The organism is Micromonospora sp. NPDC048830 (genome assembly GCF_043198215.1).
Classification (GTDB): Bacteria; Actinomycetota; Actinomycetes; order Mycobacteriales; family Micromonosporaceae; genus Micromonospora.
In genome coordinates this window covers 23,026-68,267 of sequence record NZ_JBICUP010000028.1, presented here as the reverse complement: position 1 = coordinate 68,267, position 45,242 = coordinate 23,026, and the positions used below count along the sequence as shown (strand labels likewise).

The window sequence follows — 45,242 nt, the reverse complement described above, 5'->3', positions numbered from 1 at the left end:
CGGACGGAAGCGGAACGGCACCACACCGAACGAGCCGGGCGGAAGCGGAACGGCACCACACCGAACGAGCCGGGCGGAAGCGGAACGGCACCACACCGAACGAGCCGGGCGGAAGCGGAACGGCACCACACCGAACGGGACAGGCGGGGCGGGACGGAACACGGGAGCACGGACGGGGCAGCTCCACAGCGGCGGAGAACAACCCCCAGTCACCCGGGACCTCAGCTCCGCACGTGAGGCGACCGCACGTGAGGCGCCGCGCTTGACGCGCTTGGGGCGCCGCGCTTGGGGCGCCGCGCCGACCCGCCGTCGGGCAGGCCGGCGCGGCGCTCAGAAGCCCAGCTTGCGCAACTGCTTCGGGTCGCGCTGCCAGTCCTTCGCCACCCGCACGTGCAGGTCCAGGTAGACGCGGGTGCCGAGCAGTTCCTCGATCTGCCGGCGGGCCGCGGTGCCGACCGCCTTGAGCCGGCTGCCCCGGTGACCGATCATGATTGCCTTCTGGCTGGGCCGCTCGACGTACACGTCGGCGTAGATCTTGGTGATCTGACCCTCGGGGATCATCTCCTCCACCACCACGGCGATCGAGTGCGGCAGCTCGTCGCGGACCCCCTCCAGCGCCGCCTCGCGGACCAGCTCGGCGACCAGCACCTGCTCGGGGTCGTCGGTGAGCATGTCGTCCGGGTAGAGCTGCGGCGACTCGGGCAGGTAGCCGGTCATCACGTCGACCAGCGTGTCGACCTGGTGCCCGGAGACCGCGCTGACCGGGACCACCTCGGCGAACTCGCCCAGCTCGCCGACCGCGAGCAGCTGCTCGGCCAGCCGCGCCCGGTCCACCAGGTCGGTCTTGGTCACCACGGCGATGACGGTGGCCTTGAGCCCCGACAGTTCCCCGGTGATGAACCGGTCGCCCCGGCCGACCGGCTCGTTTGCCGGAATGCAGAGGCCGATCACGTCGACCTCACTCCAGGTCTGCCGGACGAGGTCGTTGAGGCGCTCGCCGAGCAGCGTACGGGGGCGGTGCAGGCCCGGGGTGTCGACGAGGACGAGCTGCGAGTCGGGCCGGTGCAGCACCGCCCGGATCACGTGCCGGGTGGTCTGCGGCTTGTTCGAGGTGATCGCGATCTTCTGGCCGACGATGGCGTTGGTCAGCGTCGACTTGCCGGCGTTCGGCCGGCCCACGAAGCAGGCGAACCCGGCCCGGTAGGGGCGCTTCCCCGGATCGACCGGCCCGCCCGCGCGACCGCCGCCCGCGGGGCGGCCGGTCACTCGACCACCGTGCCCAGCACCGTGCCGTCCGGAGCCGCCAGGTGGATCGGCGCGTCCGCGGTGAGGTCGCGGACGGCGGCGTACCCGGCCCCGTCCAGCGTGGAAGCCTCGGTCACCACGACCGCCGCCTCCAGCCTGGTGGCGCCGGCCGCCACGGCGGAGGCGACCGCGAGCTGGAGGGCCGTCAGGGCCAGCGAGGGCAGCGCGACGCTCGCCGCCGCGTACGTGCGGCCGTCCTGGTCGCGTACCGCCGCTCCCTCCACGGCGCCCACCCGGCCGCGGGCCCCGCGGGCCAGGATGACCAGCTTGTTGTCCTCGGCACTCAGCTCGGCCGGCGCGGACGGGGTCGGGCGGGCGGCGGCGGGGGCGGGTGACTCAGGCATCGGCGGGCTGCCTCTCCTCGGATCGGTTCTGGGCGCCCCGGGCCTCGGCGGGCTCGCCGCGCCCCGGGGTGGTGTCACTGGTGTCCGTCGGCTCGACCCGGCTGACCAGCACCGTGTCGATCCGGTTGCGCCGGCCGGTGGTGCCCTCGGCGACCAGCCGGAGCCCGGCCAGCTCGGCCTCGGCACCTGGGATCGGCACCCGGCCCAGGGCCTGGGCGAGCAGACCGCCGACCGTCTCCACCTCGTCGGCGGGCAGCTCGACGTCGAACAGCTCGCCCAGGGTCTCGACCGGCAGCCGGGCGGCGACCCGCACCGAACCGTCCTCCAGCCGCTCCACCGGCGGGCGTTCGACATCGTACTCGTCGGTGATCTCCCCGACGATCTCCTCCAGGATGTCCTCGATGGTGACCAGGCCGCCCGTGCCGCCGTACTCGTCCACGACGATCACCAGGTGGTTGCGGGCCGCCTGCATCTCCGACAGCAGGTCGTCCACCGGCTTCGACTCGGGGACGAAGGTGGCCGGGCGCATCAGCTCCGCCACCGGGAGCTGGGCCGCGGCGAGATCGCCGCCCCGGGTGTGCCGGATGAGATCCTTGAGGTAGAGCACGCCGAGCACGTCGTCGACGTTCTCCCCGATCACCGGGATGCGGGAGAAGCCGGAGCGCAGGAACAGGGCCAGGGCCTGGGCGAGCGTCTTGTGCTCCTCGATCCACACCATCTCGGTGCGGGGCACCATCACCTCCCGGGCGATGGTGTCGCCGAGCGCGAAGACCGAGTGGATCATCTGCCGCTCGCCGTGCTCGACCACGCCCCGCTGCTCGGCGAGGTCGACCAGCTCGCGCAGCTCCACCTGGGTGGCGAACGGGCCCTCCCGGAAGCCGCGCCCCGGGGTGACCGCGTTGCCGATCAGGATCAGCAGCGACGCGAGGGGGTTGAGCGCCCGCCCCAGCCAGCGCACCAACGGCGCGACCGCCCGGCCCACCGCGTACGCGTGCTGCCGGCCCAGCGTGCGCGGGCCGACCCCGACGACCACGAAGCTGACCACGGTCATCGCGCCGGCGGTGACCAGCGCCGCCCGCCAGCCCGCGCCGAACGTGTCGACGGCGACCAGGGCGACCAGCGTGGTGGCCGTCAGCTCGGCCAGCAGCCGCAGCAGCAGCAGGAGGTTGAGGTGCCGGACCACGTCGCCGGCGACCGCCTGGAGGGTACGCGCGCCCCGGACGCCGTCGCGCGCCAGCTCGGCGGCCCGGGCCGGGGAGACCGCGGCGAGCGCGGCCTCGGTCATCGCGATCAGGCCGGCCAGCACCACCAGCCCGGCGGCGAAGACGATCAGTTGCAGGTCGGGCAGGCCGGCCGTGGTGGCACCGGCCGCCGACACCGGGCCAGCCATGATCGGGGCGGACATCACCGGGACCGGGTCGACCGCCAGCCGGCGAGCAGCCGGGCCTGGAGCTCGAACATCTCCCGTTCCTCCTCCGGCTCGGCGTGGTCGTACCCGAGCAGGTGCAGCACGCCGTGCACGGTGAGCAGGTGCAGCTCGTCCGCGGCCGAGTGGCCCGCGGTGGCGGCCTGCTTGGCGGCCACCTCCGGGCAGAGCACGATGTCGCCGAGCAGGGCCGGCTCGCCGCCGGCCGCGCTGGACTCCCCCGGCCCGTGGTCGACGCTGCCCTCGTCCATGGGGAAGGCGAGCACGTCGGTCGGGCCGTCACCGCCCATCCAGCGGTGGTTCAGCTCGCTCATGTAGTCGATGTCGACCAGCAGCACGGACAGCTCGGCGAGCGGGTTGACCCCCATCTCGTCGAGGGCGTAGCGGGCGACGGCGAGCACGGCGTCGGTGTCGACGGTGACACCCGACTCGTTGGCGATCTCGATGGACAAGTGGTTTCCCTAGGTCTGGCGGCGCCGGCCGGCCCGGCCGCCCTGGGCGGTCCGCCCCGGCACGGCGTGCACGCCCTGCGCCTGCTGGTTCTCCCGCTCGGCGTCCCAGCGGGCGTACGCGTCGACGATCTCCCCGACCAGCCGGTGGCGCACCACGTCGGAGCTGGACAGCTGCGCGAAGTGGACGTCCTCGACGCTCTCCAGGATCTCCCGGACCACCCGCAGGCCGCTGGTCGTCCCGCCGGGAAGGTCCACCTGGGTGACGTCGCCGGTCACCACGATCTTGGAGCCGAAGCCCAGCCGGGTGAGGAACATCTTCATCTGCTCGGGCGTGGTGTTCTGGGCCTCGTCGAGGATGATGAACGCGTCGTTGAGGGTGTTGTGCGTCACCAGGAAGTGATCGGTGACATACAGCGAGTCCTCTGCCGCCACCTGGATGCACATCGTCTCCTGCACACCGGCGGGGAGGATCGAGTCGATGAAACGCATCGGTCGGCCACCGCCGTGCTCCTCGTACCGCTGGCGCTTGCGTGACAGGCGGAACGGCGGGACGCTCTCGGGCAGCCGGATGTCCAGGACATAGGCGTCGGCACGGTAGGGAACCGGACGACCGTTCGCCCAGCCGGGCTCCCGCCCCTCGGCCTCCCGAACCCGCCACGACGCGACGCCACCGAGCGACTGGACCAGGTAGACGACGTCGTCCCGCAGGCGAGCGGACGTGGTCGTGAACTGCACCCGGCAGGTGCGTCCTGCCTGGACGACCGGCCCCCCGTCGGTGTCCAGCAACCCTTGCAGGAGGGCCAGCCGGACGTCGATGCTGTTCTGCTTGTAGACGTCGGGCACGAACGTGGTCCCCGATGTGGCCCCGGCCAGACCCAGCGCGCGGATTGCGACCGTCACCGGGTTCGCGACGATCACCCCGCCCCGGTGCCCGTTGACGTGCCGGAGGACAAAGTCGTAGTCACTCCTGCGGACGAGCTCGATGTCGGCGAGCGCGTCCTCGATCGCGCGAGCGAGTTCCGGGTCCGCCGTGCTGAATCCTGGCGTCGTCTGACACGAGATCGAGCCGTCCCCGAGCAGCAGACCGAGCACGTACGGATCGAGCGGAACGTCCTTCGACTCCATCTGGACGGGCGCCACGACCGGGAGCTCGTACCGGCGGATGTGGCCTCGCCGCTCCTGGCCGATCATCTCCCGCGTCTCGAGAGTGCGCCGACGTCCGTGCCGCTTGTCCTCCGGCGTCGCGACCGTCCAGAGGTGCTCACCGCAGCAGACGGTCGACGCGCCGTCCTGGGTCGTGACCCGGTAGACCTGCTTGGGTCCTTGCGGGTAGATGCCGATCACCGGCGTGGGCTTCCCGTCCGAGCCGATGACCAGGTCGCCGACCTGGAGCGACCCGAATGGCTTGAATCCCTCCGGCGTCAGGACGCGGGCGTCGTAAGGCTGCGCACGCCCCCGCATGTACGCCAGCGGTGCGACCTCGATCGTCCCGGCGGCCATCAGCTTGGGGATCGTCTCCGGGTCGAGCATGTCGTGCAGCGCGTCGTAGAGCGGGCGCAGGTAGGGGTCGATCTTCTCGTTCAGCGTGCCGGGCAGGAAGCCCAGCCGCTCTCCCGCCTCGACCGCCGGCCGGGTGAGGATGATCCGGTTGACCTGCTTGGCCTGGAGCGCCTGGACGGCCTTGGCCATCGCCAGGTAGGTCTTGCCGGTGCCGGCGGGGCCGATGCCGAAGACGATCGTGTTGGCGTCGATCGCGTCGACGTAGCGCTTCTGCCCGAGGGTCTTGGGGCGGATGGTGCGCCCGCGCCGGGAGAGGATGTTGAGCGTCAGGACCTCGGCGGGCCGCTCGGTGCCGCCCTGCTCGAGCATGCCGACGGTACGCCGGACGGCGTCGGTGGTCAGGGTCTCACCCTTCTCGATGAGTTCGAGCAGCTCGGTGAAGAGGCGCTCGGCGAGGGCGTTGTCCGCGGGCGCGCCGGTGATGGTGATCTCGTTGCCGCGAACGTGCACGTCGCTGTTGACCGAACGCTCGACGAGTCGCAGGATCTCGTCGCCCGCGCCGAGCAGGTTGACCATGATCTTCGAGTCCGGGACCGTGATCCTGGTCTGCACCCGGGGCGGGCCGGGAGGTGGGGTGCCGGTCATAGGTCGGGCCGCGGGCCCTGAGCCACCTGCTCTCGATCTCGGCGCCGCGCCCTGCTGGCACGGCGGTCGGTTGCCCCCCATTCTATCGCTACCCCCGCCGCCGCACCTCGCCCATCTCCCGCCGCCGACCGGCCCGCCAGGGGGAGCCCACCCCGGAGCGTCAGCGGCGGAAGTCGTAGCCGTCGAAGGTCTCCTGGGTGCGGGTGAAGCGGTACGTGGCCCAGTGCAGGCGGGTCACCGTGCCGTGCTCGTCGCGGGTGAGTCGGAGCAGCTCGCCGGCCTCCCGCCCCGAGACGGTCCGGAACACGTCCGGCCGGTCCGGCAGCGGGGCGAACACCGCCGGCGGCTTCCCAGCCGGGTCGTCGGCGCCCCGGGCCCGCAGCGCCCCGTCGTGCCAGCTGAAGACGTACTCGAAGCCCTCGCCCCACCAGCGGCCCAGCATCCCCCGCAGGTGCGCCGGGGCCGGCTCACCCGGCCGCCACGGCGCGATGTCGGCCGGGTCGTGCTCGGCGGACGCGGCGAGCAGCTCGTGCGTCAGCTCCAGCACCCGCACCCCGGTCCCGGACGAGCCGAGCACGGCGCAGCCCATCGCCCCGGGAGTGCCGGGGCCGCCGCACCGGCCGTAGACGGCGGCCAGGAAGCCGGGCATCGCCCCGTCGTGGCCGACGTGGATCACCCGGTCTCCCTGCGGCACCAGGATCAGGCCCAGCCCGAACCCGGCCCCCCAGGACGTCTCGTCGGTGACGGTCCGCGGCCAGCGCATCTCGTCGAGCGTGGCCGGGGCGAGCACCGCACCCGACGGGTCCAGCGCGGCCGGGTCGGCCAGGAACGCCGCCCAGCGGGCCATGTCCGAGGCGGTGCTCCACAGCTGGGCGGCGGGCCCGACCGCGCCGAAGTCGGTCGGCGGCTCCGGGTGCGCCTCGTCGGAGTAGGCGTCGACCAGGAACCCGGTGGCCGCCGCCGGGTCGGGCCGGTCGGTCGTGGCGGTCAGGCCGAGCGGGGCGAGCACCCGCTCGGCGAGCACCTCGGCCCAGGTGCCGCCGCACAGCCGGGCCACCAGCTGCCCGAGCAGCGCGAGGCCGAGGTTCGAGTAGTGGTAGCGGCGGGCGGGCGGCAGCACCCGCTCGGCCCGGGCCAGGTCGGCCAGGAGCTGCTCGACGTCGGGGGCGGCCAGGGTGTCCCAGACGTCGCCGTACGGCTCCCGCTGCAGGCCCGCGGTGTGGGACAGCAGCCGGCGCACGGTCAGCTCGCCGTGCGCCGGGACGTCGAGGTGCCGGGCGACCGGGTCGTCCAGGTCGAGCAGGCCGGCGTCGCGGCACTGCATGACCAGTACGGCGGTGAAGGTCTTGGTGACCGAGCCGATCCGGAACCGCGTCCGCGGCCCGAGGGGATGGTCGTTGCCCGTGCCGCCGACCGCGCAGGTCCACAGCGGCCGGTCGGCCCGGTGCAGGGCGGCCGACACGGCCGGCACCCGCCCCTCGGCCTGGGCCCGCCGCACCATCCGCTCCAGGCGCCCGCCGATCGCAGTCATGGGCGTGGAGTCTAGGGAGGAGCTCGTGCCGCCGGCCCGCGAGGTACGGACGGCGCGGCGAGCGCGGCGCGGGTCGTCGGACGCCGTCGGGACGCTCAGCGGCAGACCATCGGCCCGAGCGGCGCGCCGCCGAGCACATGCGCGTGGACGTGGAAGACCTCCTGGCCGCCGTACTCGCCCGTGTTGAACATCAGCCGGAAGCCGTCGCCGAGCAGCCCCTCGTCCTCGGCCACGGTGGCGGCCGCCGCCAGCAGCTCGCCGGCCAGCGCCGGGTTGCCCTGGCTCAGGGTGGCCACGTCGGCGTAGTGCTCCTTCGGGACGACGAGCACGTGCACCGGGGCCTTCGGGTCGATGTCCCGGAACGCCAGGGTGGTGTCGGTCTCCCGGACGACGGTCGCCGGGATCTCCCCGGCGACGATGCGGCAGAACAGGCAGTCGGATCCCATCGGGGCATGGTAAGCGCTGGCGAACGGCTGGCGCATGATGTGGCCCGTGAACGCACGGGCGGTACTGGCTGGCGAGCCCGGAGGCGGAGTGGGCCTCCGGCACGATCGTCGACCTCAACGGCGCGTCCTACCTGCGTACCTGACCCCCACTTCGTCGATCATGGACCCGTGGTGGGCGGAGCGCCCCGATTTGTTACCTTCGCGGGGCGCCACAGCTCCATGATCGACGCGAGGGTCACCAGCGGGCCAGGCGGGTTGCCAGGACGCTGAGCGCGGCGACACCGGCGGTGGAGGTGCGCAGCACCGCCGGGCCAAGGCGGACGGCGCGGGCGCCGGCGGCGCGGAACGCGTCCAGCTCGGCCGGGGCGATGCCGCCCTCCGGGCCGACCACGAGCACGATCTCGCCGACGGCGGGCAGCTCGGCGGTGCTGAGCCGCTCGTCGGCCTCCTCGTGCAGGACGAACGCGGCGGCGGCCCCGCCGATGCGGCGCGCCACGGTCGCGGTCGACTCGTCGGGGGCGCCGGCCACCACGGGCAGCCACGGGCGGCGGGCCTGCTTCGCCGCCTCCCGGGCGGTCGCCACCCACTTCTCCCGGGCCCGGACGCCCCGCTCCCCCCGCCACAGCGTGACCGAGCGGGACGCCGCCCACGGGACGATCTCGTCCACCCCGACCTCGGTCATCGCCTGCACGGCCAGCTCGCCCCGGTCGCCCTTGGCGATGCCCTGCACCACGGCGACCCGGGGTACGGGCGCGTCGACGTACCCCCGGGAGGTGACGTCGAGCTCCAGGCTGCCGCGGCCGACGGCCCGGACCACGGCGGCGGCGGTGCCGCCACGGCCGTCGGCCAGCAGCAGCTCCTCGCCCACGCGCAGCCGCTGCACGGTGGCGGCGTGGTGCCCCTCGGGGCCGTCGAGCGTCAGCTGGTCGGCGGTGGGCAGGGACTCGACCAGGAACAGCGGCGCGGACACGAGCAAAGGCTAACCGCCCCGGCCGGTGCCGGGGCGGCTGGCCGCCACGACTCAGGCGTGGCCGTTGAACGCGTCGCGCATCCGGGAGAAGAAGCCGCCCTGCTTGGTCAGCTCGGCGACCTCCTCGCCCCGGGTCTTGGCGAAATCGCGCAGCATCCGCTCCTGGTCGGCGTCGAGCTTCGTCGGGGTCCGCACGTCGAGGTGGACGTACAGGTCGCCCCGGCCGGTGCCGCGCAGGTGCGGCACGCCCCGGGCGCGCAGCCGCAGCGTGCTGCCCGGCTGGGTGCCCGCCTTGACGTCGACCGTCTCCTCGCTGTCCAGCGTCTTGATGGTCAGCCGGGTGCCGAGGGCGGCGGCCGTCATCGGGACGGTGACCCGGCAGTGCAGGTCGTCGCCCTTGCGCGAGTACACGTCGTGCGGCCGCTCGTGGATCTCCACGTACAGGTCGCCGGCCGTGCCGCCGCCCGGACCGACCTCGCCCTGCTGGGCCAGCCGGATCCGCATGCCGTCCTCGACACCCGCCGGGATCTTGACGGTCAGCGAGCGGCGGGTGCGCACCCGGCCGTCGCCGGCGCAGGTCGGGCAGGGGTGCGGGATCGTGGTGCCGTAGCCCTGGCAGACGGTGCACGGCCGGGCCGAGACCACCTGGCCGAGGAAGGTGCGCTGCACCGACTGCACCTCGCCCCGGCCGCCGCACGCCTCGCAGGTGGCGAGGTGGGTGCCGGCGGCGGTGCCGGCGCCGGAGCAGGTGGTGCAGAGCACGGCCGTGTCGACGGTGATCGGCGCCTCGACGCCGAACGACGTCTCGTGCAGGTCGAGCTCCAGCCGCAGGATCGCGTCCGCCCCCGGCCGGGTGCGCGGTCGCGGGCCGCGGGAGGCGCCGGCCGCGCCGCCGAAGAAGGCGTCCATGATGTCCTGGAAGCCCACGAACGGGCCGGCCCCGCCGGGGCCACCCGGACCCGCGCCCCCGCCGCCCGGCGCGAGCGGGTCGCCACCCAGGTCGACGATCTGCCGTTTCCGGTCGTCCGAGAGGACCTCGTACGCGGCGTTGATGTCCTTGAACTTCTCCTGGGCCTCCGGGTCCGGATTCACGTCCGGGTGGAACTGCCGCGCCAGCTTGCGGTAGGCGCGCTTGATTTCGTCGTCGGAGGCGTCCCGGCTCACGCCGAGGATGCCGTAGTAGTCCCTGGCCACTGCGTTCGGTGTCCTCATGTTCGTCTCGCGTTGCGCCCGGTCGTCGGTCGGAATCCGGCCCTGTCGGCCCTGACTGGTCAGTTCTGGGCCAGCAGCTCGCCCACGTAGCGTGCCACGGCCCTGACGGTGGCGATGGTGCCGGGGTAGTCCATCCGGGTGGGGCCCAGCACGCCCAGGCCGCCCACGATGGTCACGCCGGGGCCGTACCCGGTGCTGACCACGGAGGCGGCGCGCAGGTTGTCGATCTCGTTCTCGTCGCCGATGCGGACCCGCGTCGTGCTCGGCTCCGCCTCGCCGATGAGCTTGAGCAGGACGACCTCCTCCTCCAGCGCCTCCAGGATCGGCCGCAGCGAGCCCTGGAAGTCGAGCAGGCCACCCCGGGCCAGGTTGGCGGTGCCGGCCAGCGCGATCCGCTCCTCGTGCCGCTCCACCAGCGTCTCCAGCAGCACGCTGGAGAGGGTGGCCATGGCCGGGCGCAGGTGCGACGGCGACTCCTCGACCACCGCCTGCACCAGCGGCGGGGTCTCGGACAGCCGGGTGCCGACCAGATTCTCGTTGAGCAGCCGGCGCATGTCGGTGACGTCGTCGGCGGGGATCGGCGCGGGCAGCTCGACCAGCCGCTGCTCGACCCGACCGGTGTCGGCGATCATCACGAGCATCAGCCGGGTGGTGGAGATCGGCACCAGCTCGAGGTGGCGTACGGAGGAGCGGGCCAGGCTCGGGTACTGCACCACGGCGACCTGCCGGGTCAGCTGGGCGAGCAGCCGGACGGTGCGGTGCACCACGTCGTCGAGGTCGACCGCGCCGACCAGGAAGCGCTCGATCGCCCGGCGCTCGGCCGGGCTCAGCGGCTTGACCCGGGAGAGCCGGTCGACGAAGAGACGGTAGCCACGGTCGGTGGGGACCCGGCCGGCACTGGTGTGCGGCTGCCGGATGTAGCCCTCCTCCTCCAGCACCGCCATGTCGTTGCGGACGGTCGCCGGGGAGACTCCGAGCTGGTGCCGCTCGACCAGGGCCTTGCTGCCGACCGGCTCCTGCGTGGCGACGTAGTCCTCGACGATGGCGCGGAGCACGGCGAGCTTACGGTCGTCGAGACCCACTTCTCCCCACCTCCTGTCGCACGTCGGCGCCGGCACCGCGCGTCCGCTCGCCCGACCGGCACCCGGGCCGGAGGGCGCGCCTGGCACTCGACTGTAACGAGTGCCAGTCTACGTCGGCGGGGCCGCCAGCGAGAAGATCAACGACGGACCCCGTGTGCGCCGGCCGCACCGCCCCCGGGCTGCGCCGGTGCGTTCCTGCCCGATCGTCCCGCCGGACCCGACCAGTGTCGCTCTGGTGTCCCCTTGCCGGCAGCCCCTACCGTGATGTACATGACTGAACCACCTCGCCCTCCCGGAGCGGGCGACCCCGGCGGCTGGCCGCCGGAGCCGACCCCGCCGTCGGCGCCGTACGGCTCGTCGGACGAGCCCCCCACCGCACCACTGTCCGGGGCACCGGGCGGGGCCGGCTATCCCCCGCCCGGTGGCTATCCGCCGCCGCAGGGCGGCCAGCCGCCGTCGAGCGGCTACCCCCCGCCCGGGGGCTACCCTCCGCCGGGTGGCTACCCGCCGGGTGGCGGATATCCGACGGGTGGCGCGTACGGCGCGCCGTCCGGCGGCTACGCGAACAACGAGGACAAGACGTGGGTGCTGGTCGCCCACTTCGGCGGCGCCGCGGGGATGTTCCTCGGCGGGGGCGTGCTCGGCTGGCTCGCGCCGCTGATCGCGCTGCTGGCCCGGGGCAACCAGTCGCCGACCGTCCGCGCGCACGCGGTCGCCGCGCTGAACTTCCAGCTCCTCTGGTCGGTCATCGCGCTGGTGGGCTGGATCCTCACCTGCATCCTGATCGGCGTCCTGATCGGCCTCGCCGCCATGGCCGTCGGCATCATCTTCGGCATCGTCGCCGGGCTGCGGGCCAACGAGGGGCAGCTGTACCGCTACCCGATGTCCGTCAGCTTCATCAAGTGACCCCGGCCGGCCGCTCCCCCGGCCGGTCGGGCACCACGGTCAGGGCAGCAGGTCGCGCACGACCGCGTCGGCCAGCAGCCGCCCGCGCAGGGTCAGCACGGCCCGGCCCGCCGCGTACCGGGCCGGGTCGAGCAGGCCGCCGTCGAGGGCCCGCCGCGCGCCGGCCCGCCCGGCGTCGTCCAGCACCTCCAGCGGCAGCCCCGAGGCCAGGCGCAGCCGCAGCATGACGTCCTCCATGTGCGCCTCGCCGGGCGTGAGCACCTCCCGGGCCAGGCCGGGCGACTCCCCCGCGGCGAGGCGTCGCGCGTACGCGCTCGGGTGCTTGACGTTCCACCAGCGCACCCCGCCGACGTGGCTGTGCGCCCCCGGGCCGAGGCCCCACCAGTCCGCCCCGCTCCAGTAGAGCAGGTTGTGCCGGCACCGGCCGGCCGGCGTCCGGGCCCAGTTCGACACCTCGTACCAGGAGAAGCCGGCAGCGTCGAGGGCGGCCTCCGCGGCCAGGTAGCGGTCCGCCGCCACGTCGTCCGACGGGTACGGCAGCTCGCCGCGCCGCATCCGCGCGGCCAGCCGGGTGCCGTCCTCCACGATCAGGGCGTACGCGCTGACATGGTCCACCCCCGCGGCCACCACCTGCTCCAGCGAGCCGGCGAAGTCCTCGGCGCTCTCCCCCGGCGTGCCGTAGATCAGGTCGAGGTTGACGTGGTCGAAGCCGGCGTCGCGGGCCTCGCCGGCGGCGACCGTGGCCCGGCCGGCGGTGTGCCGGCGGTCGAGGATCGCCAGCACGCCCGGCGCGGCGGACTGCATGCCCAGCGAGATCCGGGTGTACCCGGCCGCGCGCAGGGTCTTCAGCGACTCCGGCGTCACCGACTCGGGGTTGGCCTCGGTGGTCACCTCGACGTCGGCGGCCAGGCCCCAGGCGCGGTCGATGCCGTCCAGGATGCGGGCCAGGTCGTCGGCGGCGAGCAGGGTGGGGGTGCCGCCGCCGACGAAGACGGTGTCGACCCGCGGCGGCGGGGCGTCGGCCAGCACCCGGCGGGCGAGCGCCAGCTCCGCCAGCACCGTGTCGGCGTACGACTCGCGGTCGGCCCCGCCGCCCAACTCGTCGGCGGTGTACGTGTTGAAGTCGCAGTAGCCGCAGCGGCTGGCGCAGAACGGCACGTGGACGTACACGCCGAAGCCGCGCGCGCCGACGGCGCGGGTGGCGGTGGCGGGCAGCGAGCCGTCGGCGGGGACGGATTCGCCTTCTGGAAGGGCGCCGGGCATGGCCACTAGTGTGCCCGGCATGACCTCCTCCGACGCGCTCGTGCGGGTCGCCACGGCCCGCGGGGTGACGACCCTCACCCTGGACAGCCCGCACAACCGCAACGCGCTCTCCACGCCGCTGATGACCGAGCTGCTGGCCGGGCTGGCCGCCGCGGTGGCCGACGACGCCGTCCGGGTGGTCGTGCTCGACCACACCGGGCCGGTGTTCTGCTCCGGGGCCGACCTGAAGGAGACCGCCGCCGCGTACACCAGCGGGACCGTGCCCGCCGGGATGCTCGGCGACGTGCTCGCGGCGGTGTGGGAGTGCCCGAAGCCGGTGGTGGCGCGGGTGGCCGGGCCGGCCCGGGCCGGCGGGTTGGGCCTGATCGCGGCGGCCGACCTGGCGCTGTGCGCCCAGGAGGCCACGTTCGCCTTCACCGAGGTGCGGATCGGGGTGATCCCGGCGGTGATCTCGGCGACCGTGCTGCCCCGGCTGCACCCCCGGGCCGCCGCCGAGCTGTACCTCACCGGCGACACCTTCGACGGCCGGCGGGCCGCCGAGATCGGGCTGGTCACCGCGGCCGTGCCGGCGGACGGGCTGGACGCGGCGGTCCAGCGGGCGTGCGCCTCGCTGGTCCGCGGCGCGCCGAGGGCGCTGGCCGGGGCGAAGGCGCTGCTGCGCCGCCCGCCGGCGGTCGACCTGCGGGCCGAGATCACCGAGCTGGCCGCCCTGTCGACCGGGTACTTCCTCGCCGCCGAGGGGCGGGAGGGCGTGGCCGCGTTCCGCGAGAAGCGCGACGCCGCCTGGGTGCCCACGACCTGAGCAGCCTTCCGGCGCTGTGCCGCTACCCGGACGGGCGGTTTGCGGCCCGGGCAGGCGTTTCGCGGCCGAGCCGGCGTTTCACGGCCCGGGGGCGGGGAAGCCCCGCCGGGCCGAGGCCGTCCGGGTCCCGCCGGGCGGCCCGCCTCCGCGCGGAAACCGCGAGAGGTCGCCGACCGGCTACGCAACGGAGCGAACCGGTCGGACGAGCCGGTCGGCGGCAGGAGGGACGTACTCTTGTCGGACGCCGTCGAACAGGGGGTGCGGGTGCGAAGTCGGGCAGTCGTCGCGGCCGGAGTCGTCGTCGCGGTCCTCGCCGTCGCCGGGATCTGGCTCGTCGTCCGGCAGGTCGGGCAGCAGCTGCGGCTTCCGCTGGCCAGCCGCACCTGCACCGTTCAGGCCGACGGCGAGGTACGCCTGGACGCCGACCAGATGGCCAACGCCGCCACCATCGCCGCGATCGGCATCCAGCGGCAGATGCCGGAGCGGGCCGTGGTGGTGGCGCTCGCGACGGCGTACCAGGAGTCCGGGCTGCGCAACCTCTCCGGCGGCGACCGGGACTCGGTGGGCCTGTTCCAGCAGCGGCCGAGCCAGGGCTGGGGCACCGAGGAGCAGATCCGCGACACCCGGTACGCGACGAAGCGGTTCTACGCCGCCCTGAAGCGGGTGCGCGGCTGGGAGAAGATGCGGGTCACCGAGGCGGCGCAGAAGGTGCAGCGGTCGGCCTATCCCGAGGCGTACCAGAAGTGGGCCGACGAGTCGCAGGTGCTGACCCGGGCGCTGCTGGGCGACGCCACCGGGGCGGTGGCCTGCACGGTGGGCTCGACGCCGGTGATGCGCGGCGAGGCCGCCGCGGCCGCCCTGGCCCGGGGCCTGCGGCTGGACTGGGGGCTGCCGGAGACGCCCCCGGCGGCCGACCCGACGGGGCTGGCCGTGCCCGCCGACGACCAGCGCTCCGGCTGGCGGTACGCGCACTGGCTGGTCTCGCACGCCTCCGACCACGGCGTGAAGCGGGTGCGCTTCGGCAGCCTGGAGTGGACGGCCCGGGGCGGAACGTGGAGCCGGGCCGCCGACACCCCCGCCGCCACCGGCCAGGTGCTGGCGGAGGTCTTCGCCGACTCCTGAGCCGCCGTCGGGCCGCGGTTTGGTCACCGCACAATCCGGCAGGTACGGCAATACCCGCAAATCACCACCCGACCGCCACCGTGCGTGACCAATCGACTGCGGTTGGTCCGACGTGCCCCGATATGGGCGTGCCTCACCCGGAGCCTGGGCCGCCGGCGCAGTACGATCGGCTGCTGTGCCAGAGATGGCTTCTCATCGGGAGGGGTACCACGCGGTGTTCGATTACCAGGGCCGGACCGGCTACGAGCCGATCAGCGACACCGACCGCAAGGAGTTCCACGAGCAGGGCTTCCTCCTGCTGCGCAACGTGCTGACGGAGGACCACCGGGCCGCCCTGGAGGAGGCCGTCGACCGCGTCTACGCGGAGGAGAAGGCCAAGGGCAACACCACCAAGGACGGCACCCTGCACCTGCTGGGCTTCGTGGAGCGGGACGAGCTCTTCGGCGACCTGCTGACCCACCCGATCGCCTTCCCGTACATGTGGGGCCTGGCCGGGTGGAACATCTACACCCACCACAACCACCTGGACGTCACCCCGCCGGCCCTGGAGCCGGAGAAGCCGTACTGGGGCTGGCACCAGGACGGGTACCGGCAGAACTCCGACCCGGAGACGATGGACCCGAACCTCCCCCGGCCGATGTTCTCGCTGAAGGTGGCGTACGTGCTCTCCGACCTGTCGGAGACCGGCCGCGGGGCCACCAAGGTGATCCCCGGCAGCCACCTGTGGAACTCGCTGCCCCGGCCGGACGACCTGACGGTGCACAACCCGGACCCGGAGGGCACGGTGGAGATCACCGCGAACCCGGGCGACGCGTTCATCTTCGACCGCCGCCAGTGGCACTCCCGGTCGACGAACCTGTCCACCATCACCCGCAAGATGCTCTTCATCGGGTACACGTACCGCTGGATCCGGCCGCTGGACGAGCTGCACATCAACAAGGACGGCGAGTGGTGGGCCAACCGCACGCCGGTGCAGCGCCAGCTCTGCGGCGAGGGCACCCACACCGCGAACTACTGGGGCATCAACTGGAACGGGTACATCGACGACGAGATCCCGCTGCGTAAGGAGCTGAAGGAGCGCGGCCTGCTGGACCGCAGCATCCCCTGGCTCCGCTGAGCTGTGCGAGAAAGGGCCTCCTGCCAACCGGCCGGAGGCCCTTCTCGACATCCCGGGAGAGCTTCCGAGCGGTCAGCCCGCGCGGCCGGCGACCCGGCGGGCGGCCTTCTCCCGCATCCACTCGGGCAGGTCGGGGACGTCGAGCAGCCGGGGCAGCAGCTCCGGCTCCAGGGTGGTCGCCCGGAACACCTCGCCGATCGTCACCCCGTGCGCCGGGCGCTCCACCACCTCCACCGGGTCGCCCGCGCCGGCCTCCCCGGCGCGCAGCACCCGCAGGTACGCCCCGGGCGCGGCCCGCGCCGTGAACCGCTTGATCAGGTCGGGCACCCCCCAGAACCCGGCGAACGTGGTGCACGGCGTCCGCGGCTTGGTCACCTGGAGCAACGCCGAGCCGACCAGCCACTGCTCGCCGATCACCGCCCCGGTCACGTCCACCGCGTACGTCGTCAGGTTCTCGCCGAAGGCGCCCGGCCGCAGCTCGCGGCCCAGCTCGGCCGCCCACCACGCCGCGTCCTCCTCGGCGTACGCGTACACCGCCTGGTCGGGGCCGCCGTGGTGGGCCCGCTCGCCGATGAAGTCCCCGGCCACGCCGTCCGCCCCGAGCAGCACCGGCCCGTCCCCCGGTCGCTTGTCGATCCCGCTGCGGCCGCTCGCGTCGCCGGCCCACTCCGCCTCGGTCACCACGCCGAGGTTCACCGCCACCAGTCTGCCCGTCATGGCGTACCAGCCTACGGGCTGTCCGGCCGCTCGGCCGGGGCCGGCAGGGGGTGTGCGAAGGGGCCCCTCCTCGACGCCAGGCGCCGAGAAGGGACCCCTCCCCGCACCTCAGCCCTTGACGGCGCCCGCCACCAGGCCGGAGACCATCCGGCGCTGCACGAGCAGGAAGAAGACGATGACCGGCAGGGTGAACAGCGTCGAGGCGGCCATCACGGGCCCCCACGCGGTGTCGTCCCGGCCGAAGAAGAACGTCATCGCCACCGGCAGCGTGTACCGGTCCTGGTCGTTGACGAAGGTCAGCGCGAAGATCAGCTCGTTCCAGGCGGTGATGAACGAGAAGATGCTGGTCGCCACCAGGCCGGGCGCGACCAGCGGGAAGAGGATCCGGCGGAACGTCTGCGCCCGGCTGGCCCCGTCGATCGCGGCGGCCTCCTCCAGTTCCTTGGGCACGGCGGCCACGAAGCCGCGCAGCATCCAGACCGCGAACGGCAGCGAGAAGCCGAGGTACGTCAGGACCAGGCTGGGCAGCGTGTTGTACAGGCCGAGCCGCTGGATCATCAGGAACAGCGGAATGACCAGCGCCTCCAGCGGGATCATCTGCACCACCAGCAGCATGATCAGGAAGCTGGTCCGCAGCTTGAACCGGAACCGCGCCACCGCGGTCGCCGCCAGCAGCGCGACCAGGCCGCTGAGCACCACGGTGGACACCGCCACGATGGCGCTGTTGAGGAAGAAGTCCGCGAACGTCACGCCGGGGATCAGGTTGCCGGTGAGGATCTCCCGGTAGTGCTCCAGCGTCGGCTCCGCCGGCACGGGCCGGGGCGTGGCCGAGAAGATCTCCCGGTTGGGCTTGAGCGACGTCGCGATCATCCAGTAGACCGGGAACGCCGCGAAGAGCGCCACCAGCAGGCCGGCGCCGTTGAGGGCGACCCGCTTCACCACCGCGCCGCGCCTCACGACTCCTCCTCCTGCTTGAGCACCATGCGTACGTAGACCCCGGTCACCACCAGCAGGATCAGCGTCAGGACAACCGCGATCGCCGCGCCCAGGCCGTACTTGGGCGGTGGCGAGAACGCCTCGGCGTACGAGTAGATCGAGAGCATGAACGTCGGCCGGTCCTGGGTGCCGCCGGCCAGCACGAACTGCTGGGTGAACACCTTGAAGTCCCAGATGGTGGAGAGCACCACCAGGATCCCGAAGACGGGGCGCAGCAGCGGGAAGGTGACCTTCCAGAAGACCTTCCACGGCCCGGCGCCGTCGACCCGGGCGGCCTCGTGCAGCTCGCTCGGCACGCTCTTCAGCCCGGCCAGCACGCTGACGGCGATGAACGGGAACGAGTGCCAGACCACCACCAGCGTGAGGATGGTGAAGAACAGCAGCGGCGAGTTGAACCAGCCGTACCCCGTCCAGTCGCTGCGCCCGAACAGGGTTTCGGACAGCCCGTCCGGCAGGGCGTTGAACAGCCACGTGACCAGGCCGGAGGTGTCGTCGAACAGCCACTTCCAGACGATCGTGCCGGTCAGCGCCGGGGTGGCCCAGGCCAGCATGACGCAGCTCGCCACGAAGGTGGCCATCCGCCTGCCGAGCCGGTTGAGCAGCAGCCCGACCAGGGTGCCCAGGATCATCGTCAGCGCCACGTTGGCCACGGCGAACAGCACCGTGTTGCGCAGCACCGTGAGGAAGAACGGGTCACCCAGGATCTCGGCGTAGTTGCCGAGTCCGACCCACGGCCACTCGCGGTCGCCGCGTAGCTGCCGGACGTTGTTGAGCCGGTAGAACGACATCACCACGACCTGGCCGAGCGGCCACAGCAGCAGCACGCCGATGATCACCAGGCAGGGCAGGAGCAGCAGGTACGGCAGGCGGTCCACCCGGCGACGCCGCCGCGCGGGGGTCTCCCGCGCGGCGGTCGTCTCCGGCGCCTGGGTCAGCGTCGTCACTTCGCGTTGAGGATGCTTTCCATCTCGGCGGCCGCGTCGGCGGTGGCCTTCTCGACCGTCTTCTGACCCTTGATGACCGAGCTGTTCATGGCCTGGGTCACCGTCTTGGTCCGGCTCACCTCGACCCACTTCGGGGTGAGCGGGGTCAGCTTGGTGTTCTGCATGGTGGTGGCGAACGCCGCCATCACCTTGTCGCTGGCGTACTCGCCGCCGGCGACCAGGTCCTGGTAGACGGGGAAGAAGCCGAGGCTGCTGGCGAACTCCTTGTCCTTCTGCTTGCTCAGCAGCACGGTCATGTAGTCCCAGGCGAGGTCCTGCTTCTTGCTGTCCTTCCACAGGGCGATGTCCGAGCCGCCGGCGAACGCCGGGGCCGGCTTGCCGTCCGGGCCGGGGATGGGGAAGGTGCCCCAGACCTTCTCGATCTCGGGGTTGTCCTTCTTGATGGCGCCGCCCTGCCAGCTGCCGGCGAAGGCCATGGCCGCCTTGCCGGTGGCGAACTGGGTCCGGGCGTCGATCTCGTTCCAGCCGGCGGCGGCCGGCGGGGCGACCTTGTGCACGGTGACGAGGTCGGTCCAGAACTTGACCGCCTTCTGGGCCTCCGGGGTGTTGTAGCCGGACTTCCAGGTGTCGCCCTGCTTCGTGGCGATCTCGGCGCCGGCGGCCCAGAGGAAGGAGTAGAACGGCAGCTCCGAGTTGCCGGGCAGCGCGATGCCGTACGTGTTGGGCTTCTTGGCCTGGACGGCCTTGGCGGCGGCGACCAGCTCGTCCCAGTTCGTCGGCGGCTTCACGCCCGCCTCGGCGAACCAGTCGGTGCGGTAGTAGACGCCCCGGACGCCGGCGTACCACGGGACACCGTACTGCTTGCCGTCGAGCTGGGCGTTCTTCACGAGGTCGGGCAGGATGTCCTTGCCCTCCGACCAGCCGGCGAACTTGTCGGTGACGTCCGCCAGCGCCTCCTGGGCGGCCCAGCCCTGGGTCTCGGTGTTGCCCAGCTCGGTGACGTCCGGGCCCTCACCGCCGCCGAGCGCCGCCTGGAACTTCTTCGGCGCCTCCAGCCAGGGGATGTACTGGACGACCACGTCGGTGTCCGGGTGCTTCTTCTTGAACTCGGTCTCGACGCCGTCGAGGAACGCCGTCTGGGCCTCGCTGCCCTCGCCCATCATCCAGACCGTCAGCTTGCTGTCGTCGGCGGCCTCGTCGTCCCCGGAGCCGCCGCAGCCGGCGAGCACCATCGCGGCCGACGCCACCACGGCGGTGACCGGAGCCAGCCGTTTCCACCTGTTCACGCCCATATCTCCCTCGCGCCGTTCTGGCACTAACCTTCCCCGCCGCACCTTAGTAGGAAAAATTCCTTTACGACAGAGGGGTGCGCGCAAGCGAGGCGACCGTACCCCAGGCAGGGGGGCGCGGGGGCAGCCCGCCGACGGGACGATCCGGGGCGTACCCATGCGAAAGGGCGCCCGGCCTGCAGGCCGGGCGCCCTTCGCGGGGAGGTCGATTACCGGTGCGTGACGCTGCGCCGGCCACCGATGCTCGCCACGATCGCGACCGCGATGGCGGCGACGACCACCTGGACCAGCAGCTCGCCCCAGTCGACACCGGAGGTGTTCGTGGAGATGCCGATCGCCTGGGCCAGCACGGTGCCGAGCAGGGCGGCGCCGACGCCGACGAGCATGTGCAGCCAGATCGGCATGTCCTGCCGGCCCGGGACGACCAGGCGGCCCAGCGCGCCCACGATCAGACCGACGATGAGCGCGGTGATGATTCCGGTAACGGTCATTGTCGTTCTCCTCAGAAAGCTTCACGGTCAATCACTGTCGTGACCGCTAAGTTCCCGGGCGGCGGAAAGTCCAAACCGGCCGATCCGGACAGCCAGCCCGACGAGCATCAGGAGGCGACGTTTCCCCAGGTAGGCACCGCCGCCGGCCGGCGGCGGACCCGCCGCGCTCCCGGGCGGCCAGCACGCGAGCGGCCAGCACGCGAGCGGGCGCCCGACCGGAATGGTCGGGCGCCCGCCGCAGTCGCGCTGGCGTCATGGCCTAATAGCGGGTGACGCTCCGGCGCCGGCCCACGCCGGCGACCAGGGCCACGGCGATGGCGGCCAGCACGACCTGGACCAGCAGTTCCGCCCAGTCGATCCCGGCGGTCTCCGTGGCGATGCCCATGGCGCGGGCGAGCACGGTGCCGAGCAGCGCGGCGCCCACGCCGATCAGCATGTGCAGCCACATCGGCATGTTCTGCCGGCCCGGGACGACCAGGCGGCCCAGCGCGCCGACGATGAGACCGACGACGAGCGCGGTGATGATGCCCCAGACGGTGAGCTCCACGGTCACCCTCCTCAAAATCCGTCGCAACGATGTGTCGTTGCTGTCGTTGACCGCCAAAGTTCCCGAGCGTCCGGAAATCCAAACCGGAGCCCGTTCCCTCCGCAGCCGGTGATTGGGGCGCGGCGGAGCAGGCTCGACACGGTCCTGCCGGAGCGGAGGCTGCCCTGCCAGATGTTGAGGCGGGCGGTGGACTCGAGCACCGACCGGAGGTGGACCGGGGGCAGCGTGGGGCCGACCGCCTCCAGGTCGAGCGCCCGGGGGCCACTTCGCCCATCAGCGATTCGGACGCTACCAGCGACCAATGCGGACTGTTAGCGTCGAGACACGCTCGGGCGTCAGGGGTGGCCAAGCGCATCTCGCTAGTCGGATACGTCTTGATCCTCGTTCTCTTCTTCGCGGCCCTGCTCGCGTTCGCGGCACTGGCTCACCGTCGCCAGCAGCGGAAGCAATGGATCCATGTCCTGCAGCCGTCACGCGCCCCCGAGGAGCCTCGTCCGCAGTATGTCGACCATGACCCCGATGATCCGAATGATCCCTACAACTACTCGGGGCCGCTGACCGGGTTCTGACCATGCAACCCGGCTGACGGGCCTTGGATACACGACCGCCCGGGAGTGAGGGGTCAAGCCGGCCCGGTCTCGCCGGCGACGGATCATGCCGACGGTGATCCGTACGCCGAGGGTCCGGCGAGCGGCGGGCCGTACGCCGACGGCCGGCACCCGGGCGTACGCCGTGGGTGCCGGCCGTGCGGCGGAGGGTGACCGGCGCACGCCGGCCCAAGCTCACTTCTTGCCGGGAGCCTTCCCGTCGCCGCTGTCGGACGAGAGCGCCGCGATGAAGGCCTCCTGGGGAACCTCGACCCGGCCCACCATCTTCATCCGCTTCTTGCCTTCCTTCTGCTTCTCCAGCAGCTTGCGCTTGCGGCTGATGTCACCGCCGTAGCACTTGGCGAGCACGTCCTTGCGGATCGCCCGGATGGTCTCGCGGGCGATCACCCGGCTGCCGATGGCGGCCTGGATGGGCACCTCGAACTGCTGCCGGGGGATCAGGCTGCGCAGCTTCGCGGCGATGTTGACGCCGTAGTTGTACGCCTTGTCCTTGTGTACGATCGCGCTGAACGCGTCCACCGGCTCGCCGTGCAGCAGGATGTCCACCTTCACCAGGTCGGACGCCTGCTCGCCGGAGGGCTCGTAGTCCAGCGAGGCGTAGCCCTTGGTGCGGCTCTTGAGCTGGTCGAAGAAGTCGAAGATGATCTCGGCGAGGGGCAGGGTGTAGCGCAGCTCCACCCGGTCGGCCGAAAGGTAGTCCATGCCGAGCAGGCTGCCCCGGCGGCCCTGGCACAGCTCCATGACCGCCCCGACGTAGTCGTTGGGGGTGAGCACGGTGGCCCGCACGGTCGGCTCGTACACCTCGGCGATCTTGCCGGTGGGGTACTCGCTCGGGTTGGTGACCACGGCCTCCTGGCCGTCCTCCTGGATGGCCCGGTACACCACGTTCGGGGCGGTCGAGATGAGGTCGAGGTTGAACTCCCGCTCCAGCCGCTCCCGGATGATCTCCAGGTGGAGCAGGCCGAGGAAGCCGCAGCGGAAGCCGAAACCGAGCGCGCCGGACGTCTCCGGCTCGTAGACGAGCGCGGCGTCGTTGAGCTTGAGCTTGTCGAGCGCGTCCCGCAGGTTCGGGTAGTCGGACCCGTCGATCGGGTAGAGGCCGGAGTAGACCATCGGCTTCGGGTCCTTGTAGCCCCCGAGCGGTTCGGTCGCCGGGCTGGCGTTGATGGTGACCGTGTCGCCGACCCGGGACTGCCGGACGTCCTTCACGCCGGTGATCAGGTAACCCACCTCGCCGACGCCGAGCGCGTCGGCCTTCTGCATCTCCGGGGAGATGACGCCGATCTCCAGCAGCTCGTGGGTGGCGCCGGTCGACATCATCTTGATCCGGTCGCGGGCGCTGATCCGGCCGTCGACGACCCGGACGTACGTGACCACGCCCCGGTAGACGTCGTACACCGAGTCGAAGATCATCGCCCGGGCGGGCGAGGCGGCCTCGCCCACCGGCGGGACGAACTGCCGGACGATCTCGTCGAGCAGGTACGGCACGCCCTCGCCGGTCTTGCCCGAGACCCTGATGCAGTCCGTCGGGTCGCCGCCGATCAGGTGGGCCAGCTCCTCGGCGTACTTCTCCGGCTGCGCGGCCGGAAGGTCGATCTTGTTGAGCACCGGGATGATGTGCAGATCGTTCTCGAGCGCGAGGTAGAGGTTGGCCAGGGTCTGCGCCTCGATGCCCTGCGCGGCGTCGACCAGCAGGATCGCGCCCTCGCACGCGGCGAGGGACCGGGACACCTCGTACGTGAAGTCGACGTGGCCCGGGGTGTCGATCATGTTGAGGACGGCCTGCTCGCCGGCGCGGTCGCCCTCCCGGATCGTCCACGGCATCCGCACGGCCTGGCTCTTGATGGTGATGCCGCGCTCACGCTCGATGTCCATCCGGTCGAGGTACTGCGCGCGCATCTGCCGGGGGTCGACCACGCCGGTGAGCTGCAACATCCGGTCGGCCAGGGTCGACTTCCCGTGGTCGATGTGGGCGATGATGCAGAAGTTCCGGATGCGCGCCGGGTCGGTGGCACCAGGAGCGTTCGCGCCGGAATCGAGCGTCGGTGGCACAGCGGTCCGTTCTGGTCGGCTGACGTGAGCAGGCCGGCGCGACGCCGGCCCCCTCTATGCTCCCACGTCGCCCGCCGAGCGGTCCGATCACTCCACCGCCGCCGGGACGGCCACCGCCGAACCCGGGCCGGCTCGCTCCCCCCGGCGGCGCGGCGAAGTCGAACGCGGGCCGGCTCACTCTTCGGGCTGGCTTCACTCCTCCGGTCGGCTTCACCCCTCCGGTCGGCTTCACCCCTCCGGTCGGCTTCACTCCTCCGGTCGGCTTCACTCCTCCGGTCGGCTTCACTCCTCCGGTCGGCTTCACTCCTCCGGCGGCGCGGCGAAGAGGGCGGCGAGCCGCGGCAGCCGCCGGCCGGCCTCCTCCTCGTCGTCGAAGTCCCAGAAGTCGTTCAGGTCGGGCACGGGCACCGGGTCACGGTCCGCCGGCAGGTCGGCCGCGGCCGCCTTCCGGTACGCCTCCCAGGGCACCGCCAGCATGTCCTCGCACTCGAACTCGGCGCCGCTGAGCGCGGCGGCCCGGACCTGCGGCAGCTCGGCGAGGGAGTCTGGGTCGGCCACCGCTCGGGCGAACACCGCCCGGCCCAGGGTCATCAGCCAGCCGCGGAAGTACTCGAAGCCGTCGTCGGAGGCGCCCCCGTTGATCAGGTACGCCGCGCCCCACAGGTCGACCTTGTAGGAGGCGGCGAGCACCCGCCGCTGGTGGTGGGCATACCCGACGATCTCCTCCGGGGCCCGCTCGGCCAGCAGGGCGACCGCGCGGGCGGCGACCGCGTCCGCCGATGCCCCGGCGCCGGCTCGGGCGCGGTCGATCAGCTGCCAGAAGTCGTCGGTCCTCATGGCTCGCCAGTCTGACAGAGCGGGCCGACGCCCCGGCCGCGCACCGCGCCATGGTGGTGCCGGTGGGGCAGCATGGGCAGGGTGCGCGCGATCTCGCTGCCCCCGGTGCCGTACGACTCGACCGCGCTCCGCCCGGCCTGGGCGGACCTGCCGCCCGCGCTGCGGGCGGCCGTGACCGGGCGGCTGGGCGCGCCGGTGGCGGCGGCCCGGGTCGCGGGCGCGGGATTCACCCGGGGCTTCGCCGCCGTGCTGGAGACCGCCGACGGCCGGCGCGCGTTCGTCAAGGCGGCGTCGCTGGCGGACCAGCGGCACCTCGTCGACTGGTACGTCCGGGAGGCGGCCGTCCTCGACCGCCTCCCCGCCGGCCTGCCGGTCCCCCGCCCCAGGTGGACGGTGAGCGCGGCCGGCTGGTTCGCACTCGGCCTCGACGCCGTCGACGGCCGGACGCCCGCGCTGCCCTGGACGGCGGCCGACCTCGACGCGACGCTGACCGGGTACGCCGAGGTGGCCGCCGCGCTGGCCGGGTCGCCGCCCGAACTGGTCGCGCTCGGCCTGCCCCGGCTCGCCGACCTGGCCCGCGACGACATCCTGTGGTGGGGCGAGGTCGCCGCCGGCCGGGAGCCCGCCCCGGACCTGCCGCCGGCGGCGCGGGGTCGGACGGCCGAGCTGGTCGCGCTGGAGTCGCGCCTGCCCGGGTACGCCGAGCGCGGCGGCCTGGCCCACGGCGACCTGCGGCTGGACAACGTGCTCGTCGACCAGGCCGGGCGGGCCTGGTTCTGCGACTGGAACTGGCTGTGCCACGGCCCGGCCTGGTTCGACCTGGTCAGCCTGCTGATCACCGCCCACGCCAGCGGCCTGGACGCCGACACGCTCTTCGCCCGGCACCCGGCGGCCGCCGGCGCGCCCCCGGACGCCCTCGACGTGACCCTCGCCGCCCTCGCCGGGTACCTGCTCACGTCGGCTGCCGCCGGCCCGAGCAGCGCCTCCCCGCACATCCGCGCCCATCAGCGGTGGAGCGGTGAGCAGGCGCTCGACTGGCTCGCCGGCCGGCAGGGGTGGCGCTGAACGGGGGCCTGGAGTGTGCGCCGGGCCTGGCACCGTCGGGCCTGGGTCCGTCGGGCCTGGGGGCGTCGGGCCTGGGGGCGTCGGGCCTGGGGGCGTCGGGCCTGGGGGCGTCGGGCCTGGGGGCGTCGGGCCTGGGGGCGTGATCGTCTGTCGTTTCCGAAGGCGACGCGCCGGGCGAACTCCACGTGGACAGCAGACGATCACGGCGGCGCCGGTGGAGGGCCCGGTCGGCGCGGCCGGCCCGCGCGGTTTTGGCTCGTCGCGGCGGACCTGGTAACCTGGCTCTTCGCGCGGCGATGACCCATGCTCGTCGGGCGTAGAAGCAAACCAACCCGAGCTATAGGACGAGGCTGTCGCGTGGCGAACATCAAGTCCCAGATCAAGCGCAACCGGCAGAACGAGAAGCGCCGGCTGCGTAACAAGTCGGTCAAGTCGTCGCTGAAGACCGCCATCCGGAAGTTCCACGAGGCCGCCGAGGCCGGCGACGCCGAGAAGGCGACCGTCCTCATGCGAGACGCCGCCCGCAAGCTGGACAAGGCGGCCAGCAAGGGCGTCATCCACGCGAACCAGGCGGCGAACCGTAAGTCGGCGATCGCCAAGCGCGTGGCTTCGTTCTCCGCCTGACGCGGCGACCGCAGACCTGACCGGAAGTCCCGGGATCCCCCGGGGCTTCCGGTTTTCGGCGTCTCCACCCCGCCATCCCGCCGACATGGCGGGAATCCGGCCGGCACGACCCCGCCACACCGCCGACATGGCGGGAACCCGGCCGCCACGACCCCGCCACATCGCCGACGTGGCGGGAACCCGAGCGGCGGGTCAAGCCGCCCGACTTGGGGCGGTCAGGATGCGGGGCGGTCAGGATTCGGGGCCGTCGACGCGGGGCCGGCCCGTCAGACCGGGCGCCTCGGGGACGCCGTATCCGCCCGTCCCCCGCACCCGGGCCCGGCCGACCACCGGCTCGATCTGGCGCCGGAACCGGTCCCGTTCCTGCTCGGGCACCAGCGCGGCGGCCCGGACCACCACCTCGGCCACCATGTCGTTGAGCTTGACCATCGCCGCCACGGCTGCGGGCAGGATCAGCACCGCCCACCAGGTGACCAGTTCGGCCAGGGCGAGCAGGACGGCGAGCGCGACGCTGCCTTCGAAGAAGAGGAAGCAGAGGATCCCGCCGGGGTTGACGAACCGCAGTCCGAGGGCCCGGGCGTAGAGGGGGCGGTAGCGCTCCTCCTCGGTGGGCACGGTCGCCCACGACGCCCGGACCGGGCGGTTCACCGGGTGCCCTGCCTGGCTGCCGCGACGGCGAAGACGGCGCGCTCCAAGGCGTACGCCCGGTCGTCCGAGCCGCCCTTGACCGCCGCGTTGCACTCGGCGGCGGCTCTCATCGCCTCCACCAGGCCATCGGGCGTCCAGCCCCGGGCCCGCTGCTGGGCATTTTTGATCTTCCAGGCGGGCATGCCCAGGGTGCTCGCCAGCTGGTACGGGTCGCCCCGCCCGGCAGCGGCGACCCGGGCAACCGTGCGGACCCCGTCGGCCAGGGCGTCGGCGATCGGAACCGGGTCGACGCCGACGTGCAGCGCCCAGCGCAGGGCCTCCAGCGCCGCCGGCACGTCTCCGACCATGGTCGCGTCGGCGACGGTAAAGCCGCTGACCTCCACCCGCCCCTTGTAGTAGCGGGCCACCGTGTCGGCCCCGATCCGCCCGTCGGTGTCGGCGATCAACTGGGAGCAGGCAGCGCTCAGCTCCCGCAGGTCGGTGCCGACCGCCGCGATGAGCGCCTCGGCCGCGTCCTCGGTGCACTTGCCGCCGGCCCGGCGGATCTCGTCCCGCACGAAGGCCACCCGCTCGCGGTGGCCCTTGAGCTTGGCCGCCGGGACGACCGTCGCACCCGCCGCCCGCAGCCCGTCGGCGAACGCCTTGCCCTTCGCGCCGTCGAGGTGCAGGACGACCAACTGGACGTCGGGGTCGGGGTTCTTCGCGTACGCCAGCAGGGCCGTGACCAGGTCCTTGCGGGCGTCCTGGCCGGAGCGGAGCACGAGCACCCGCCTGCCGCCGAACAGCGACGGGCTGAGCATCTCGGCGATCTCGCCGACCGTCAACGCGCCGGCCTGGTACTCGCGGACGTCAGCGTCGGGGTCGACGGCGCGGGCCCGCGCCACGGCTTCGGTCACCGCGCGCGTGGCGAGCAGCTCCTCGTCGCCGAGGACGAGCAGAATGGGAGCGAGGTCGGCCGAGGTCACGTCGCCCATATTCGCACGCCCGGGTGCGGCTTCGTGCCTGCTCGTCGGGCCCTCCGATGGGAGAGCCCGCACTCAGCGCAAATCCAGACATTTACCTCGGCTCCACCTCAATGCCATCACAACCCTCGATCCTCAGGGCCGTCTGCCCGGCGGCGTCCCCCGGGTCACCACGGCCAGCCCGTCCCGGTGCCGGACCACGGCGAGGTCGCCGTCGGTGTCCGTACGCAGCACCCGGGCTCCGGCTCTGGCGAGCCGGGCGAGGACGGCCGGGTTCGGATGCCCGTACGAGTTGCCCACGCCCACTGGCACCAGCGCCACCCTGGGCCGGACCGCGTCCAGGAACGCCGGCTCCTGGTATGCCGACCCGTGGTGGGCGACCTTCAACACGTCGGCCCGCATCCCGCCGGGCGGCGCGCGATCGAGCAGGGCTCGCTGCTCCTCGGTCTCGGCGTCCCCGGCGAGCAGGACGCGCACCCCGGCCACCGTGGCGAGCAGCACCAACGAGTTGTTGTTCGCGTCGGACCGCGTGCCCCGCAGCGGATAGGGCGGCCCGAGCACCACCAACTCCACCGTCCCGTCGCGGTACGTCCACCCCGCCGTCGCCGGGGCCAGCCCCGCCCCGCCCACCGCGGCGGCGCCCCGGACCAGGTCCCGCCCGGCGGCCGGCTCGGGCCACTGCGGCGTACGCACGGCGGTCACCCGGCGACCCCGGAAGACCCCGGCGACCCCGCCGGTGTGGTCGATGTGGAAGTGGCTGAACAGCAGCAGCGACACCTCCCGCACGCCGAGCCGGCGCAGGCAGCCGTCCACCGCCGCCGGGTCGGGGCCCGCGTCGACCACCACCGCCCGGCCGGCGGCCACCGGCAGCACCAGGGCGTCCCCCTGCCCCACCGCGCACGTCACGGCCACCCACCGGGAGGGCGGCCAGCCGCCGGCGACGAGCCGCACCGGCAGGGTGCCGACGATCACCGCGACGGCGACCACCGCCACCAGCCGGCGCACGACCGGCCGGCGGGCGGCGACCAGCAGCGCCACGGTCAGCCCCGCCAGCAGCAGCGCGCCCGTCAGCCCACCCGGCCACGGCAGCGTGCCCGCCGGCAGCCGGGCCCCGTACCGGGCCACCGTCACCAGCCACCATGCTGGCCAGCTCGCCAGCCAGGCCGCGAACTCCGCGCCCGCGGGCCACACGGGGGAGAGCACCGCCGCGGCCACACCCAGCACCGTGGCGGGCGCGATCGCCGGCACCGCGAGCAGGTTCGCCGGCACGGCCACCAGGCTCACCGTCCCGGAGATCCCGGCGACCACCGGGCCGCAGGCGAGCTGCGCGGCGGCCGGCACGGCGAGCGCCTCGGCCAGCCCGGGCGGCACGCCCCGCCGGCGCAGCCCGTCCCGCCAGGCCGGGGCGAGCAGCAGCAGGCCCGCGGTGGCCAGGACGGACAGCGCGAAGCCCGGGTCGCCGGCCAGGTCCGGATCTACCAGCACCAGCGCGGCCACCGCCGCGGCGAGCGCCGGCAGGGCTGCCCGTGGACGACCGGCCGCGAGAGCCGCGAGGCCGATCGCGCCCATCGTGGCGGCGCGCACCACGCTCGGTGAGGGGCGGACCAGGATGACGAAGCCGACCAGGGCGACCGCGCACAACCCGGCGGCCAGCCAGGGGCCGGCCCGGCTCCAGCGCGCCAGCAGCAGGACCGCCCCGACGACGATCGCTACGTTGGAGCCGGAGACCGCGTTCAGGTGCGTCATCCCGGTCGCCCGGAAGTCCTCCTCCACCGTCGGCGGCAGCCGGCTGGTATCCCCCACGACGAGGCCGGGCAGCAGGCCGCCCTGTTCGTCGGGCAGCGGTTCGCAGGCCCGTTGCAGGCCGACGCGGAGCGTGCCGGCCCCGCGCTGCGACCACGGCGGTGGCCCGTGCAGCGTCGGCGCGGCGCGGACGGTGAGCACGGCAGCGGTGAGGTCGCCGCCGCGCGGCGCGCCGAGCCGCCCCTCGGTGGTGAGCCGCTGCCCGGGCAGCAGGCCCCGCCAGGCCGGATCGGTGGCGAGCACCAGGACGCGCAGCGGCGCGGAGACCCGCCGCCCGTCGGGAGCGGCCAGGGTGACGAGTTCGGCGCGGACCAGCAGGGTGGCCGGTCCGCCGGTGGCACCCCGCACCGGGCGGGGGTCGTCCCGCACGACCAGCTCGGCGTCGACCGGGGAGCGTTCCTCGACGAGGGCTCGGACGGCGGGGGCGTCCCGGACCGCGAGCCGGGCGGCGGTCGCCGCTGCCCCGCACACGACGCCGAGCAGCACCGCCACCGCGATCCACCCGTACCGGCGGACGGCCGGGGCGGGGCGCCCGAGCAGGCCGAGCAGGTGTGCCGAGGCGAGCGCGGCGAGCGCGGCCGCAGCGGCGGCGAGCGCGGCGGCCGTGCGGGCGGTCAGGTGCAGGCAGGCCAGGGCGGCCAGCCAGGCGGCCACCGCGAGCCCGGCCAGCCGTAGGTCGGGTGGCGTGCTCGCGCCGCCGGCGCCCGGTGCGTCGGGACCGGTGGCCGGCGCGGCCCGGGCGCCCTCGGGCCGGGGCTCGCGCCGGACGGGCCGAGCGGGGCCGTTCACACCGTCACCAGGTCCTTGAGCTGCTCGTACCGGGCGTCGCCGATGCCCTCGACCTGGCGCAGGTCACCCACCGAGCGGAAACCGCCGTGCTGGTCGCGGTGGGTCAGGATGCGTTGGGCCAGCACCGGCCCCACCCCGGGCAGCGCGTCGAGCTGCGCCAGCGTGGCCGTGTTCAGGTTGACCAGGCCACCGGGCTGGCCCGGGCCGGCGGGGGCACCGGGCTGCGCCGCACCGGCGGGAGCAGTCTGGCCCGGCGGAGCGGGGACGCCGACCAGGATCAGCTCCCCGTCGGTGACCTTGCGGGCCGGATTCAGCAGGGCCACGTCCACACCGGGCAACGCACCGCCGGCCGCCTGCACGGCGTCGGCGACCCGCGCGCCCGCCGGCACCCGGACCAGCCCGGGGTGGCGTACCTTGCCGGCGACCGCCACCACCAGCTCGCCGCCCGGCGACGCCCCGGGGGCCGCCGGGGCGGCCGGCTCGGACGCCTCGGGGCCGCCGGCAGGCGCGGTGGCCCGGACCGGCTCGGCCTGCGGGCGGGCCCGCCATGCCCAGAAGCCGGCCCCGAGCACCACCACGGCGGCGATGGCGGCCAACGCCCGGACGCCCCGCCGGCCGGGGTCGAACGCGCCGGGCCCGGGCAGCCGGGACAGCCTCCGCCCGGTCGCCGGCTCGGCGTCGGATGCGGGCTCGCCCGCCCAGCCCGGTTCGTCACCGGCCGGCACGTCGGCGGCGCCCGGCGTCTCCTCCGCGCCCGGAACGTCCGGAGGCCACGGCTGGCGGTCGTCGGCCGTGGCCCCCGCCCCCGGGCGCGACCGCAGGGGGCGGGATCCGGACAGGCCGGAACCGGGCCACGGCACGGGCCGCTCGTCCGGCTCGGCGGCGGCCGGCGTCCACCGTTCCTCCGGCGGCACGACGACAGGCATCGAAGCCGCGCCGGCCGGGTAACGGTGCTCCCCCGCCCCTGCACCGACCGTCCACACCGGCGGGCCCCGCCGCTCCCGCGCCGGCCCGCCCGCGGGCTCGGGACGCTCCCCGAGTGGGACGAAGTGGGCGCCCCGGCGCTCGCGCAGTGCCTGCGCCAACCCGCCCGCGGGGTCGGGACCCTCCCCCGGCGGCCCTGGCAGCCGTGCCGGCGCGCTGCCCGTCTCCCTCGCGGCCCGCGAGGCCGAGGCCGCAGAGGCACGGCCGTCGCCAGCGAGGCCGCCGTGCGGGAGCGGGTTGGGGGCGGGGTGCTCGACCGGCGACCGGTCGGGCAGCAGCCACCGCAGGCGTCGCCGTACGGCCGTCTCCTCATCGTCTGACACGGCGCGAGGCTAGGCCGCCGACGAGGCCGTACGAGGCCCGGCAGGTCTGGGTTGTGGACAGTCAGACGGCCTGTGGGCAGGCGCCTGATCATGCACCCGGTGTGCTAATGGGACGTCAGCAAACGGGCTCGGGTCTGCCGGCACCGGTGCTGGCGCCAGCTCACTAGTCTTGCCGCGTGCTTCGCCTTTCCTCGCATCCGTCGCTGGCCAACCTGCCACCACAGGCCGTGAACGAGCTGTCGCCGAGCGGCGTACCGATCCTGGGCCTGGTCCTCGTCGTGATCGGCGGATTCCTGCTCTGGCGCGCCGCCCGGCCCTCGAACGTCTCCCGGCGCGAGGAGCGCCGGGGCGGTGTCGCGTTCCTCGTCCTCGGCTGCGTGATCGGCGTGGCGGGACTGGTCGACCTCGGGCTGGACCTCTGAGGTTCCGGCCAGCCGCCCACGGCGGCTCAGGCGGCCTCCGGGCCGGGACGGCTCAGGCGGCCTCCGGGCCGGGGCGGCTCAGGCGGCCTCCGGGCCGGGACGGCTCAGGCGGCCTCCGGGCCGGGGCGGCGGTGGACGACGACGCAGGCGAGCCCCGGGCCGGCGTGCGCGGCGATCACGGCGCCGGCCTCGGTGACGTACGTGGCGTGCAGCCGGTCGCCGAGCCGCTCGGCCAGCGCGGCGACGAGTTGCTCGGCGCGCTGCGGGGTGGCCAGGTGGTGCACGGCGAGGTCGACGTCGGCGTCGCCGGCCGCCTCGACGGCCAGGTCGACGAGCCGCGCCAACCCCCTGGTGGCGGTGCGGACCTTGTCCAGCAGCACGATCGCCCCGTCCGGCATGTGCATAATCGGCTTCACCGACAGGGCGGTGCCGAGCAGCGCCTCGGCCGCGTTGATCCGCCCGCCCCGGCGCAGGAAGTCCAGCGTGTCGACGTAGAAGAAGATGGTGGTCCTGGCCACCGCGTCGAGCGCCGCGCGGCGTACCCGGGGAAGGTCCGCGCCTCCCGCGGCGGCCTCGGCGGCCTCGGCGGCGGCGAGCGCCGTGAAGCCGAGGCCCATCCCGGTGGACCGGCTGTCGACCACCGCGACCCGGTCCCCCAGCTCGGCGGCGGCCAGCCGGGCCGCCTCCACCGTGCCGGAGAGCCCGGCCGACAGGTGCACCGACACCACCCCGTCGGCCCCGTTGTCCAGCAGCCGCCGGTACGTCCCGGCGAACTGCTCGGGCGCCGGTCGGGAGGTGCTGACGGACACCCGGCGCCCGCCCAGCGCCCGGGCCGCGTCGGCCGGGAGGACGTCCACCCCCTCCTGCCCTTCCGTGCCGTCGAGCACGACGGTCAGCGGTACGACGGTGATCCGGTGCGCCCGCACCAGCTCGGGCGGAAGGTAGGCGGTGGAGTCGGTGACGACCGCGACGGGCATGTTCGGCACGCTAGCCGATGTCGCCGCCGGCCGCCCCCCGGCGAACGGCCGAGACGGCGCACCGACCTCCGCCCGCCCGACCAGACCCGCCTCGGCCGCCGGGCCGGACCACCCACGACCGCCGGGCTAGACCGCCACGGCCGCCGGGCCACCAACGACCGCCGGGGTCAGACCGGCTCGGCCGCCGGGGCGGACGGGAGCGGGCCGACGTTGTGGGCGCGCAGGTGCCAGCCCTGCGGGCCGCCGTGGCGCAGCTCGGTCCAGTGGCAGTTGCTCAGCGAGCCGATGGTGCGCAGCACGGTGCGGTCCCAGCCGAGCAGGTATCCGCAGCCCTGTCGGGCGCCGCCGCCGTGGGTGGCGACCACGACGGTGCCGCCCGGTGCGGCATCCGCGGCGTCCTGCAGCGCCGTGCCGAGCCGTTTGCCGAGGTCGTCGAGGCTCTCGACGTCCGCGCCCGGGTCGGGGTCGCCGGCCCGCCAGCGGGCGTACTCCTCGGGGTGGCGCTCGGCCACCTCGGTCAGCAGCAGCCCCTGCCACCGCCCGAAGTGCCGCTCGCGCAGCCGAGCGTCGGTGCGCACGGGCAGCCCGGTCAGCGCGGCCAGCGCGGCGGCCGTGTCCGCGGCGCGACTCAGGTCGCTGGCCACGATCGCGTCCGGGCGCAGCGCGGCGAGCACCGACGCGGCGGCGGCGGCCTGCTCCCGGCCGAGGTCGTTGAGCGGTACGTCCGTCTGCCCCTGCACCCTGCCGGCCGCGTTCCAGTCGGTGTTGCCGTGCCGCCAGACGATCAGTCGGGTCATTCGGCGCTGGTGCTGCCGGCGTCCGCCTCGACCAGGTCCCGGTCGACGAACGGGATCTGCGGGCAGTCCTTCCACAGCTTGTCGAGGGCGTAGAACTCGCGTTCCTCGGCGTGCTGGACGTGCACCACGATGTCGACGTAGTCGAGCAGCACCCAGCGCCCGCCCCGCTCACCCTCGCGCCGGACCGGCTTGGCCTTCTCCGGCAGCTCGAGCAGGCGCTCCTCGATCGCGTCGACGATGGCCAGCACCTGGCGCTCGTTGGGCGCGGCGGCGAGCACGAACGCGTCGGTGATGGCGAGTTGGTCACCCACGTCGATGATGACGATGTCCTGCGCCTTCTTGTCGGCCGCGGCCTGGGCGGCGGCCATCGCCAGCTCGTGAGCGCGTTCGGAAACTGTCACCGTACTCCTTCGATCAACCGTGCGACCCTCCAAGCGTCTCACACCCGGGGGCGGGAGCACTTGTCCGTTCCGGTTGATTACCCGGACAGAAGCTCACATATCGGGCAAGATCACTCACGATACAGGCCGCGCTTCGCGATGTACTGCACCACACCGTCGGGCACCAGGTACCAGACCGGCTCGCCCCGGCGGACCCGGTCGCGGCAGTTCGTCGACGAGATGGCCATGGCCGGCACCTGCACCAGGCTCACCGTGTCGGCGGGCAGGTGCGCGTCGGTGAGCTCGAAGCCGGGCCGGGTCACCCCGATGAAGTGGGCCAGCTCGAACGTCTGGTCCAGATCCTTCCAGGACAGGATGCGCTCCAACGCGTCCGCCCCGGTAATGAAGTAGAGCTGCACCTTCGGGCCGTAGACGGCGTGCAGGTCACGCAGCGTGTCGACCGTGTAGGTGGGCCCACCCCGGTCGATGTCGACCCGGCTGACCTGGAACCGGGGGTTGGAGGCGGTGGCGATCACCGTCATCAGGTACCGGTCCTCGGCGGGGCTCACCGGCTCGTCCGCCTTCTGCCACGGCTGGCCGGTCGGCACGAAGACCACCTCGTCCAGCCCGAACCGGTCCGCGACCTCGCTGGCCGCGACCAGGTGCCCGTGGTGGATCGGGTCGAACGTGCCGCCCATGATCCCGATCCGCCGGATGTCGTCCTCCACCCGTTGATCGTATGCCGCCTGCGGTCGGAGCAGCCCAGCCCCCGGCCAGCGCCCGCCCCGCCGAGGGGGAACGGCGGGGCAGGGCCCGGTCGCACCCCGTCAGCCGGCGACGGCGGCGGCGCCGGTGCGGGCGACGAGGGCGCGCCGCAGGTCGTCGTCCTCGTCGACGACCACCCGGCGCAGGCCGGGCGTGAGGTCGTCGCGGGCCAGCAACGCCGCGGCCAGGTCCCGGGTGCGCTGCGCCACGGCGTAGCGGGGGAAGGCGTCGCGCGCGATCTGGTCGGCCATCCAGGGGGTACGCAGCCGCGCGGCCGCCGGCATCTCGGCGAAGTACCGCGCCACGTACCGCTCGGTCAGCTCGACCTGCTCCGGCTGCCAGAAGCCCAGCGCGGCGGCCTCGACCAGCCGGTTCGACAGCTCGGTGCTGCCCACCACGATCTCCCACGCCGCCGCCTTGGCGGCCGGGTCGGGCAGCGCGGCGCGGCACCGGGCGGCCCGTTCCGCGCCGGTCGCGGTCGGGTCGGCCGCCGCCTCGGCGACGATCTCGTCCGGCCCGGCCGCGCCGAGCACCACCAACCGGCCCAGCAGCGACCAGCGCAGCTCGGCGTCCACGGCCAGCCCGTCGGGCACGCCCCGGCCCGCCAGCCAGCCGGCGAGCAGGCCCGTGTCGGTGGTCGCGCCGATCAGCGCCCGCGCGGCGGCGAGTTGCCGCGACCCGCCCCGCGGGGCCTCGGCCAGCATCCGCCGGCAGGCGTCGGCCAGCGCCGCCAGCGCCGTGTCGCGGCCCGCCGGGTCGAGGTACCGGTCGACCAACGACCGGGTCGTCCGCAGGACGTCCTCGACGACGATCAGCTCGGGCTCGCCGGGCAGCGCGGCGGCCACCAGCACGACCAGCCCGGCGACCGGCCGCTCCCCGTCGGTGGCCGCGTCCAGCGCCTCGCCCCACAGCAGGGCCCGGGCCAGCGGGTCGGCCAGCGTCGGCAGGACCTGTGGTACGGCGTCCGCCGAGGCCGGATCGAGGCGGATCTTGGCGAAGGTGAGGTCGCCGTCGTTGGGCAGCAGCAGCCGTGCGGCCGGCTGCCCGGTCAGCCCGGCGAGCACGGTACGGCCACCGTCGGCGTCCGGGTCGAGGTCGACCTCGTCGCGCACGACCGTGCCGTCGAGGGAGTACCGGCCGACGCCGATGCGGTGCGGGCGCAGCACCGGGTGTGTCTCCGGCGCGGTCTGCACGACGGCCGCCGACGCGTACCGGCCGTCGGCATCGACGCTCACCTCGGCCCGCAGCGTGTTCACCTGGGCCCGACGCAGCCACCGCTCCGCCCAGCCGGACAGGTCCCGGCCGCTGGCGGCGGAGAGGTTGCCGAGCAGGTCGGCCAGGGTGGCGTTGCCGAACCGGTGCGCCGCGAAGTGGGCGTTCAGCCCGGCCAGGAACGCCTCGTCGCCCAGCCAGGCGACGAGCTGACGCAGCACGCTGGCGCCCTTGGCGTACGAGATGCCGTCGAAGTTCTGCAACGCGCCGGCCGCGTCGGCGACCTCCTCCGGCGCCACGGGGTGGGTGGACGGGCGCTGGTCGGCCGCGTACCCCCAGCCCTTGCGGCGCATGGCGAACGTCGTCCACGCCCGGTCGAACCGGGTCGCCTCGGCGGTGACCCGGGTGCCCAGGTACTCGGCGAACGACTCGTTCAGCCACAGGTCGTCCCACCAGCGCATGGTGACCAGGTCGCCGAACCACATGTGGGCCATCTCGTGCGCCACCGTGGTGGCCCGCTGCTCGCGCTGGCTGTCCGTGACGGCGGAACGGAAGACGAGGTCGTCGCGGAAGGTCACCAGGCCGGGGTTCTCCATCGCGCCGGCGTTGAACTCCGGCACGAACGCCTGGTCGTACTTGCCGAACGGGTAGCGCTCGGCGAACAGCTCGTGGAACCGGTCCAGGCACTGCCGGGTGACGGTGAACAGCTCGTCGACGTCGGCGTCCAGGTGCTCGGCCATCGACCGCCGGCACCACAGGCCCAGCGGGATGTCCTGGTGCTCGTCGCGGCGGACGTGCCACGGCCCGGCGATCAGCGTGACGAAGTACGGCGCCAGCGGGGCGGTCGGGGCGAACTCCCAGCGACCCGGCCGGGGGGTGGCGGCCAGCTCGCCGTTGGCGGCGACCGTCCACTGCGGCGGGGCGGTGACCGAGAGCGTGACCGGGGCCTTCAGGTCGGGCTGGTCGAACGCGGCGAAGATCCGCTGGGCGTTGTCCAGGAAGGACATGGCGTACAGGTACGTCTCGCCGTCGGCGGGGTCGACGAACCGGTGCAGCCCCTCGCCGGTGTTCGAGTACGCCATCTCCGCCTCGACCACCAGCGTGTTCGCCTCGGCCAGCCCGGGCAGCGGCAGCCGGTTGTCGGCCAGCGCGGCGGGGTCCAGGTCGCGGTCGTTGAGGCGTACGGTCAGCAGTCTCGCGGGGCGGATCTCGACGAACGTCTCCGCCCCGGGGGTCGCCCGGAAGCGGATCGTGGCGTGGGAGCGGAAGGTGTCGCCGCCGCCGGTCACGTCGAGGTCCACCTGGTAGGACTCGACGATGATCAGCGCGCCACGCGCGGTCGCCTCTACTCGGCTCAGGCTCGGCATCCGCTTATCCTGCCCGATGGGGAACCACACTCGTTTCCCGTGACGCTTCGCGATGGAGGAAAAACAATGGGTCAGCACCCCAAGGGCGATTTCGACCTCTCCCGGGCGGTTTGGCAGCGGGCCGAGGGCGACACCTCTGAGGGCGCGGTCGAGGTGGCCTTCGTCGACGACCTCATCGGGATGCGCAACTCGGCGGAGCCGGACGGCCCGGTGCTGGTCTTCACCCAGGCCGAGTGGGACGCCTTCGTCGCGGGCGCCCAGGACGGCGAGTTCGACCTGGACTGAACGCCTGGCGCTCGCGTGCCCCCGCACCTCCTTGCGCCGGGCCGAGGCCGAGGCCGGGGCCGAGGCCGGGCCGGGGCCGAGGCCGGGCCGGGGCCGAGGCCGGGCCGGGGCCGGGCCGGGGCCGGGGCCGGGGCCGGGCCGGGGCCGGGGCCGGGGCCGGGGCCGGAACCGGGGCCGGGGCCGGAACCGGGGCCGGGGCCGGAACCGGGGCCGGGGCCGGAACCGGGGCCGGGGCCGGGGCCGGAACCGGGGCCGGAACCGGGGCCGGGGCCGGAACCGGGGCCGGGGCCGGAACCGGGGCCGGGGCCGGAACCGGGGCCGAGGCCGGGGCCGGGGCCGGGGCCGAGGCCGGGGCCGAGGCCGGGGCCGGAACCGGGGCCGAGGCCGGGGCCGAGGCCGGGGCCGAGGCCGGGGCCGAGGCCGGGGCCGAGGCCGGGGCCGAGGCCGGGGCCGAGGCCGAGGCCGGGGCCGAGGCCGGGGCCGGGGCCGAGGCCGGGGCAACCATGTCGGGGACATTGCGCTATCCCAGCGGCGGGATGGCCCAATGTCCCCGACATGGCGCGGGCGCAGGCCCAGCTCGCGGGCGCGGGCCCAGCTCGCGGGCGCAGGCCCAGCTCGCGGGCGCAGGCCCAGCTCGCGGGCGCGAGCCCAGCTCGCCGGCGCAGGCCCAGCTCGCCGGCGCCGGCCGTCAGGCGCGGGTGAGGCCGCCGACGAAGGCGCGCCAGGCGGCGGGCGCGAAGGTCAGCGTGCCGCCGTCGCGGTCCTTCGTGTCGCGGACGAGGCCGGCCCGGGGCCGAGGCCGAGCCGGGGCAACCATGTCGGGGACATTGCGCTATCCCAGCGGCGGGATGGCCCAATGTCCCCGACATGGCGCGGGCGCGAGCCCAGCTCGCGGGCGCGAGCCCAGCTCGCCGGCGCAGGCCCAGCTCGCCGGCGCAGGCCCAGCTCGCCGGCGCAGGCCCAGCTCGCCGGCGCAGGCCCAGCTCGCCGGCGCCGGCCGTCAGGCGCGGGCGAGGCCGCCGACGAAGGCGCGCCAGGCGGCGGGCGCGAAGGTCAGCGTGCCGCCGTCGCGGTCCTTCGTGTCGCGGACGAGGACGACGCCGGGCAGGTTGTCGGCCACCTCGACGCAGTTGCCGCCGTTGTTGCCGCTGCGGGTGCTCTTGCGCCAGCGGGCGCCGGTCACGTCCATGATGCCGCCTCTTTGATCCGGTTCAGGGATTCCTGGCGGGGCAACGCCTCGGCACGGATGCGTTCCCACCGATGTTCGAGCGTAGCAACGTCCTCGGGGCGGTCGGTGATCTGCGGTTCGAGCTGGCCGTCGGCGCAGGCGACGCGGCCGCCGTCGGGCAGCCCGGCGATGACGAACGGCCCACCGAGCCCGCCGTAGAGCCCGACGCTGGACGGCACGACGTGGATCTGCACGTGCGGCAGCTCGGCGCAGGCCGGCAGGTGTTCGAGCTGCGCCGTCATCATCGTGCGCTGGTGCTCGGCCGTCCGCCGGAGCACCGCCTCGTCCAGCACCACGGTCAGCAACAGCGGCGGGTCGCGGTGCAGCAACGCCTGCCGGCTGAGCCGCGAGCCGACGAGCCGGTCCACGTCGTCCGGTCGCAGCAGCTCGCCGGCCAGCGTCGTCCGCGCGTACTCCTCGCTCTGGAGGATGCCCGGCACCCAGGCCGGCTCGTACCAGCGCAGCGAGGTGGCCCGCTGCTCGTCCTCGATCCACTCGCGTAACCAGATCGGCGCGCCCATCTTCTCGAAGAGTCGCTGGTAGATCCCGCCCGTCTGCAGCGCCTGATCGACGGCCTTGACGTAGTCCACCTTGAGCGGGCGCTGCCCGCCCTCGACGTTTCCGACGTGCGTGCCCGAATAGTTGATCAGCTTGCCGAACTCGTCCTGGCTGAGCCCACGCGCGACCCGCGCCGCCCGCAGCTCGCCGACCAGGAACTCCACGCCGTTCTTCACTGTGTCCTCACCGCTCCCTCATTCCTCCTTCAATTCGTGTGGGCCCGCCCTCCGCCACCCGCAGGGCGCCCGGTCACGCACTCAACGTCTCGTTTCGACTTCCGACCGTAACTGCGGGGCGTCCAGGCTGGAAGCACGCGACCCGGCTGGTGGAGGCGACGCCCGGCGGCCGGCTCCGCGCGGTGGCCCCGGTCGACCCGAGCCGGGGCCACCACCCCCGATCCCCCCGACAGGAGGAACCCGCATGCCGTTCCGCCTCTGGCGACCACGCCCCGGCGCGCACCGCAACCCGACCCCGTCCCACCGCTTCCGCCCCGGCTCCACGACACCGCCGCCGGACAGCCGGCCCACCCCGTCGCCAGACGGCCGGCCCACCCCGTCGCCAGACAGCCGCCCATCCCGTCGCCGGACAGCCGGCCCATCCCGTCGCCGGACAGCCGGCCCACCCCGTCGCCAGACAGCCGGCCCACCCCGCCACCTGACAGTCGATCCGTTCCCGGCCAGCGGCGGCCATCCGTCGACTCCCGGAACGCGTCCCCCGCGTGGGCGGGGCAGCCCACCGTCGCGTATCCCGTCGTCGGGCGCGCCGGATGGCTCACGCCGGCCCAGACCTGGCGGGCCAACAGGGGCCGTTGGTGACCCGGATCGTCCCCCACCAGCCGATGCGGCCGCTCTGGCGCTGCCGCAACTGCGGCGCGGAGTGGCCCTGCCAGCCGGCCCGCCTCGTCCTGCTGACCGAGTACCGCAACGACCGCACCGCGCTGCTCGTCTACCTGAGCACGCTGATGGCCGAGGCCGCCGAGCACCTCGCCGCGCTCAACGGCCACGCCCGCCCGGCCAACCTGCACGACCGGTTCCTGAACTGGGCGAGAGCCCGTTGAGGGCCGGCCGGCCGGTGAACGTTGGCAGCTCAGCTACTCGACACACCGGGAAAGGTGCCGCTGGGCTGCCAACGTTTCGCGGAGGTGAGCGCCGCCCGAGACGAAGCGATCAGTCGCCGTCGCCCCAGCCCAGTCCGCCGAGGCCGGCGGCGTGGTGGAAGCCGGGGTGGCCGGTCACGTCGGCGCAGCGCTCACCGTCCGGGCCGCGCGCCCCGCAGAACAGCCGCTCGGCCAGGTGCCAGGCGTCGGCCGGGGAGAGCGCGGCGGCGCCGAGCGCCAGCTCGGGGCGCAGCAGGCTCAGCCCCTCGGCGTACGCGACGGCCAGCTCCCGGGCCCGGTCGGCGCCGTCGGCCTCGAAGCCGAGGTGGACGGTGAAGTGGCGCGGCGGACGTCGTTGCGGCCGGGACGGGGCGAGGAGCGGGACGTCCGGCCGCCCGACGCCTTCGTTCGCCCGGCCCGCAGCCAGCCCGTTGACCATCAGCCGCTGGCGCCAGTACCCCGACCCGTTCGCCCGCATGTGTCCTCCCCGTCCCGCTCGTGACCTGGCGTCAGGGGCCGACCCGGCGGCCGGCCCCGCGACCAGACAACCAGCCGCCGGCCGCCCTGGGAGGGGCCAGCAGGAGTCGCGCTGGCCCCTCCCAGGGCGGGCCGACCCGTCGGATGATGGAGGATTTTCAGTCGGCGACCACGAGGGCCTGCGGGGCGGCCTGCTTCATCCGGGTACGCAGCCACTTGAGCTGCGTCGCCGTCTCGCCCTCGCAGGCGCGCACCACGGCCAGCAGCTCCTCGTCGCGGGCCCCGTACGCGGCCTGGCCGATCACCGTCCAGGAGATGTCGCACTCGGCGGCCATCAGGTACACGTCCTGGAGGTCCCGCAGCAGCCCGATGCCGCCCGTCCGGGTGCCCCGGAACAGCTCGGAGTGCAGCCGGTCCGGCTCGGCCGGGGCCTCCTCGGCGTACCGGCGGGCGAACGGGTCGAGCCGCTGGGCGTGCTGCCGGCACTGGGCGGCCAGCCGCTGGCAGAGGTGGTGGACGTCCATCTCGTCGCCGTGCGCGGACGCGACCTCGTCGTACGCGTCGGCGAGCCGGAGCTGGGCCCGGTGCAGCAGTCCGAGATAGTGCGCCAGGTGCACGTCAGGACCCTTCCGTCGTCGACGTCGCCTCGGCCGCCGGGCCGCCCACCGTGGCGGGCACGGCCGCGCCCGCCACGGGGGCGCTGCCGCCGACCGTGGGCGCCGGGGCGGGGCGCCCGCCCGAGTCGCCCTCGCGGACCAGCCGGACCGCGGCGACCTTGAAGATCGGCTGCTTGGACACCGGGTCCCAGGCGGTGATCGTCAGCTCGTTCGCCGCCCGGTCCGGCTCGGCGTCCTTGGCGTCCCAGTAGCCGTAGTGGAAGGGCACGAAGACCACGCCGGGGCGTACCCCGCACACGCGGGCCCGGGCGCGGACGACGCCGCGCGGCGACTCGAGCCGGACCCGGTCCCCCTCCCCCACGCCGAGCCGGTCGGCGTCGGCCGGGTTGACCTCGACCCAGACCTCGGGCGCCGCGTGCACGAGCTGGGTGGCCCGGCCGGTCTTCGTCCGGGTGTGGAACTGGTAGACGGTCCGGCCGGTGGTGAGCAGCAGCGGGTACTCGTCGTTCGGCACCTCCGGCGACGGCTGGTACGGCGTGGCGTGCAGGAACGCCCGCCCGCGCGGCTCCTTCGCGCGGTACTCGTCCGGCAGCAGCTCCGCGCCGGTGGCCAGGTCCTGCCCGTACGTCTCGCAGTAGTCCGGGTCGGTGTTGAACACGCCGTCGGTGTAGAGCCGCTCGGTGCCGTCGGGGTGCTCCGAGTTGCACGGCCACTGGATGCCGCCGCCGCGCAGCCGCTCGTACGCGATGCCGGTGTAGTCGCACGGCCGGCCCCGCGAGCACTCCTTCCACGCCTCGAACGCCGACTCCGGGTCGGACCACGGGATCAGCGGGTTCCCGTCCCGGTCCCGGAAGTCCATCCGGCGCGCGTAGTCGAGGAAGATGTCGAGGTCGGGGCGGGCCTCGCCGGGCGGGTCGACGGCCCTGTCGGAGATGTGCACGGTCCGGTCGACGCTGGTGAACGTGCCGGTCTTCTCGCCCCAGGTGGCGGCCGGCAGCACCACGTCGGCCAGCTCGGCGGTCTCGGTCAGGAACAGGTCCTGCACCACCAGGAACAGCTCCGGCTTGGCCAGGATCCGCCGGACGCGGGCCAGGTCCGGCAGCGACACCGCCGGGTTGGTGGCCGAGATCCAGAGCAGCTTGATCGAGCCCTGCTCGGCGTACCGGAAGATCTGCATGGCGTGGGTCGGCGGCGACCAGTGCGGGATCGTGTCGACGTCGACGTTCCACAGCCGGGCCAGCTGCGCGACGTGCTCGGGGTTCTCCCAGTTGCGCAGCCCGGGCAGGTCGCCGTCGGCCCCGCACTCCCGGTTGTTCTGGGCCGTGGGCTGGCCGTTCATCTGGTACAGGCCGGCGCCGGGGCGGCCGAGCATCCCCCGGATCAGGTGCAGGTTGCTCACCGCGCAGCTCGCCGCGGTCGCCTGGTTGGACTGGTAGAACCCCTGCAGGACGGTGGAGAGCAGCCGGTCGCAGGTGCCGAGCAGCTCGGCGGCGGCCGCCACGTCGCGGGCCGGCACGTCGCAGATCTCCGCCACCCGGCGTACGGGGTAGTCCTCGACCACCCGGCACAGCTCCTCGAAGCCGACCGTGTGCGCCCGCACGTACGCCTCGTCGTACCAGCCGCGCCGGATCAGCTCGCGCAGCAGGCCGTTGAGCAGGGCGAGGTTGGTGCCGTTGCGGGCGGCCAGGTGCACGTCGGCCTCCCGGGCCACGGGGGTGGCGCGGGGGTCGACGGCGAGCATGGCCGGCGGGTTCGGGCCGCGCCGCCGGTCCAGCATCCGCATCCAGAGCACCGACTGGGTCTCGGCGACGTTGTGTCCCCACAGCGCCATCGCGTCGCAGTGATCCACGTCGGTGTACGACCCGGGCTGCCCGTCGGTGCCGAAGGACGCCTTGAGCGCGGAGGCGGCGGTGGCGGTGCAGAGCCGCGTGTTGCCGTCCATGTGCGGGGTGCCGATCCCGGCCTTCCCGATCACCGACAGCGTGTAGTACTCCTCCAGGAAGAGCTGGCCGGAGGTGTAGAAGCCGAAGTGTCCCCACCCGCCGGGGCCGGCGAGCAGCTCCGTCGAGCGGGCCACGATCCGGCCCATCGCCGTGTCCCAGTCGGTCTCGACGAGGCGGTCGCCCTCGCGCACCAGCGGGTGGCGCAGCCGGTCCGGGCTGTGGTTGGCCTGCCAGCCGTACAGGTCCTTGACGTCGAGGCGGCCGTGGTTGATCCGGTCGGACGGCCGCCCGCGTACGCCGACGATCCGGCCGTCGTGCACGGCGATGTCCATCGCGTCGCCGTTGGAGTGCAGGATCGACGCCGACGGCACCCAGCGGTCGACGTCCGCGTCGGTGTGCCCGTCGGCGAGGAACGTGTCCACCCGCGCCGGCCAGGACTCACCCGGCCCGTACGGGGTGCGCGGCCCCCACGGGTCCGCGATCCGGTCCACCACCGTCACTCCTCCCTCCATGTCGCCGCCCGGCCGGAGCCCGGCGCGTCGGGCGACTGCCACAGCGGCATGCGTCGGCCGGTGGCCCGGTTGAACAGCAGGTCGACCAGCGTCACCAGCACCACGGCCGCGGCCGCGACGACGAGCTGGCCGGGGGTGTGCAGCAGCCCCAGGCTGACGATCAGTGTGGTCGCTCCGGCCGGCGGATGTGCCGCTTTGAGCAGCACGAGCACGAGCGAGGTGACCGCCAGCGAGCCGACCGCGGCGACGATCCGGAGCCCGGTGACGCCCTCCTGGAACGCCGAGGGCCGGTCGGTCAGCCCGGTCGCCACCAGCAGGGCGTACCCGGCGAGCAGGGCGACGAGGTGGCCGATGACCGTGTTGCGGGGAGACGCCTGGGGCTTCTCGGGCTGCTCGACGTGCAGCATGATCGCCGGGCCGAGGCTCGGGAGGAGCCAGGGCTGCCGGGTCAGCAGGGCGACGGTGCCGGCCACCACCACGGCGACGACGGCACCGCCGAACGCGCGCGCACCCTCGGCGGCGGGAGAGGGCGGCTCGTCGGTCTCGTGCGGCATAGCGGCTGATATACCCGGCGCGCGGCGGGCCAACCCGGGCCGGCGAGGGACCGGCGGCAAACGAAGCGGGCGGGCAGAACCCGGCCCGGGGCGGCCGGCGCGAGACGCCCGGGCCGGCGGCCGACAGGAAGCGGCCGGGCCGGGCGGCGGAAGTGGCCGGGCCGGGCGGCGGAAGTGGCCGGGCCGGGCGGCGGAAGTGGCCGGGCCGGGCGGCGGAAGTGGCCGGGCCGGGCGGCGGAAGTGGCCGGGG

At 74.2% G+C, this 45,242-nt stretch carries 44 protein-coding genes and 3 pseudogenes; 10 read left to right on the top strand and 37 right to left on the bottom strand.

All coding sequences use genetic code 11. The annotated features are described in order from the left end of the window. Nucleotides 1–330: 330 nt before the first annotated feature. From era to hrcA, 12 genes and pseudogenes are all read right to left on the bottom strand, one after another. Entirely contained in the window at nucleotides 331–1,266 is a 936-nt protein-coding gene (gene era, locus ACGFIZ_RS22645; RefSeq protein ID WP_393422166.1) for a GTPase Era, read from the bottom strand. Beyond that, entirely contained in the window at nucleotides 1,263–1,649 is a 387-nt protein-coding gene (locus ACGFIZ_RS22640) for a cytidine deaminase (protein WP_393422164.1), read from the bottom strand. Before ACGFIZ_RS22640 ends, era begins: the two co-directional genes overlap by 4 nt. Continuing rightward, nucleotides 1,642–3,078 carry a hemolysin family protein gene (locus tag ACGFIZ_RS22635; protein ID WP_393422227.1) on the bottom strand — a complete coding sequence of 479 codons (1,437 nt, stop codon included), beginning with the start codon at nucleotides 3,076–3,078 and terminating at the stop codon, nucleotides 1,642–1,644. The genes ACGFIZ_RS22640 and ACGFIZ_RS22635 overlap by 8 nt, the downstream gene beginning before the upstream one ends. Continuing rightward, nucleotides 3,054–3,527 carry an rRNA maturation RNase YbeY gene (gene ybeY, locus ACGFIZ_RS22630; protein WP_347669579.1) on the bottom strand — a complete coding sequence of 158 codons (474 nt, stop codon included), beginning with the start codon at nucleotides 3,525–3,527 and terminating at the stop codon, nucleotides 3,054–3,056. Before ybeY ends, ACGFIZ_RS22635 begins: the two co-directional genes overlap by 25 nt. Before the next feature lie 9 nt (nucleotides 3,528–3,536). Continuing rightward, entirely contained in the window at nucleotides 3,537–3,971 is a 435-nt protein-coding gene (locus ACGFIZ_RS22625) for a PhoH family protein (protein ID WP_347669611.1), read from the bottom strand. 195 nt (nucleotides 3,972–4,166) lie between these two features. After that, nucleotides 4,167–4,652 (bottom strand): annotated as a pseudogene (locus ACGFIZ_RS22620) (LAGLIDADG family homing endonuclease); the annotation flags it as partial. Nucleotides 4,653–4,925: 273 nt separating this feature from the next. Continuing rightward, nucleotides 4,926–5,672, bottom strand: a pseudogene (locus tag ACGFIZ_RS22615) (PhoH family protein); the annotation flags it as partial. Nucleotides 5,673–5,832: 160 nt separating this feature from the next. Continuing rightward, a complete protein-coding gene (locus ACGFIZ_RS22610) occupies nucleotides 5,833–7,203 on the bottom strand; it encodes a serine hydrolase domain-containing protein (RefSeq protein ID WP_393422162.1) in 1,371 nt (456 codons plus the stop codon). 95 nt (nucleotides 7,204–7,298) lie between these two features. Continuing rightward, entirely contained in the window at nucleotides 7,299–7,649 is a 351-nt protein-coding gene (locus ACGFIZ_RS22605) for a histidine triad nucleotide-binding protein (RefSeq protein ID WP_347669577.1), read from the bottom strand. A 235-nt stretch (nucleotides 7,650–7,884) separates the two neighbouring features. After that, nucleotides 7,885–8,619 (bottom strand): 16S rRNA (uracil(1498)-N(3))-methyltransferase, encoded by a 735-nt coding sequence (locus ACGFIZ_RS22600; RefSeq protein ID WP_393422159.1) that lies wholly within the window; start codon nucleotides 8,617–8,619, stop codon nucleotides 7,885–7,887. Between the two features lie 51 nt (nucleotides 8,620–8,670). Then, nucleotides 8,671–9,813: a molecular chaperone DnaJ gene (gene dnaJ / locus ACGFIZ_RS22595; RefSeq protein ID WP_393422225.1), complete on the bottom strand. Its 1,143-nt coding sequence runs from the start codon at nucleotides 9,811–9,813 to the stop codon at nucleotides 8,671–8,673. Nucleotides 9,814–9,890: 77 nt separating this feature from the next. Beyond that, nucleotides 9,891–10,913 (bottom strand): heat-inducible transcriptional repressor HrcA, encoded by a 1,023-nt coding sequence (hrcA, locus tag ACGFIZ_RS22590; RefSeq protein WP_393422157.1) that lies wholly within the window; start codon nucleotides 10,911–10,913, stop codon nucleotides 9,891–9,893. 270 nt (nucleotides 10,914–11,183) lie between these two features. On the opposite strand from hrcA, the gene ACGFIZ_RS22585 reads away from it, so the two are divergent. Next, on the top strand, nucleotides 11,184–11,819 hold the full coding sequence (locus ACGFIZ_RS22585) for a DUF4870 domain-containing protein (protein WP_393422155.1): 636 nt from the start codon (nucleotides 11,184–11,186) through the stop codon (nucleotides 11,817–11,819). A gap of 39 nt (nucleotides 11,820–11,858) precedes the next feature. Here the strand turns inward: ACGFIZ_RS22585 and hemW are convergent, their stop codons facing one another. Then, entirely contained in the window at nucleotides 11,859–13,082 is a 1,224-nt protein-coding gene (gene hemW / locus ACGFIZ_RS22580; protein ID WP_393422223.1) for a radical SAM family heme chaperone HemW, read from the bottom strand. 19 nt (nucleotides 13,083–13,101) lie between these two features. Between hemW and ACGFIZ_RS22575 the strand changes: the two genes are divergently transcribed. The 3 genes from ACGFIZ_RS22575 to ACGFIZ_RS22565 all read left to right on the top strand — a co-directional run bounded on the left by ACGFIZ_RS22575 (nucleotide 13,102) and on the right by ACGFIZ_RS22565 (nucleotide 16,123). Beyond that, entirely contained in the window at nucleotides 13,102–13,884 is a 783-nt protein-coding gene (locus tag ACGFIZ_RS22575; RefSeq protein ID WP_393422153.1) for an enoyl-CoA hydratase-related protein, read from the top strand. Nucleotides 13,885–14,142: 258 nt separating this feature from the next. After that, nucleotides 14,143–15,006 carry a hypothetical protein gene (locus ACGFIZ_RS22570; RefSeq protein ID WP_393422221.1) on the top strand — a complete coding sequence of 288 codons (864 nt, stop codon included), beginning with the start codon at nucleotides 14,143–14,145 and terminating at the stop codon, nucleotides 15,004–15,006. 184 nt (nucleotides 15,007–15,190) lie between these two features. Continuing rightward, nucleotides 15,191–16,123, top strand: coding sequence for a phytanoyl-CoA dioxygenase family protein (locus ACGFIZ_RS22565; RefSeq protein WP_393422151.1), 933 nt, complete (start codon nucleotides 15,191–15,193; stop codon nucleotides 16,121–16,123). 72 nt (nucleotides 16,124–16,195) lie between these two features. Here the strand turns inward: ACGFIZ_RS22565 and ACGFIZ_RS22560 are convergent, their stop codons facing one another. From ACGFIZ_RS22560 to ACGFIZ_RS22535, 6 genes are all read right to left on the bottom strand, one after another. Then, entirely contained in the window at nucleotides 16,196–16,840 is a 645-nt protein-coding gene (locus tag ACGFIZ_RS22560) for an MOSC domain-containing protein (RefSeq protein WP_393422149.1), read from the bottom strand. A gap of 108 nt (nucleotides 16,841–16,948) precedes the next feature. Continuing rightward, nucleotides 16,949–17,782: a carbohydrate ABC transporter permease gene (locus ACGFIZ_RS22555; RefSeq protein ID WP_393422219.1), complete on the bottom strand. Its 834-nt coding sequence runs from the start codon at nucleotides 17,780–17,782 to the stop codon at nucleotides 16,949–16,951. A gap of 11 nt (nucleotides 17,783–17,793) precedes the next feature. Next, entirely contained in the window at nucleotides 17,794–18,780 is a 987-nt protein-coding gene (locus tag ACGFIZ_RS22550) for a carbohydrate ABC transporter permease (RefSeq protein ID WP_393422147.1), read from the bottom strand. Continuing rightward, entirely contained in the window at nucleotides 18,777–20,066 is a 1,290-nt protein-coding gene (locus tag ACGFIZ_RS22545; RefSeq protein ID WP_393422145.1) for a sugar ABC transporter substrate-binding protein, read from the bottom strand. Before ACGFIZ_RS22545 ends, ACGFIZ_RS22550 begins: the two co-directional genes overlap by 4 nt. A gap of 212 nt (nucleotides 20,067–20,278) precedes the next feature. Further along, nucleotides 20,279–20,560, bottom strand: coding sequence for a GlsB/YeaQ/YmgE family stress response membrane protein (locus tag ACGFIZ_RS22540; RefSeq protein WP_393422143.1), 282 nt, complete (start codon nucleotides 20,558–20,560; stop codon nucleotides 20,279–20,281). Between the two features lie 259 nt (nucleotides 20,561–20,819). After that, on the bottom strand, nucleotides 20,820–21,107 hold the full coding sequence (locus ACGFIZ_RS22535; protein WP_393422141.1) for a GlsB/YeaQ/YmgE family stress response membrane protein: 288 nt from the start codon (nucleotides 21,105–21,107) through the stop codon (nucleotides 20,820–20,822). 341 nt (nucleotides 21,108–21,448) lie between these two features. Between ACGFIZ_RS22535 and ACGFIZ_RS22530 the strand changes: the two genes are divergently transcribed. Further along, a complete protein-coding gene (locus tag ACGFIZ_RS22530; protein ID WP_393422139.1) occupies nucleotides 21,449–21,676 on the top strand; it encodes a hypothetical protein in 228 nt (75 codons plus the stop codon). Nucleotides 21,677–21,889: 213 nt separating this feature from the next. On the opposite strand, the gene lepA is transcribed toward ACGFIZ_RS22530, so the two are convergent. Beyond that, nucleotides 21,890–23,767: a translation elongation factor 4 gene (gene lepA, locus ACGFIZ_RS22525; protein ID WP_393422137.1), complete on the bottom strand. Its 1,878-nt coding sequence runs from the start codon at nucleotides 23,765–23,767 to the stop codon at nucleotides 21,890–21,892. Nucleotides 23,768–24,067: 300 nt separating this feature from the next. Continuing rightward, nucleotides 24,068–24,604, bottom strand: coding sequence for a DUF4240 domain-containing protein (locus tag ACGFIZ_RS22520; RefSeq protein WP_393422135.1), 537 nt, complete (start codon nucleotides 24,602–24,604; stop codon nucleotides 24,068–24,070). Nucleotides 24,605–24,676: 72 nt separating this feature from the next. Here ACGFIZ_RS22520 and ACGFIZ_RS22515 point away from each other — a divergent pair, with 72 nt between their 5' ends. Continuing rightward, nucleotides 24,677–25,669: a phosphotransferase family protein gene (locus tag ACGFIZ_RS22515; protein ID WP_393422133.1), complete on the top strand. Its 993-nt coding sequence runs from the start codon at nucleotides 24,677–24,679 to the stop codon at nucleotides 25,667–25,669. A gap of 357 nt (nucleotides 25,670–26,026) precedes the next feature. Next, nucleotides 26,027–26,293 (top strand): 30S ribosomal protein S20, encoded by a 267-nt coding sequence (gene rpsT, locus ACGFIZ_RS22510; RefSeq protein WP_393422131.1) that lies wholly within the window; start codon nucleotides 26,027–26,029, stop codon nucleotides 26,291–26,293. Nucleotides 26,294–26,524: 231 nt separating this feature from the next. On the opposite strand, the gene ACGFIZ_RS22505 is transcribed toward rpsT, so the two are convergent. The 4 genes from ACGFIZ_RS22505 to ACGFIZ_RS22490 form a co-directional block, all read right to left on the bottom strand. Beyond that, complete coding sequence (locus tag ACGFIZ_RS22505) at nucleotides 26,525–26,941, bottom strand: hypothetical protein (RefSeq protein WP_393422129.1); 417 nt, start codon at nucleotides 26,939–26,941, stop codon at nucleotides 26,525–26,527. Continuing rightward, nucleotides 26,938–27,915, bottom strand: coding sequence for a DNA polymerase III subunit delta (gene holA / locus ACGFIZ_RS22500; protein ID WP_393422127.1), 978 nt, complete (start codon nucleotides 27,913–27,915; stop codon nucleotides 26,938–26,940). Before holA ends, ACGFIZ_RS22505 begins: the two co-directional genes overlap by 4 nt. A 123-nt stretch (nucleotides 27,916–28,038) precedes the next feature. Further along, on the bottom strand, nucleotides 28,039–30,495 hold the full coding sequence (locus ACGFIZ_RS22495) for a ComEC/Rec2 family competence protein (RefSeq protein WP_393422125.1): 2,457 nt from the start codon (nucleotides 30,493–30,495) through the stop codon (nucleotides 28,039–28,041). Continuing rightward, entirely contained in the window at nucleotides 30,492–31,421 is a 930-nt protein-coding gene (locus tag ACGFIZ_RS22490; protein ID WP_393422217.1) for a helix-hairpin-helix domain-containing protein, read from the bottom strand. The genes ACGFIZ_RS22495 and ACGFIZ_RS22490 overlap by 4 nt, the downstream gene beginning before the upstream one ends. A gap of 557 nt (nucleotides 31,422–31,978) precedes the next feature. Between ACGFIZ_RS22490 and ACGFIZ_RS22485 the strand changes: the two genes are divergently transcribed. Further along, the gene (locus ACGFIZ_RS22485) at nucleotides 31,979–32,224 is read left to right on the top strand and encodes a hypothetical protein (RefSeq protein ID WP_393422123.1); all 246 of its coding nucleotides are present in this window, start codon (nucleotides 31,979–31,981) and stop codon (nucleotides 32,222–32,224) included. 104 nt (nucleotides 32,225–32,328) lie between these two features. Here the strand turns inward: ACGFIZ_RS22485 and ACGFIZ_RS22480 are convergent, their stop codons facing one another. The 5 genes from ACGFIZ_RS22480 to pepN form a co-directional block, all read right to left on the bottom strand. After that, complete coding sequence (locus ACGFIZ_RS22480) at nucleotides 32,329–33,201, bottom strand: DegV family protein (protein WP_393422121.1); 873 nt, start codon at nucleotides 33,199–33,201, stop codon at nucleotides 32,329–32,331. 167 nt (nucleotides 33,202–33,368) lie between these two features. Next, on the bottom strand, nucleotides 33,369–33,998 hold the full coding sequence (locus tag ACGFIZ_RS22475; protein WP_393422119.1) for a histidine phosphatase family protein: 630 nt from the start codon (nucleotides 33,996–33,998) through the stop codon (nucleotides 33,369–33,371). Beyond that, entirely contained in the window at nucleotides 33,995–34,399 is a 405-nt protein-coding gene (gene rsfS / locus ACGFIZ_RS22470) for a ribosome silencing factor (protein WP_347669554.1), read from the bottom strand. The genes ACGFIZ_RS22475 and rsfS overlap by 4 nt, the downstream gene beginning before the upstream one ends. Before the next feature lie 110 nt (nucleotides 34,400–34,509). Beyond that, nucleotides 34,510–35,106 (bottom strand): nicotinate-nucleotide adenylyltransferase, encoded by a 597-nt coding sequence (gene nadD / locus ACGFIZ_RS22465; protein ID WP_393422116.1) that lies wholly within the window; start codon nucleotides 35,104–35,106, stop codon nucleotides 34,510–34,512. 99 nt (nucleotides 35,107–35,205) lie between these two features. Beyond that, nucleotides 35,206–37,722 (bottom strand): aminopeptidase N, encoded by a 2,517-nt coding sequence (gene pepN, locus ACGFIZ_RS22460; RefSeq protein ID WP_393422114.1) that lies wholly within the window; start codon nucleotides 37,720–37,722, stop codon nucleotides 35,206–35,208. A gap of 66 nt (nucleotides 37,723–37,788) precedes the next feature. Between pepN and ACGFIZ_RS22455 the strand changes: the two genes are divergently transcribed. Beyond that, a complete protein-coding gene (locus ACGFIZ_RS22455) occupies nucleotides 37,789–38,007 on the top strand; it encodes a DUF397 domain-containing protein (RefSeq protein WP_013287999.1) in 219 nt (72 codons plus the stop codon). A gap of 688 nt (nucleotides 38,008–38,695) precedes the next feature. Here the strand turns inward: ACGFIZ_RS22455 and ACGFIZ_RS22450 are convergent. The 3 genes and pseudogenes from ACGFIZ_RS22450 to ACGFIZ_RS22440 form a co-directional block, all read right to left on the bottom strand. Further along, nucleotides 38,696–38,800, bottom strand: a pseudogene (locus ACGFIZ_RS22450) (DUF397 domain-containing protein); the annotation flags it as partial. Nucleotides 38,801–39,007: 207 nt separating this feature from the next. Continuing rightward, nucleotides 39,008–39,196 carry a DUF397 domain-containing protein gene (locus tag ACGFIZ_RS22445; protein WP_393422112.1) on the bottom strand — a complete coding sequence of 63 codons (189 nt, stop codon included), beginning with the start codon at nucleotides 39,194–39,196 and terminating at the stop codon, nucleotides 39,008–39,010. Further along, nucleotides 39,187–39,969: a helix-turn-helix transcriptional regulator gene (locus tag ACGFIZ_RS22440; protein ID WP_393422110.1), complete on the bottom strand. Its 783-nt coding sequence runs from the start codon at nucleotides 39,967–39,969 to the stop codon at nucleotides 39,187–39,189. The genes ACGFIZ_RS22445 and ACGFIZ_RS22440 overlap by 10 nt, the downstream gene beginning before the upstream one ends. 635 nt (nucleotides 39,970–40,604) lie before the next feature. Here ACGFIZ_RS22440 and ACGFIZ_RS22435 point away from each other — a divergent pair. Further along, on the top strand, nucleotides 40,605–40,850 hold the full coding sequence (locus ACGFIZ_RS22435; RefSeq protein ID WP_393422108.1) for a flavin reductase: 246 nt from the start codon (nucleotides 40,605–40,607) through the stop codon (nucleotides 40,848–40,850). Nucleotides 40,851–40,959: 109 nt separating this feature from the next. Here ACGFIZ_RS22435 and ACGFIZ_RS22430 read toward each other — a convergent pair whose 3' ends face one another. The 4 genes from ACGFIZ_RS22430 to ACGFIZ_RS22415 form a co-directional block, all read right to left on the bottom strand. After that, entirely contained in the window at nucleotides 40,960–41,367 is a 408-nt protein-coding gene (locus ACGFIZ_RS22430) for a hypothetical protein (protein WP_393422106.1), read from the bottom strand. Nucleotides 41,368–41,524: 157 nt separating this feature from the next. Further along, the gene (locus tag ACGFIZ_RS22425; protein WP_347670650.1) at nucleotides 41,525–41,983 is read right to left on the bottom strand and encodes a hypothetical protein; all 459 of its coding nucleotides are present in this window, start codon (nucleotides 41,981–41,983) and stop codon (nucleotides 41,525–41,527) included. A gap of 1 nt (nucleotide 41,984) precedes the next feature. Continuing rightward, a complete protein-coding gene (locus ACGFIZ_RS22420) occupies nucleotides 41,985–44,426 on the bottom strand; it encodes a molybdopterin oxidoreductase family protein (protein WP_393422104.1) in 2,442 nt (813 codons plus the stop codon). Continuing rightward, on the bottom strand, nucleotides 44,423–44,992 hold the full coding sequence (locus ACGFIZ_RS22415; RefSeq protein WP_393422102.1) for an HPP family protein: 570 nt from the start codon (nucleotides 44,990–44,992) through the stop codon (nucleotides 44,423–44,425). Before ACGFIZ_RS22415 ends, ACGFIZ_RS22420 begins: the two co-directional genes overlap by 4 nt. Nucleotides 44,993–45,242 lie beyond the last annotated feature (250 nt).

Bases quoted from the DNA above. Each gene is read 5' to 3' on its own strand.
- ACGFIZ_RS22640 (WP_393422164.1), bottom strand. From the start codon at position 1,649: ATGCCTGAGTCACCCGCCCCCGCCGCCGCCCGCCCGACCCCGTCCGCG.
- ACGFIZ_RS22625 (WP_347669611.1), bottom strand. From the start codon at position 3,971: ATGTGCATCCAGGTGGCGGCAGAGGACTCGCTGTATGTCACCGATCAC.
- ACGFIZ_RS22610 (WP_393422162.1), bottom strand. From the start codon at position 7,203: ATGACTGCGATCGGCGGGCGCCTGGAGCGGATGGTGCGGCGGGCCCAG.
- ACGFIZ_RS22605 (WP_347669577.1), bottom strand. From the start codon at position 7,649: ATGGGATCCGACTGCCTGTTCTGCCGCATCGTCGCCGGGGAGATCCCG.
- ACGFIZ_RS22585 (WP_393422155.1), top strand. From the start codon at position 11,184: ATGACTGAACCACCTCGCCCTCCCGGAGCGGGCGACCCCGGCGGCTGG.
- hemW (WP_393422223.1), bottom strand. From the start codon at position 13,082: ATGCCCGGCGCCCTTCCAGAAGGCGAATCCGTCCCCGCCGACGGCTCG.
- ACGFIZ_RS22575 (WP_393422153.1), top strand. From the start codon at position 13,102: ATGACCTCCTCCGACGCGCTCGTGCGGGTCGCCACGGCCCGCGGGGTG.
- ACGFIZ_RS22565 (WP_393422151.1), top strand. From the start codon at position 15,191: ATGGCTTCTCATCGGGAGGGGTACCACGCGGTGTTCGATTACCAGGGC.
- ACGFIZ_RS22560 (WP_393422149.1), bottom strand. From the start codon at position 16,840: ATGACGGGCAGACTGGTGGCGGTGAACCTCGGCGTGGTGACCGAGGCG.
- ACGFIZ_RS22540 (WP_393422143.1), bottom strand. From the start codon at position 20,560: ATGACCGTTACCGGAATCATCACCGCGCTCATCGTCGGTCTGATCGTG.
- ACGFIZ_RS22520 (WP_393422135.1), bottom strand. From the start codon at position 24,604: ATGAGGACCGACGACTTCTGGCAGCTGATCGACCGCGCCCGAGCCGGC.
- ACGFIZ_RS22515 (WP_393422133.1), top strand. From the start codon at position 24,677: ATGGGCAGGGTGCGCGCGATCTCGCTGCCCCCGGTGCCGTACGACTCG.
- holA (WP_393422127.1), bottom strand. From the start codon at position 27,915: ATGGGCGACGTGACCTCGGCCGACCTCGCTCCCATTCTGCTCGTCCTC.
- ACGFIZ_RS22490 (WP_393422217.1), bottom strand. From the start codon at position 31,421: ATGCCTGTCGTCGTGCCGCCGGAGGAACGGTGGACGCCGGCCGCCGCC.
- ACGFIZ_RS22480 (WP_393422121.1), bottom strand. From the start codon at position 33,201: ATGCCCGTCGCGGTCGTCACCGACTCCACCGCCTACCTTCCGCCCGAG.
- ACGFIZ_RS22475 (WP_393422119.1), bottom strand. From the start codon at position 33,998: ATGACCCGACTGATCGTCTGGCGGCACGGCAACACCGACTGGAACGCG.
- pepN (WP_393422114.1), bottom strand. From the start codon at position 37,722: ATGCCGAGCCTGAGCCGAGTAGAGGCGACCGCGCGTGGCGCGCTGATC.
- ACGFIZ_RS22455 (WP_013287999.1), top strand. From the start codon at position 37,789: ATGGGTCAGCACCCCAAGGGCGATTTCGACCTCTCCCGGGCGGTTTGG.
- ACGFIZ_RS22445 (WP_393422112.1), bottom strand. From the start codon at position 39,196: ATGGACGTGACCGGCGCCCGCTGGCGCAAGAGCACCCGCAGCGGCAAC.
- ACGFIZ_RS22430 (WP_393422106.1), bottom strand. From the start codon at position 41,367: ATGCGGGCGAACGGGTCGGGGTACTGGCGCCAGCGGCTGATGGTCAAC.
- ACGFIZ_RS22415 (WP_393422102.1), bottom strand. From the start codon at position 44,992: ATGCCGCACGAGACCGACGAGCCGCCCTCTCCCGCCGCCGAGGGTGCG.